Source organism: Corynebacterium guaraldiae, assembly GCF_053480195.1.
The window spans coordinates 1-57,026 of sequence record NZ_JBRBAU010000013.1 but is presented as its reverse complement, the minus strand read 5'-3'; the positions used below and the strand labels follow the sequence as shown (position 1 = coordinate 57,026).

General features: G+C 61.9%; 48 protein-coding genes and 1 tRNA gene. 25 read left to right on the top strand and 24 right to left on the bottom strand.

Features of this window, described 5'->3' with window-relative positions; all coding sequences use genetic code 11:
• Positions 1 to 88 precede the first annotated feature (88 nt).
• The 3 genes from ACUY3D_RS10430 to ACUY3D_RS10420 form a co-directional block, all read right to left on the bottom strand.
• Positions 89 to 1,684, bottom strand: a complete 1,596-nt coding sequence (locus tag ACUY3D_RS10430; RefSeq protein WP_448241081.1) for a peptide ABC transporter substrate-binding protein — start codon at positions 1,682 to 1,684, stop codon at positions 89 to 91.
• A 222-nt stretch (positions 1,685 to 1,906) separates the two neighbouring features.
• On the bottom strand, positions 1,907 to 2,809 hold the full coding sequence (locus ACUY3D_RS10425; protein ID WP_448241079.1) for an alpha/beta fold hydrolase: 903 nt from the start codon (positions 2,807 to 2,809) through the stop codon (positions 1,907 to 1,909).
• Between the two features lie 89 nt (positions 2,810 to 2,898).
• Positions 2,899 to 3,393, bottom strand: coding sequence for a phage holin family protein (locus ACUY3D_RS10420; protein ID WP_070531763.1), 495 nt, complete (start codon positions 3,391 to 3,393; stop codon positions 2,899 to 2,901).
• 104 nt (positions 3,394 to 3,497) lie between these two features.
• Here ACUY3D_RS10420 and ACUY3D_RS10415 point away from each other — a divergent pair, with 104 nt between their 5' ends.
• Entirely contained in the window at positions 3,498 to 4,187 is a 690-nt protein-coding gene (locus ACUY3D_RS10415; protein WP_101736682.1) for a type III PLP-dependent enzyme domain-containing protein, read from the top strand.
• Here ACUY3D_RS10415 and ACUY3D_RS10410 read toward each other — a convergent pair.
• Positions 4,184 to 4,999, bottom strand: coding sequence for an HAD family hydrolase (locus ACUY3D_RS10410; RefSeq protein WP_448241077.1), 816 nt, complete (start codon positions 4,997 to 4,999; stop codon positions 4,184 to 4,186). The genes ACUY3D_RS10415 and ACUY3D_RS10410 overlap by 4 nt on opposite strands.
• 453 nt (positions 5,000 to 5,452) lie before the next feature.
• Here ACUY3D_RS10410 and ssd point away from each other — a divergent pair, with 453 nt between their 5' ends.
• The 6 genes from ssd to ACUY3D_RS10380 all read left to right on the top strand — a co-directional run bounded on the left by ssd (position 5,453) and on the right by ACUY3D_RS10380 (position 9,705).
• Positions 5,453 to 6,469, top strand: a complete 1,017-nt coding sequence (gene ssd, locus ACUY3D_RS10405) for a septum site-determining protein Ssd (RefSeq protein WP_339017147.1) — start codon at positions 5,453 to 5,455, stop codon at positions 6,467 to 6,469.
• On the top strand, positions 6,466 to 7,602 hold the full coding sequence (locus tag ACUY3D_RS10400) for a TadA family conjugal transfer-associated ATPase (protein ID WP_448241075.1): 1,137 nt from the start codon (positions 6,466 to 6,468) through the stop codon (positions 7,600 to 7,602). Before ssd ends, ACUY3D_RS10400 begins: the two co-directional genes overlap by 4 nt.
• Before the next feature lie 47 nt (positions 7,603 to 7,649).
• A complete protein-coding gene (locus tag ACUY3D_RS10395) occupies positions 7,650 to 8,783 on the top strand; it encodes a type II secretion system F family protein (RefSeq protein ID WP_448241074.1) in 1,134 nt (377 codons plus the stop codon).
• A gap of 69 nt (positions 8,784 to 8,852) precedes the next feature.
• The gene (locus ACUY3D_RS10390; RefSeq protein ID WP_070524105.1) at positions 8,853 to 9,041 is read left to right on the top strand and encodes a DUF4244 domain-containing protein; all 189 of its coding nucleotides are present in this window, start codon (positions 8,853 to 8,855) and stop codon (positions 9,039 to 9,041) included.
• Entirely contained in the window at positions 9,041 to 9,364 is a 324-nt protein-coding gene (locus ACUY3D_RS10385; protein ID WP_070524107.1) for a hypothetical protein, read from the top strand. Before ACUY3D_RS10390 ends, ACUY3D_RS10385 begins: the two co-directional genes overlap by 1 nt.
• On the top strand, positions 9,361 to 9,705 hold the full coding sequence (locus tag ACUY3D_RS10380; protein WP_448241073.1) for an Rv3654c family TadE-like protein: 345 nt from the start codon (positions 9,361 to 9,363) through the stop codon (positions 9,703 to 9,705). The genes ACUY3D_RS10385 and ACUY3D_RS10380 overlap by 4 nt, the downstream gene beginning before the upstream one ends.
• Here the strand turns inward: ACUY3D_RS10380 and sftH are convergent.
• Entirely contained in the window at positions 9,702 to 12,074 is a 2,373-nt protein-coding gene (gene sftH, locus ACUY3D_RS10375) for a DNA 3'-5' helicase SftH (protein WP_448241071.1), read from the bottom strand. The genes ACUY3D_RS10380 and sftH overlap by 4 nt on opposite strands.
• 91 nt (positions 12,075 to 12,165) lie before the next feature.
• On the opposite strand from sftH, the gene ACUY3D_RS10370 reads away from it, so the two are divergent.
• Positions 12,166 to 12,369 carry a cold-shock protein gene (locus tag ACUY3D_RS10370; RefSeq protein ID WP_070516379.1) on the top strand — a complete coding sequence of 68 codons (204 nt, stop codon included), beginning with the start codon at positions 12,166 to 12,168 and terminating at the stop codon, positions 12,367 to 12,369.
• Here the strand turns inward: ACUY3D_RS10370 and ACUY3D_RS10365 are convergent.
• Positions 12,366 to 12,959 carry a DedA family protein gene (locus ACUY3D_RS10365; protein ID WP_154761934.1) on the bottom strand — a complete coding sequence of 198 codons (594 nt, stop codon included), beginning with the start codon at positions 12,957 to 12,959 and terminating at the stop codon, positions 12,366 to 12,368. The two genes, ACUY3D_RS10370 and ACUY3D_RS10365, sit on opposite strands and share 4 nt — an antisense overlap.
• 201 nt (positions 12,960 to 13,160) lie before the next feature.
• On the opposite strand from ACUY3D_RS10365, the gene topA reads away from it, so the two are divergent.
• Entirely contained in the window at positions 13,161 to 16,091 is a 2,931-nt protein-coding gene (gene topA / locus ACUY3D_RS10360; protein WP_250224019.1) for a type I DNA topoisomerase, read from the top strand.
• Positions 16,092 to 16,642: 551 nt separating this feature from the next.
• On the opposite strand, the gene ACUY3D_RS10355 is transcribed toward topA, so the two are convergent.
• Together ACUY3D_RS10355 and ACUY3D_RS10350 are read right to left on the bottom strand one after the other, a co-directional pair.
• Entirely contained in the window at positions 16,643 to 18,016 is a 1,374-nt protein-coding gene (locus tag ACUY3D_RS10355; RefSeq protein WP_448241069.1) for a DUF418 domain-containing protein, read from the bottom strand.
• Positions 18,017 to 18,048: 32 nt separating this feature from the next.
• Positions 18,049 to 19,581 carry an adenylate/guanylate cyclase domain-containing protein gene (locus ACUY3D_RS10350; RefSeq protein WP_070511233.1) on the bottom strand — a complete coding sequence of 511 codons (1,533 nt, stop codon included), beginning with the start codon at positions 19,579 to 19,581 and terminating at the stop codon, positions 18,049 to 18,051.
• Between ACUY3D_RS10350 and ACUY3D_RS10345 the strand changes: the two genes are divergently transcribed.
• The gene (locus ACUY3D_RS10345) at positions 19,580 to 20,827 is read left to right on the top strand and encodes a DNA polymerase III subunit delta' (protein WP_083303788.1); all 1,248 of its coding nucleotides are present in this window, start codon (positions 19,580 to 19,582) and stop codon (positions 20,825 to 20,827) included. The two genes, ACUY3D_RS10350 and ACUY3D_RS10345, sit on opposite strands and share 2 nt — an antisense overlap.
• Before the next feature lie 103 nt (positions 20,828 to 20,930).
• Positions 20,931 to 21,006 (top strand) — tRNA-Thr (locus ACUY3D_RS10340).
• A 147-nt stretch (positions 21,007 to 21,153) separates the two neighbouring features.
• On the opposite strand, the gene ACUY3D_RS10335 is transcribed toward ACUY3D_RS10340, so the two are convergent.
• Positions 21,154 to 21,609: a DUF4442 domain-containing protein gene (locus ACUY3D_RS10335; protein WP_448241068.1), complete on the bottom strand. Its 456-nt coding sequence runs from the start codon at positions 21,607 to 21,609 to the stop codon at positions 21,154 to 21,156.
• Positions 21,610 to 21,803: 194 nt separating this feature from the next.
• Here ACUY3D_RS10335 and ACUY3D_RS10330 point away from each other — a divergent pair, with 194 nt between their 5' ends.
• From ACUY3D_RS10330 to ACUY3D_RS10310, 5 genes are all read left to right on the top strand, one after another.
• A complete protein-coding gene (locus ACUY3D_RS10330) occupies positions 21,804 to 22,682 on the top strand; it encodes a poly(ethylene terephthalate) hydrolase family protein (RefSeq protein ID WP_448241066.1) in 879 nt (292 codons plus the stop codon).
• A 177-nt stretch (positions 22,683 to 22,859) separates the two neighbouring features.
• On the top strand, positions 22,860 to 24,017 hold the full coding sequence (locus tag ACUY3D_RS10325; RefSeq protein WP_448241065.1) for an N-acetylglucosamine-6-phosphate deacetylase: 1,158 nt from the start codon (positions 22,860 to 22,862) through the stop codon (positions 24,015 to 24,017).
• 19 nt (positions 24,018 to 24,036) lie between these two features.
• A complete protein-coding gene (nagB, locus tag ACUY3D_RS10320; protein ID WP_269948826.1) occupies positions 24,037 to 24,816 on the top strand; it encodes a glucosamine-6-phosphate deaminase in 780 nt (259 codons plus the stop codon).
• A gap of 42 nt (positions 24,817 to 24,858) precedes the next feature.
• Positions 24,859 to 26,997 (top strand): N-acetylglucosamine-specific PTS transporter subunit IIBC, encoded by a 2,139-nt coding sequence (nagE, locus tag ACUY3D_RS10315; protein WP_070531466.1) that lies wholly within the window; start codon positions 24,859 to 24,861, stop codon positions 26,995 to 26,997.
• 62 nt (positions 26,998 to 27,059) lie between these two features.
• Positions 27,060 to 27,524 carry a hypothetical protein gene (locus tag ACUY3D_RS10310; RefSeq protein WP_144269132.1) on the top strand — a complete coding sequence of 155 codons (465 nt, stop codon included), beginning with the start codon at positions 27,060 to 27,062 and terminating at the stop codon, positions 27,522 to 27,524.
• Positions 27,525 to 28,077: 553 nt separating this feature from the next.
• Here the strand turns inward: ACUY3D_RS10310 and ACUY3D_RS10305 are convergent.
• A complete protein-coding gene (locus ACUY3D_RS10305; protein ID WP_046647859.1) occupies positions 28,078 to 29,736 on the bottom strand; it encodes an acyl-CoA synthetase in 1,659 nt (552 codons plus the stop codon).
• A gap of 169 nt (positions 29,737 to 29,905) precedes the next feature.
• On the opposite strand from ACUY3D_RS10305, the gene ACUY3D_RS10300 reads away from it, so the two are divergent.
• The 3 genes from ACUY3D_RS10300 to ACUY3D_RS10290 all read left to right on the top strand — a co-directional run bounded on the left by ACUY3D_RS10300 (position 29,906) and on the right by ACUY3D_RS10290 (position 32,572).
• Complete coding sequence (locus tag ACUY3D_RS10300) at positions 29,906 to 30,721, top strand: GDSL-type esterase/lipase family protein (RefSeq protein ID WP_070563564.1); 816 nt, start codon at positions 29,906 to 29,908, stop codon at positions 30,719 to 30,721.
• 63 nt (positions 30,722 to 30,784) lie between these two features.
• Complete coding sequence (locus tag ACUY3D_RS10295) at positions 30,785 to 31,936, top strand: S-(hydroxymethyl)mycothiol dehydrogenase (protein ID WP_070563566.1); 1,152 nt, start codon at positions 30,785 to 30,787, stop codon at positions 31,934 to 31,936.
• Positions 31,937 to 32,572, top strand: coding sequence for an MBL fold metallo-hydrolase (locus ACUY3D_RS10290; RefSeq protein ID WP_448241063.1), 636 nt, complete (start codon positions 31,937 to 31,939; stop codon positions 32,570 to 32,572).
• Positions 32,573 to 32,600: 28 nt separating this feature from the next.
• Here the strand turns inward: ACUY3D_RS10290 and ACUY3D_RS10285 are convergent, their stop codons facing one another.
• The 9 genes from ACUY3D_RS10285 to ACUY3D_RS10245 all read right to left on the bottom strand — a co-directional run bounded on the left by ACUY3D_RS10285 (position 32,601) and on the right by ACUY3D_RS10245 (position 43,424).
• The gene (locus ACUY3D_RS10285) at positions 32,601 to 33,395 is read right to left on the bottom strand and encodes a cytochrome c biogenesis CcdA family protein (RefSeq protein ID WP_269948824.1); all 795 of its coding nucleotides are present in this window, start codon (positions 33,393 to 33,395) and stop codon (positions 32,601 to 32,603) included.
• 81 nt (positions 33,396 to 33,476) lie between these two features.
• Positions 33,477 to 34,346 carry a DsbA family protein gene (locus ACUY3D_RS10280; RefSeq protein ID WP_269948823.1) on the bottom strand — a complete coding sequence of 290 codons (870 nt, stop codon included), beginning with the start codon at positions 34,344 to 34,346 and terminating at the stop codon, positions 33,477 to 33,479.
• Between the two features lie 176 nt (positions 34,347 to 34,522).
• The gene (gene rfbA / locus ACUY3D_RS10275) at positions 34,523 to 35,389 is read right to left on the bottom strand and encodes a glucose-1-phosphate thymidylyltransferase RfbA (RefSeq protein WP_070534049.1); all 867 of its coding nucleotides are present in this window, start codon (positions 35,387 to 35,389) and stop codon (positions 34,523 to 34,525) included.
• Between the two features lie 124 nt (positions 35,390 to 35,513).
• Entirely contained in the window at positions 35,514 to 36,947 is a 1,434-nt protein-coding gene (locus tag ACUY3D_RS10270) for an ATP-binding protein (protein ID WP_269948822.1), read from the bottom strand.
• Positions 36,948 to 37,025: 78 nt separating this feature from the next.
• Complete coding sequence (locus tag ACUY3D_RS10265) at positions 37,026 to 38,390, bottom strand: sugar nucleotide-binding protein (protein WP_269948821.1); 1,365 nt, start codon at positions 38,388 to 38,390, stop codon at positions 37,026 to 37,028.
• 6 nt (positions 38,391 to 38,396) lie between these two features.
• Positions 38,397 to 39,392 (bottom strand): dTDP-glucose 4,6-dehydratase, encoded by a 996-nt coding sequence (gene rfbB / locus ACUY3D_RS10260; protein ID WP_269948834.1) that lies wholly within the window; start codon positions 39,390 to 39,392, stop codon positions 38,397 to 38,399.
• A gap of 41 nt (positions 39,393 to 39,433) precedes the next feature.
• Positions 39,434 to 40,792: a M1 family metallopeptidase gene (locus ACUY3D_RS10255; RefSeq protein WP_269948820.1), complete on the bottom strand. Its 1,359-nt coding sequence runs from the start codon at positions 40,790 to 40,792 to the stop codon at positions 39,434 to 39,436.
• Positions 40,793 to 40,872: 80 nt separating this feature from the next.
• Positions 40,873 to 41,952 carry an alpha/beta hydrolase gene (locus ACUY3D_RS10250; RefSeq protein WP_239248841.1) on the bottom strand — a complete coding sequence of 360 codons (1,080 nt, stop codon included), beginning with the start codon at positions 41,950 to 41,952 and terminating at the stop codon, positions 40,873 to 40,875.
• 38 nt (positions 41,953 to 41,990) lie between these two features.
• On the bottom strand, positions 41,991 to 43,424 hold the full coding sequence (locus ACUY3D_RS10245; protein WP_269948819.1) for an alpha/beta hydrolase-fold protein: 1,434 nt from the start codon (positions 43,422 to 43,424) through the stop codon (positions 41,991 to 41,993).
• A 643-nt stretch (positions 43,425 to 44,067) separates the two neighbouring features.
• Here ACUY3D_RS10245 and lpdA point away from each other — a divergent pair.
• Positions 44,068 to 45,480 carry a dihydrolipoyl dehydrogenase gene (lpdA, locus tag ACUY3D_RS10240; protein WP_070521228.1) on the top strand — a complete coding sequence of 471 codons (1,413 nt, stop codon included), beginning with the start codon at positions 44,068 to 44,070 and terminating at the stop codon, positions 45,478 to 45,480.
• Between the two features lie 98 nt (positions 45,481 to 45,578).
• On the opposite strand, the gene ramB is transcribed toward lpdA, so the two are convergent.
• On the bottom strand, positions 45,579 to 46,985 hold the full coding sequence (gene ramB / locus ACUY3D_RS10235) for an acetate metabolism transcriptional regulator RamB (protein ID WP_448241058.1): 1,407 nt from the start codon (positions 46,983 to 46,985) through the stop codon (positions 45,579 to 45,581).
• A 402-nt stretch (positions 46,986 to 47,387) separates the two neighbouring features.
• Here ramB and ACUY3D_RS10230 point away from each other — a divergent pair, with 402 nt between their 5' ends.
• Genes ACUY3D_RS10230 through ACUY3D_RS10215 form a run of 4 tightly spaced genes read left to right on the top strand, consistent with a single transcriptional unit; the run spans position 47,388 to position 51,348 of the window.
• Positions 47,388 to 48,143 (top strand): succinate dehydrogenase cytochrome b subunit, encoded by a 756-nt coding sequence (locus ACUY3D_RS10230; protein ID WP_070521222.1) that lies wholly within the window; start codon positions 47,388 to 47,390, stop codon positions 48,141 to 48,143.
• Positions 48,144 to 48,158: 15 nt separating this feature from the next.
• Entirely contained in the window at positions 48,159 to 50,180 is a 2,022-nt protein-coding gene (locus ACUY3D_RS10225; protein WP_070521219.1) for a fumarate reductase/succinate dehydrogenase flavoprotein subunit, read from the top strand.
• Positions 50,180 to 50,929 (top strand): succinate dehydrogenase/fumarate reductase iron-sulfur subunit, encoded by a 750-nt coding sequence (locus tag ACUY3D_RS10220; protein WP_070521216.1) that lies wholly within the window; start codon positions 50,180 to 50,182, stop codon positions 50,927 to 50,929. Before ACUY3D_RS10225 ends, ACUY3D_RS10220 begins: the two co-directional genes overlap by 1 nt.
• A gap of 47 nt (positions 50,930 to 50,976) precedes the next feature.
• Positions 50,977 to 51,348, top strand: coding sequence for a hypothetical protein (locus ACUY3D_RS10215; RefSeq protein ID WP_070596615.1), 372 nt, complete (start codon positions 50,977 to 50,979; stop codon positions 51,346 to 51,348).
• A gap of 224 nt (positions 51,349 to 51,572) precedes the next feature.
• Here the strand turns inward: ACUY3D_RS10215 and efeB are convergent, their stop codons facing one another.
• The 3 genes from efeB to ACUY3D_RS10200 are packed head-to-tail and all read right to left on the bottom strand — an operon-like array spanning position 51,573 to position 55,094.
• A complete protein-coding gene (efeB, locus tag ACUY3D_RS10210) occupies positions 51,573 to 52,823 on the bottom strand; it encodes an iron uptake transporter deferrochelatase/peroxidase subunit (protein WP_101735759.1) in 1,251 nt (416 codons plus the stop codon).
• A 1-nt stretch (position 52,824) separates the two neighbouring features.
• Positions 52,825 to 54,111: an iron uptake system protein EfeO gene (efeO, locus tag ACUY3D_RS10205; RefSeq protein WP_101735760.1), complete on the bottom strand. Its 1,287-nt coding sequence runs from the start codon at positions 54,109 to 54,111 to the stop codon at positions 52,825 to 52,827.
• A complete protein-coding gene (locus tag ACUY3D_RS10200) occupies positions 54,108 to 55,094 on the bottom strand; it encodes an FTR1 family iron permease (RefSeq protein WP_101735761.1) in 987 nt (328 codons plus the stop codon). The genes efeO and ACUY3D_RS10200 overlap by 4 nt, the downstream gene beginning before the upstream one ends.
• Before the next feature lie 682 nt (positions 55,095 to 55,776).
• Here ACUY3D_RS10200 and ACUY3D_RS10195 point away from each other — a divergent pair.
• A complete protein-coding gene (locus ACUY3D_RS10195; RefSeq protein WP_230307835.1) occupies positions 55,777 to 55,995 on the top strand; it encodes a hypothetical protein in 219 nt (72 codons plus the stop codon).
• Here ACUY3D_RS10195 and ACUY3D_RS10190 read toward each other — a convergent pair.
• Positions 55,992 to 56,846, bottom strand: coding sequence for an Abi family protein (locus ACUY3D_RS10190; protein ID WP_448241057.1), 855 nt, complete (start codon positions 56,844 to 56,846; stop codon positions 55,992 to 55,994). The genes ACUY3D_RS10195 and ACUY3D_RS10190 overlap by 4 nt on opposite strands.
• Between the last annotated feature and the right edge of the window lie 180 nt (positions 56,847 to 57,026).

Below are 57,026 nucleotides of genomic sequence, written 5' to 3'. Positions count from 1 at the left end.
CGTTTCGAATCACACTTATGAGTGAAAACGTGGGGCGACCCCCGCTCCACGGTGGCTGCGGGGGTCGTGGGAAGTAGCGGAAGTGGCGTTACTTCTTGGTGATGTTGTAGTACACCGGCTGGGACTTCCAGGAGAACACGACGTTGTCGACGTTCTCGGAGTAGCCGCCGGTGGCGTTGGAGTACCACAGCGGGATGGCCGGCAGATCCTTGAACAGGACTTCCTGGGCCTCGGTGTACTTCTTGTTGGCCTCTTCCTCGGAGGAGGAGGTCAGGGCTTCGTCGAGAAGCTTGTCAAACTCCGGGTTGCTGTAGTCGCCGTCGTTAGAAGAACCGTCGGTCTTGTACAGCGGGGTGAGGAAGTTGGCCTGGCTCGGGTAGTCTGCCTGCCAGCCGGTGCGGAAGGCGGACTTGATGGTGCGGTTGGTAATTTCATCACGCAGGGACTTGAAGTCCGGGTACGGCGCGCCGACCGCCTCGATGCCGAGGGTGTTCTTGATGGAGTTGGTGGTCGCGTCCACCCAGCTCTTGTGGCCGCCGTCGGAGTTGTAGGCAATCTCCAGGGTCGGGTTATCCCACTTGTTGATCTTGTCAGCCTCGGCCCACAGCTTCTTGGCCTTCTCCGGGTCATACTTCAGGACCTCGTTGCCCTTGATGTCCTCGGAGTAGCCCGGCATAACCGGGGAGGTGAAGTCCTTGGCCGGGGTGCGGGTGCCCTTGAAGATGGTGTCCGTGATCTCCTCGCGGTTGATGGCGTGGGAGATGGCTTGGCGACGCAGCACGCCTTCCTCGCCGGAGTAGTGCTCGAGGTTCTCACCCAAGGTGAAGGACTGGAACACGGCGGTTGGCTGGTTCACGGCACGGTCACCGAGGTCGGCCTCGTAGACGTCGAAAGCGGAGTCCGGGACGGCGTCGAGGACGTCCAGGTTGCCTGCCAGCAAGTCGGCGTAGGCTGCGTCCTGACCGGCGTAGAAGACGAACTTGATGCCGTCGTTCTGCGGGGTCTGGCCGCCCTTGTACTCCTCATTCGGGACGACGGTGGCGTCCTGGTTGTGGTTCCACTCGGTCAGCTTGTACGGGCCGTTACCAATCGGGTTCTGGCCGAAGGCATCCATGTCCTCCAGTGCGGACTCGTGCAGCGGGTAGAACGCGGAGTAGCCCAGCTGCGCCGGGAAGTCCTGCTCAGGGCTGTTCAGGGCGATGGTGAAGGTATGGTCGTCGACGACCTTGAGGCCCTCCATCTCCTTCACGCCTTCCTCGAAGCCCTTGATGTTGGCAAAGAAGGAAGCGTTGAGCTGGTCGTTGGCCACGGCGTAGTTCCAGGCGTCTACGAAGTTCTTGGCGGTGACCGGGGAGCCGTCGGAGAACTTCGACTCCTTGAGCTTGACGGTGAACTCGGTGTTGTCCTCATTTGGCTCGATGGATTCAGCCAGCTCGTTCTGGGCTTCGCCGTCGCCGTCGTAGTAGACCAGGCCAGCGTAGATGGAATCGACGATGCGTCCACCGCCGGTCTCGTTGGTGTTGGCCGGGATCAGCGGGTTCTGCGGCTCGGAGCCGTTGACGGTGACGATGCCATCGCCGGAGCCGGAAGCAGAGTCTGAACCGGAGTTGTCGCCACCACAGGCCGCGAGGGTGAGCGGCAGGGTAGCGACAGAGAGAGCAGCGAGCGTCTTCTTGAGCGTCATGTGGGTCTTAGACCTCCGTGGTGCGAAAGATGTAGAAAACCTGTGGTGTTGGTTTGATATGAAGCTACCGCGTGGCGCGTCTCATATACAAGGAATTGAAAAATATGTCCTGTGATAAAAGCTATAGATAGGTAGGTATTCTCTGTTAACCTGCGGTTTTGTCAACGAATTAAAAAAGCCCCCATCCCCCTGAGAGGGGTGGGGCACGGAGGCTAGTGAATGTTACCTATCTCGCAGCCAGTGAATGATGGTCTGAGTAAAACTATGTGGGTTCTCGAGATAGGGCAGGTTCTTGGAACCGGGGATAGTGGTGGCGGTGAAACCCCCACGACAGCGGCGCGCCGCCCGCCGCGCAACTGGCCGCCAGAGCATCTGATCAGCATGGATGAACAAGGTCGGGCACTGTACGGTGAGTTCGAGCCAGCTCAGCGGAACCACGGCAGTGCGTAGCCGGTGGTTCCAGATGATTCCGCGGCGGACGTTTCCAATGCGTGAAGAAGTGACGCGCAGACGCAGGGTCTCCTCCCGCTCGGCGCCGCTGAAGGAACCGAGGGCGTCGAGATCCATTTCCCGGAGGTAGGCGGACTCCCGCAGCAGGAGGCTCGGGGCGCCGATCCTTCCCAGTCGGCACAAGGCCGCACGGAGGAGGACCCACCCGAAGTCCCAGGGGCGCGCGGCAATGGCGCGGCGCAAATCTGCCGGGTGCGCCGCCGATACGGAGACCAGCCCGCGCACACGCTCGGGCCGTTCGGTGGCCAGCGCCCACGCCACCGCACCGCCGGTATCCGCGCCGACAAGGTAGGCGTCGTCGTGACCCAGTGCGCGAATGGCGCCGCTGACATCACCAACCGCCACGCGGATATCTTGGCCGGGCTCGAGCGGCGGTTTATCGGACATACCAAAACCGCGCATGTCGAGGGCGGCGACGTGGAAGCCTGCGGTGGCAAGCGGGGCAATGACATTCCGGAAGTCGAACCACCCGCCGAAAGAACCATGGAGCAACAGCACCAGCGGGTCATCCGGGTTGCCGGCGGTGGCCGCGTGGAGGCGGATGCCGCGCGTGTGCAAGAACTCGTGCTCAAAGGGGCCGTCAAGCTCCACTACGGAGGGCGGTAGGGGATTCATAGGCGGGCCTTTCATGGGAAGGGTGCACAGACGAAATCCGCCCCGAACGCATGTGCTCGGGGCGGGAGAGTTAAAAGGACCTTAAAGGTTTAGGTGTAGAGGCCACGCTCGATGGACTTTTCAGCCTTACCCGGAACCAGCTTCTTGAGTTCCTTCGTGGACTCGATGGTCTTCTCCGGGGCCTTGACCTGCTTGACCTGCTTGAAACCGATAAAGGCCACGACGGCGGCGATGACCACCATGAGCAGGAAGACAATCAGGAAGGCTGCCCAGCGGTCGAGCCACTTGGACAGCAGCTCCGCCAGGAAGAAGAAAAAGAAGAAGGAGCTATACAGCGCCACGGTACCGGCAACGCCGAACATGCCCGCGCCGATGCCACCCTTCTTTGCGGAAGCGGCGAGCTCGGTCTTAGCCAACTCGACCTCGGAGCGAACCAGTTGGGACATCTGCTCGGTGGCGTTGGATACGAGCTGGCCGATGGATGCTTCGCCGCGGCGGGAGGTATCTGCATCGCTCAAGGGAATGCCGTCTACCTTCGGGGCGAACTTGTTGGACCCGTCAGTGAATAGTCCGTCGTTGCTCACGGTTAAAAACTCCTACTGTTTTGTCGCAATCTATATCGGCCATAGTAATGAACTTTCCAGAGTTCATGTGGTGCGGCCCGCAAAGTGGGTACGGCGTTATTGTAATGGGTATGCCGCATTCTGACCCGCTGACCCCGCTGATGGCCCTATCTGGGGTGGAGGATAAAGCCGGTTCTGCCGCCGCAGCGATTGCGCGCGTGCACCGCCGCCCCGCGGGCTTGCGCAAGTTTGACGTTATTTCTTCCGAGTCGCTGTTGCGCGGTGCGCGGGCGGCCGCGGCGATCGACGGCGCGCCGCTTGAGGCTGACGGTATCCCGCCCGCAGTCAGCGCTTATTCCCTCCTTGCTCCCGAAAAACAGGCGGCTACGGTGCGCACCTTCGCGCGGGCCCCGCTGCAGGTCTTGGCCAGCATTGATGTTGCGGCGGGCGGCGTGGGTCATCCCGATCAGAACCCAGCGGTGGCGCAGGTGCTGGCACAGCTCATCACGCGCGGAGCCGGCGTGGATTTCGATCGTTTATTGCCGGTGGTGCTGCACGCGGAGATTGCTGCGCGCTCGCTGTTCGGTGCGCGCAGCACCGCCGTGGCGCTCGTCGCCGCTCGCACTGCCGCTATCCATACGGGCTTCGATCCGCGGGGATTCGCCGTGCCTGAGACCTACCTCAACCGTCATCGCGCGGACTACCGCGCGGCACTGGACACCTACGACAAGGATCCGGCCGCACTTATCACGCTGCTTTTCGACGCCTGGGAGGCCGGCGCCCGCGAAGCCGACGGCATCGCGCAAGCGGCCTAATCGCGCAGCTGCTGCCGTGCAAATAAAATCCCGCCGACGACTAAGGCTGCGATGCCGGCCACGACCGCCGAGCCGATACCGAATTCGCGTGCGCTGGGTGCGGTGAAGAGCGGAACGGGGTGTTTAAACGTGCGAATTTTCCAGTCGTGGGTGATGGCGTACTTCTTCAACAGGCGGTCTGGGTTCACGGCCACGGGGTGGCCAACCTGCTCCAGCATCGGGATGTCTGTGGCGGAATCGGAGTAGGCAAAGGATGCGTCGGGGTCGACGTTGAGCTCCTGAGCAATGCGCGCCAGTGCCTCAGCTTTTGCGGCACCTTTGCAATAAAACAGGATCTCCCCGGTGAACCGGCCGTCCTTCTCGGCGAGCTCGGTGGCCACGACGTGCTCGATGCCCAGTTCCTGTGCGATGGGCTCGACCAGCACGCTTGCCGACGCCGAGATGATCACCACCTCGTGGCCGGCGGCGCGGTGGGCGTCGATAAGCGCGCGTGCCTCCGCATAAATGGCAGGGGTGACCACTGTGTGCATGGTCTCCACCGCGATGTCGTGGACCTCCTGGACGGACCAGCCGGCGGCCATGGCGGCGAGCTGATCGCGGGTGGTGTCCATATGCTCGCTACTGTGGCCGGCGAGCATATAACTGGCCTTGGCTAAAGACAGCTGGAGCGCTTCGGCATGGGTGATGAGACCGTTGTGCATGAATTCGCGGCCGAAGGCATATGCCGAGGATGTGGCAATAATCGTCTTGTCCAAGTCGAAGAATGCGGCTGCGCGAGTGGTGCCGTGAGAGGGGAAAGGGGTACCGGTCATCGAGGGCCTGCCGTTTGTGTGCGAGTTACCCTGCTCATCGTAGCCCCTTAGCAGGCAGAATCGGGAGTACGCAAAGAGATTGTCCGAAATCTCAAGGAATCTTGTCGTTCGCTGTTGTCATCTCTTCTTTCGCATGTCATAATGTCAGGTGCAAGGCCCCGATATATAGTGCGGCCTGCCCCGGCGCACCCCCCGATGCCGGGTTACCGATGGCCCGCGCACACCCCCCCCGAGGCGCGGGCCATCACCTTTTTCTATTCCGCCTGCATCCGTACTCCGGCGGATTTTGAGGATCGTGGAAGCATGGTTTCCTGTGAGTTTTGGTACGTGAGCCCCGGTAATTTTGTTTAAGCGTCAGCAAAACAGGGGTGGAAGACGCCATAATGGCGAAGTTATCCACAGGTGACTAGGAAGCTCTAGCGCGCGGTTGGTGCGCTCGCGCATGCTTCAGGCATGAGCACGTTTCACCTAGTTATCGCCGTTGGGGATTCCACGCTGCGAGCAGAGGCGGCCTCCGCGGCAGCCGCCAGTACTGCGGAAGTGAGCACTGTGGAGGACCCGCGGGACTTCTCCCGGCACTTGCCCAAGGCGGATGCCGTCTTGGCTGATTCGCTGACGGCTCGTCTCGTGGCGGGGCATCCGAGGGTGTATTTCTTGGCGCTGGATCCGGGGCCCATCGACTATGAGGCCGCGCTGTGCTGCCGCGCGACTGCCGCCTTCATCGTGCCCGCCCAATCGAAAGAGCTCCTGGGTGCACTAGCAGCAGACGCCACTCCGGAGACCACCGTGTCCACCGGCTTAACCCTGGCGGTGACTGGTTCCGCCGGAGGTTTGGGTGCTTCGACCGTGGCGGTGGCGCTGGCCCGCGAGGCAGGCGCGGATCTCCTCGTTGATGCGAGCCCCTATTCCGGTGGTCTCGATTTGCTCACCGGAATTGAGAACAAGCCCGGCGCGCGGTGGCCGGATCTTGCCGCGGGGACCGGTTCGGTTGATGCAGCAGACCTCGTCCGTGCTCTGCCTACCACCCCGGATGGCATCGCGGTTCTTTCCGCTGCGAGGTCCGCCAGCGCAGAGGTTGTGCAGATGAGTGCTGCCCGGCGCGCGGCCATCATGCAAGCTGCGTGTTTATACCCAGGAACAGTGGTGGTGGATTGCCCGCCGTGGGATATCCCCGATGCGGCGGATCACGTGGTGGTGCTGACTGCCGCAGAGGTGCGGGCGGCCGCCGCCTGCGCGCAACTAGTGGCAGAGCTTCGTGCCCGGCCACAGGAGTGCTCCGTCGTCGTGCGCAACCGCCAGTGGGCGGGCCTGGATGCCAGCGATATTGCCACGGTGACTCACGCGGATCCCATCGCTGAGTTGCCCACCATCCGTGGTCTAACCCGCACGGTGGAAACTAGTGGGCTGCCGCGCCAGTTGCCCCGAGCTCTAGCTCGCGTCGCGCGCCAGATGTGGGAGGTCGTGGCATGAACCTGATTGATACGATGCGCACCATCGTGGCCTCCGAGCCACAGCTGGCCCATGACGCCTCGGCTTTGGCGCGGCGCATTCGCCAGGAAGCCGGAGTCATCAGCGATGTCGACGTGCTCGACCTCCTGCAACGCTTGCGCCACGATTCCGTGGGCTTGGGACTGCTGGAGCCGGTCCTGTCACTGCCGGGGTTGACCGATGTTGTTGTCAACGGCCCTGATGCCTGTTTCGTTGATTGCGGGCAGGGCCTGCAGCCACGCGATATTGGCTTCGCCGACGACGCCGAGGTGCGCCAGCTGGCCACCCGGCTGGCTGCGGTGGCGGGCGTGCGGTTGGATGATGCGCAACCTTTTGCCGATGGGTGCCTGACCCGCCCCGATGGCACGAGAATTCGCCTCCACGCGTTGCTTGCTCCTCCTTCGGCAAGTGGAACCTGTATCAGCCTCCGCGTGCTGCGCCAAGCGCAAACCAGCCTGGAGGAACTGATAGCTAATGGCAGCATTGATTCCAGCCTGGAGCACGTCCTGCGCGCCGTGGTTGAGCGGCGGGCATCCTTCCTAGTCACTGGTGGAACCGGCTCCGGCAAGACGACGTTGCTCGCCGCCTTGCTGGGGTGCGTGCCCGCCACCGAGCGCTTGCTCATCATCGAGGACACTCCGGAGCTTTCCCCGAATCACCCGCATGTGGTGACCCTGGTATCGCGCCGGGCCAACGCGGAAGGGCGCGGCGAGATCTCCATGTCGCTCCTTCTCCGCCAAGCGCTACGCATGCGCCCGGACCGCATCGTCGTCGGCGAAATCCGCGGCGCGGAGGTCGTGGAACTGCTTGCCGCGCTCAACACCGGGCACGATGGTGGTGCGGGCACCGTGCACGCAAACTCTGTTGATGAAGTGCCCGCCCGCATGGAGGCCCTCGCCGCTCTCGGCGGACTCGACCGCGTAGCGCTGCATTCGCAGCTGGCGGCCGCCGTGCACGTGGTCCTCGGGATGGAGCGCACGCCGGAGGGGCGTCGGCTAGCGCACCTCGGCGTGCTGGAGGGAAACCCGGTTACACCGCAGTTGGTGTGGACGGCCGAAGACGGCCCCCTTCCCGGGTTTGCGCAGCTGTGTTCGCGGCTGGGGGTGGAACCATGATGTGGCTATTCCTTGCGGCGGCGTGTTTGATTTCGCAGCCTGCTTCGGTGACGCGACTGGAGTCTCCGAAGCCTCGCTCGCTGGCACCCGGGGCGCTCTTCCTCGGGGTCGGGTGCTGTGTCTTCTTCGGCAGGCCCACTGTTGTGGTGGCGGTGGGCTGCATTGTGGCCTGTGCGCTGTGGTTTGCCAATGACCTGGCGGCGTCCCGGCGTGAGCGCCGTGGCTCGGAGGCGCTCGCCTCCTACTTCGGTTCTGTTGCCGCCGAGCTGCGGGCGGGATCGACAACGGCGGGAGCGCTTCGCCGGGGCGCCGACGCCCTTCCAGACTCCACCCCGGAGAATCTCCGCGCCGCGTTGAGTACGGCGGCGGGTCTCGCGGCGCAAGGAGGTTCGCCTGCGGTTGCTCTCACGGCGCCAGAGGTGGCCCGCTATGCAGCGCTGCTGACGCTCTCGGGGCGCCATGGCGTGGCGTTGGCGAACCTCATCGAGCAGGCTCAAAGCCAGCTGGATACCGCGCGCCGCCATGCCGGTGAGACCGCGGCCTCCTTGCAAGGGCCACAGGCCACCGCGGTCATCCTGGCGTGCCTGCCGCTGGCGGGCATCCTTATGGGTGGGGCGATGGGCGCGGATTCCCTGGGGTTCTTGCTCGGTGGTGGCCTTGGGGGCGTGCTTCTCGACGTCGGCGTGGCCCTCGTCTGCGCCGGATTCGCCTGGTCGCGCCTCATTCTGCGAAAGACGCCGCGCGATGGTCCCGAAGTGGACTATAGTCCGCTCGATGCTGCCAGCGACCTGGAGCTCTTCGCCGCGTGCCTAGAGGCCGGTCTCTCCACGCGCAGTGCTGTGCTAGCCGTCGCTGAAGCCTCACCGCAGTGGTCGGAGGCGGCCGCTCTCATCGGGGTGGGGGTTCCCATGAGTACCGCGTGGTCTGCGCTGGCCAGTCAGCCGCATTTGGAAGAACTGGTGCGGCTTACGCAGCTGTCTGGCGAATCGGGCGCGGCCATGGCTACGGGGTGCCACCGGTTGGTGGCGCAGCTGCGTGCCGAAGCCTCGGCACAAGCTACCGCGCGGGCGGAGCGCGCTGGTGTGTTCATCGCAGCACCGCTGGCAGTGTGCTTCCTTCCCGCCTTCCTGGTCCTTGGGTTGATACCTGTCCTTATCAGCTTGGGCCAGCAACTCTTTTAAGTCAGAACAATCAACCATTTTCAGAACGCACAACCGACACAAACACAGTAAAAGAAAGCTAGGTAAATCATGCAGAAAAAAGTAAACTACCAGTTACTATTAGCGAATGATGATGGTATGTCCACGATAGAATATGCCATGGGTTCGCTCGCGGCCGCAGCGCTTGCCGCGGTGCTCTATGCCGTGGTCAATGGTGGCGAAGTTACCAGCGCTATCACGTCCATCATCACCGACGCCCTGTCCAACACCCCAGGCTAATGCGCGCGCTTGATGACGCCGGCTCCGTCACCATCGAGGCGGCATTGTCGCTGTCCGCACTCGTCATCGTTGCCGCGGGAATCGTGGGTGGCATCGCCACGTTGTCGGCCCACCTCGCTGCCGTTGACGCCGCGGGCGCTGCAGCCCGCTCCGCCGCCATCGGCGTGGACTTTCAGCGCGATGGAGTGACGGTGAACGTGAGCGAAGGCTCCGGGCTTATGACCGCTGAGGCCGCCGTGCCGGCACCGCTGGGGACCATGCGCGCGCAGGCGGTGTTTCCCGCGGAGATGGCAGCCGGTGGGAACAACGGGGCGCAGCCATGAGGCGTCATCGGCGCAGCTGGTCGCGGATCCTGGCGGGGGAGGAGGGCTATGCCACCGTCGTTACCGCCGGGATCATCGCCGCGGTGGCTTCTCTGTTGCTGGCGGTTGCGGCGGTTGCTTCACTCGTTGTAGCGCGGCACGAAGCACAGGTGGCGGCGGACCTCGCCGCCGTGGCCGGTGCGTGGGAGGTGGCCAAGGGCAGGGACGCTTGCACGAAGGCCACAGAGATTGCCGCGCTCAACGGCGCGGAACTCGGCTCCTGCGTCATCGATGGGCGCGACGTTGAGGTTACTGCCCGGCTGCGCGGGCGCAGCGCCATCGCCCGCGCTGGTCCGGTCTAAGAGGTCATGGTAACCAGCGCGCCGAGGAGAGCTATGGCGCCTGCCTTGTCCAAAGGGTTGTTGCCGTTGCCACACTTGGGGGATTGCACGCACGACGGGCAGCCGGACTCGCAGGGGCAGGAGCGCACGGCCTCAAAGGTGGCTTTGATCCACTCAGGGAAGCGCCGGAAACCTTCCTCGGCGAAGCCGGCACCGCCGGGGTGGCCGTCGTAGACGAAGACCGTGGGCAAGCCCGTATCGGCGTGCTGGGCGGTGGACACACCGCCGATATCCCAGCGGTCGCAGGTGGCAATGAGCGGCAGCAACCCAATGGCGGCGTGCTCTGCTGCATGGAGGGTGCCCGGGGTGCGCCCGGCGGTGACTCCCATCGCTGCGAGTGCCAGCGGATCGATGGTATAGGCCACCGCCCGGGTCACCAGGCGCTGCTCCGGCAGGTCAAGGGGGATATCCTCGCCCACGGAGCCATCGGGAAGCCGCACCTGGTAGCCGGTGACCTTATCGGTCACCTCAACCTCCAGGCTGGCCACCCACAGGCCGGGGGCGTAGTTCACCAGGTCATCGGCCTCGCTCAGGATGCGGATATCCGTCGTGGACTTCGGCTGCGTGGTGTAGTCCGGGGCCTTTGGCACGGCGAGGGCCACGCCCGGTTCGGCGGACGCCGAACCATCGCCTCCGCCGAGGTGAAGTTCCTCGATGACGAAGCTCTCGCCACGGTGCAGATACACCGCGCCGGGATGCACCTGGCTTACCGCGCGGGCTGAATCTATGGTGCCCAGCAGGCGGCCATCGGAGGAATCCACAATCATGACCTCCTCGCCCGAACCGCCGCGCAGCGAGACTGCCGTGTGCGCGGTCTCCGGGGTGAGCTCGCTTGAGCCAGCCGGCAGGGGAGCGGCGAACCAGCCCTGCGGGCGCCGGCGCAGCAAGCCCCGCTGGGCTAGGTCGTGGACCACGGATTCGGCGCGGAAGGCGGCCACGTCGGCGTCGCTTAGCGGCTTCTCCACCGCCGCGCAGTACACGTGCCCGCCCAGGATGTAGGGGTTGGCGGGGTTGAACACGCTGGCCTCCACCGGCCGGCCCAAGAGCGCTTCCGGGTGGTGAACCAGGTAGGTGTCCATCGGTTCATCGCGGGCCACCAGCACCACCAGTGAGCCCTGGCCGCGGCGGCCCGCGCGTCCGGCCTGCTGCCAAAAACTAGCGACGGTACCTGGGAACCCGGCGGTGACCACGGCATCGAGGCCGCCGACGTCGATGCCTAGCTCCAAAGCTGAGGTGGTGGCCACGCCGAGCAAGGAGCCATCGTCCAGCGCCTGTTCCAGCGCGCGACGGTCTTCGGCCAAATACCCCGCGCGGTAGGCGGCAATCCGGCGCGCGAAATCCGGCCGGCCCAGCCTCCCGGAGAGCTCTTCTGCTGCCCGCAGCGCGGTGGTCTCTGCCGCGCGCCGCGAGCGCACAAAGGTCAACGTTCGAGCGCCCTGCGCCACGAGCGCGGCCATCATCCAGGCCGCCTCCGTTGTGGCGGCGCGGCGCACGGGGGCGCCGTTCTGCCCTTCGATGCCTTCCATGAAGCCCGGTTCCCACAGCGCGACCGTCCGCGCGCCCGTCGGCGCGCCATCCTCGGTTACAGGGAGAAACTCGCGCCCCGTCAGCCGTGCGGCATGCCGGGCGGGATCCCGCATGGTCGCCGAAGCCGCAATCACCACCGGCCGCGAACCGTAGTGTGCGCACAGCCGCAGCAAACGCCGCACCACGAGCGCCACGTTCGCCCCGAAAACCCCGCGGTAGGCGTGCGCCTCATCAATCACGATGAACTTCAAGTGCCGCAGCACCCGCGCCCACCGCTGGTGTGCGCCCAGCAGAGAAGAATGAATCATGTCTGGGTTGGAGAAGATAAACCGCGCCTGATCGCGGATACCGGCACGGGCTTCGGTGGGGGTATCACCGTCATAGGGGGCGGGGTGGACGTCGTGAAGCGCAGCGATGCCCTGCGTGAGCTCGAGCACCGTGCGCAGCTGGTCCGAACCCAGCGCCTTCGTCGGCGTGATGTAGAGCGCGCACGCGGTCGGGTCCTGCGCCAGACGGGACAGAATGGGCAAACGGTAACCCAGGGACTTTCCGGAACTCGTGCCGGTGGAGACCACCACATCACGCCCCTCCCACGCGGCTTGTGCCACGGCGACTTGGTGGGCATAGAGCTTGGCGACGCCTTGTTCCTCCAACGCCGCCCGCAACTCCGGCAGGACCCACTCGGGCCACTCGGCATAGCGCGCGGGCTGGGCGGACAGGGTGGTGGAGTGCGTTAGCTCGGACTCGGGGAAACGCTCAACAAGGTGCTCGACGAGCTCCTCACCCAGAGGGTTCTCACTCACGCTTGCCTCCACTAATCTGCTGTAGGTGCCCAAACGTGGCACACTAGTGCACTAGTTTGCACTACTTTATTTCCGCAAAGGACAACTCATCATGGCATACGGTACCGTCAAGTTCTTCAACGCCGAAAAAGGCTACGGCTTCATTGAGCAGGAGGACGGCTCCGGCGACATCTTCGTGCACTACACCGAAATCCAAGGAACCGGCTTCCGTACCCTCGAAGATAACCAGCGCGTCTCCTTTGAGATTGGGGAAGACACTAAAGGTCAGCAGGCCACCAACGTCGAGGTGGTTTAGGGGGATTCGGCGTAGCCGCGCCGGGTATCCCACCATTCCAGCAGCTTATTCTGCCCCTTTTGCAGGCCGAAGCCGATGATGACGGCGGCGATGATGGAAATGAGCATGGCTATCGCGGGTGAGCCGGAGAAGGCCACGCCGCCGAGGTAGCCAATGGCTAGCGCCTGCGCCACCCACAACAGAACACCGAAGGTGTCGAAGAAGAAAAACAACGGCCAGGGGTAGCGCATGGAGCCCAGCAGAATCGTCATAAACAGGCGGGCCGAGGGGATGAAGCGCGCGATGATGATGGCCGCGCCGCCGCTGCGCCGAATATTACGCTTGACCCACGTTAAGGCGTCATAAGCCTTCGTTCCCTTTTGGGCTCTATTAATAAGGGCGATGAGCCGCGTTCCCAGGAGGAAGCACAAGTTATCCCCCAAAATTGCGGCAACCATGGCGACGAAAAACATGGTGGGAAGATGGGGAAAACCTTGGGAGCCAGACCAGGCGCCCACCATGTTGAGGGGAACCTCCGAAGGCAAAACGGGGAAGAAGCAGTCGAGGAAAATCAGTGAACCCACCAGCGGATAAATCCACTGTGTGGCCATGATGACCTCGAACCATGCAGTAATAGACGCAATCACGCTGTCTCCCAGTTGTGTGCTGTGAGGCGAATCCTCGGACGGCCAGTATAGACCCCCGGTTGTGTGGACGTGAACTGGCCTGAATAACTAGAGTAAGCCTCTATCTGTGTACTCTAGGGGCAATTGCCCAGCAGAGGACTAGCCATCGGAAGGGATGAAGTCGAAGTGGCAGAAGCTACCGGCCCGGGGAAGACCCTGGTCATCGTCGAGTCAGCAACCAAGGCGAAGAAGATTCAGCCTTACCTCGGCGATAAGTACATTGTTGAGGCCTCCGTCGGCCACATCCGGGACCTTCCCCGCGGCGCCGCCGACGTCCCCGCCAAATATAAGAAGGAATCCTGGGCGCGCCTCGGTGTTAACCCGGAGGATAACTTCACCCCGCTGTACGTCATCAGCCAGGACAAGAAGAAGAAGGTCGCTGACCTCAAGGCCAAGCTGAAGCAGTGCGACCAGCTCTACCTCGCAACAGACCCCGACCGCGAGGGCGAGGCCATTGCCTGGCACCTGCTGGAAGTACTCAAGCCCAAGGTGCCGGTGCGCCGAATGGTCTTCAACGAGATCACCAAGTCCGCCATCCTGGAGGCCGCGGAAAACACCCGTGAACTCGATGAAAACCTCATCGACGCCCAGGAAACCCGCCGCATCCTGGACCGCCTCTACGGCTACGAGGTCTCCCCGGTGCTGTGGAAGAAGGTCATGCCGCGCCTATCGGCTGGCCGCGTGCAGTCGGTAGCTACCCGCGTCATCGTCGAGCGCGAGCGCGAGCGCATGGCATTCATCCCCGCCGAGTACTGGGATCTCACGGCAACGCTGAAATCCACGCCGGATTTCGATGCGCGCCTGAGTGCCCTCGATGGCAAGCGCGTGGCCGCGGGCCGCGACTTCAACGATAGGGGTCAGCTGAAGAGCGACGAGGTGGTCGTCGTCAAGCAGGCCCAGGCGGAGCAGCTGGCCAGCGCGCTGGAGGGCTCCACCATGACCGTGGCTAGTGTCGAGCACAAGCCTTATTCGCGCAAGCCTTCCGCGCCGTTTATGACGTCGACGCTGCAGCAGGAGGCCGGCCGGCGCCTGCACTACACCTCGGAGCGCACGATGCGCATTGCGCAGCGCCTCTACGAGAACGGTCACATCACCTATATGCGTACCGACTCGACCTCCCTGTCCAAGCAGGGCCTGGATGCTGCGCGTGAGGCTGCCTCCTCCATCTTCGGCGCGGAGTTCGTGGCCGACGGACCGCGTACCTATGACCGCAAGGTGAAGAACTCCCAGGAGGCCCACGAGGCCATCCGCCCCGCCGGCGAGCGTTTTGCCACCCCGGGCCAGCTAGCCGGGCAGCTCGACGCCGAGGAATACAAGCTCTACGAGCTGATTTGGAAGCGCACCGTGGCCTGCCAGATGGCAGATGCCAAGGGAACCTCGATGAAGGTGACCGCAGCTGTCAACGCCGGCGGCCACGACGCTGACTTCTCCGCAACCGGCCGCACGATTACCTTCCCGGGCTTCCTCAAGGCCTACGAGGACGTCGCGGCGAAGGACTCGAAGGGAGAGTCCCGCCTGCCGCACCTCAATGAGGGCGACACGCTGAAGACCGCTGCGGTTACTGCCGACGGCCACTCCACCAACCCGCCGGCGCGCTATACCGAGGCCAGCTTGGTCAAGAAGATGGAAGATTTGGGCATTGGGCGCCCGTCGACGTACGCCTCCATCATCAAGACCATCCAGGACCGCGGCTACGTGCTCTCCCGCGGCAACGCGCTGGTGCCCTCGTGGGTTGCCTTCGCGGTCGTTGGCCTGTTGGAGAATAACTTCACTGAGCTGGTGGATTATGACTTCACCTCCTCCATGGAGGACGAACTCGATGCGATTGCCGCCGGTTCGGAGAACGGCACGGATTGGCTGAATAACTTCTACTTCGGAAACACGGAGGCCGGCGAGCGCAAGGCCGCGTCCATCGCGCGCCACGGCGGCCTGAAGTCCTTGGTGGACATCAACCTGGAGGCCATCGATGCCCGCCAGGTCAACTCCCTGCGCCTGTACACCGACGCGGAGGGCCGCGATGTCTTCGTGCGCGTGGGCCGCTACGGTCCGTATATCGAACGCGCCGTGGGCACCAACGAGGACGGTACGGTGGAGTACCAACGCGCCAACCTCTCGGAGACGGTCACCCCGGATGAGCTCAACGAGGCCTTGGCGGAGAAGCTTTTTGCCACCCCGCAGGGCGGGCGCGAGCTGGGCCAGAACCCGGAGAACGGACGCACCATCGTGGCCAAGGAGGGTCGTTTCGGCCCCTACGTGACCGAGCAGGTGCGTGACGACGAGCGCGAGAAGGCCGAGGCCGAAGCCGAGGAGATCGTCAAGGAAGAGCGCGCCGCCGAGGACGCCCAGCGCGCGGCTGAGGGCAAGCGCGCCAAGAACTGGGAGACCAAGACCGCGGCGAAGCAGAAGGAAAAGCGCATTGCTGAGTACGTCGAGGAGAAGCTGAAGCCGGGCACTGCCTCACTCTTTGCTTCGATGGAGCCGTCCAGCGTCACGCTGGAGGAAGCGCTGAAGCTGCTGAGCCTGCCGCGTGAGGTGGGCGTGGACCCCTCGGACGGCGAGGTCATCACCGCGCAGAACGGCCGCTACGGCCCGTACCTGAAGAAGGGCAAGGATTCCCGTTCCTTGGCCAAGGAGGAGCAGATCTTCTCCATCACCTTGGATGAGGCGCGCCGCATCTACGCGGAGCCGAAGCGCCGCGGCCGCGCGGCCGCGCAGCCGCCGATTAAGCAGCTGGGTGACAACGACGTCTCCGGCAAGCCGATGACGGTTAAGGACGGCCGCTTTGGCCCGTACGTCACCGACGGCACCACGAATGCCTCGCTGCGCCGTGGTGACGATCCGGAGCAGCTTACCGACGCCCGCGCGAACGAGCTCCTCTCCGAGCGCCGCGCCAAGGACGCCGCGAACGGTGGGGCGAAGAAGTCGACGAAGAAGAGTACTAAGAAGTCGACCAAGAAATCGACGAAGAAGGCTACGAAGAAGTCGAGCAAGAAGGCCACGAAGAAGCCTTCGCCGGGCACGAAGAACGTGGTCAAGGCCGGATCGCGCAGGAAGTAGATAGGCCATGCTCACGCTGGAGAGTTTCGCGCGCGACATGCTGGACCGTACCCAGGAAGGCACCGAGGCTCTCCTGCGCGCGGTGGGCCCGGCCTTTGCTGGCCGCGATCACCTCACCCTCGGCGCGCTCGCCGCGGGGGAGACTGCCGTCTGGTCACGCCTGTTTAACTGGCGCACGCTCGGCACGGTCACTACCGCCGCTGTACCCGTGCTGTTGGCCCTGCGCCCGGATTGCGCACTGGAGACCCGCGTGGGGCTCGTCGCCGCTTCGCTTGGCCAAGCCGCCAAGCGCAGCGCACCAACGACGTTCGGCGTGACGTGCGTGAGCGTGCAATACGCATCCTTCGCGTGGGCGCTGCGCGGTGCGCGCAACGATGCGCTGGGTTGGGGCCTGCGCGCCGGCGCGTGGGCTGCGGGCCTTGCGCTTTCGCGCACCCGAGGTGAGCGCCTCGCCACGGCTGTGGCCGGAATCCCGGCGGCAGCGCTCTCCGCGCTAGCCGGCGATGAGAAGCTCCGCGCAGACCAAGCCACGCAGGGGCTGAGCCACGGTGCTAACCTGCTTCTGGCCTCTGAGGCGCTGACGGTCCTGAACCCGGCTGAGCAGCGCCAGGATGCGGGCCTGCGTGGCCGGGGCCTGGATGCGGCGCAGTCGGCGGCACAGACGGTAGGCCTGGTGCTGCTGGTGGATGGGCTGGCGCGGAAGGGCCGCGGTTAGGCGCAGCACCTAATTCCGGGCGCATCGTCTTGCCATAGGACAAGCGGCGGTGCACCCACTCGAAGGGGCCGGGCTTGCCTGCGGCCTCGAGCGCGCAGGCTATGAGAAGCGTTGCCAGCCACACGCCGGCGGCCAACGCTGCCTGGCCCGCGGCGCTGAACTCGGGGCCAATGTTGAGGGTGAAGGGGTAGACCAGCGCCAAGAAGAACACGGACTGCATCACGTAGCCGGTCATGGAGCGCTTACCGAGCGCGATGAGTGGCCACAGGAACCACGGGCGCGCACCACGGCGCTGCAGGGGTTCTAGGGCGAGTGTTGCCCCCGCCACGATGCCCGGCCCGGTGAGCATGCCGATGCAGCTATTCGCCGCGTTGAGGGGTTCTGCCAGCGCTGGGTCCAGCACCCCAATCGTGGACAAGCCCCAGGGCAGCCCGAGGAAGAGGATGATGGCTAGGGCCAAAAGGGTCCACGCCCACAGCTCGCGCCGATGGCCCCCGGCCAAGGTTCCGCGGCGCGCCCACACGAAACCTACGAGCATCACCGGAAGGACCAAGGCTCCCGTCAGTGGAACGGAAAAAGCTTGGGCGCAGACCATGATGGCTTGTTCACCCAGCAGCTCCCAGTAGGATTCGGCGGCGGTGAAGCCGCTGAGATCAAACTCCGACGTATCGACAAGCGCGGCCCCAACGCCCATTCCGATGCCCGCCACAACCAGTAGCGCACAGAACCCGTAGGCCACGCGCATCAGGAGCTTGTCGGTTAAAGTAAGCAGCAACGCAATGAGCATGCCCATCGCGCCGTAGAGCAGCATGATGTCGCCGGAAAAGAGGAAGAGGCAGTGGAGGGCACCGAATAAAGCCAGAAATCCATAGCGCTTAGCCAACACGGCCTGCGCGCGCCGCAGTGGGAAACCGCGTCGCCACAAGCTCATCGCGATAAGCCCCACGCCAAAGCCGAGAAGCGTGGAGAACATCGGCAGGCCACGCACATGCACGAACATGGCGGAAAAGACCACGTAGATCTTGTCCGCGAGGGAGTCGACGCCGCCGAAATAGGCATCGGGGCCATCGCCGCTGTTCATAATCCACGCGGTGCAAACGTTTGCCAGCGCAATGCCCAGCAGGGCCATGCCGCGGGCGACGTCGGGGACGAGGAGGCGGGGACTCGAATTCTGGCGTGCCGGATGGGGTTGGTGTGGCTGATGAGGCATGGCCCCAAGCTACCAGAACCACAAAAACTTATTTATCCGAGAGCGCGTTCCGCCAACGTCGGGCGAATCGGGCGCGCCAGCTGCGTCATGCGGCGGCGCCCGCGCAGCTCAATAGACTTCATCAGCGTCCAGCGCGCTTGCTCCGCCTCGTTGGCGCCGCGCAGCGTGGCGGAGTTGGTGAGCACCTGGCCCGGGGTGTCCTTGGCCAGCTCGGTGAGACGGGCAGCCTCGTTGACGGCATCACCAATGACGGTGTACTCGAATCGATCCGCGCCGCCGATATGGCCAGCCACCACGTGGCCCGCCGCTACGCCGATGCCCGCCTGCAGCCGCAACCCGCGCAGTTCCTGGCGAAGCTCGCGGGCGGCCTGCAAAGCCATGGAGTTCGCGTCGTAGACCGTCAGCGGGGCACCGAAGACGGCCAGGGCGGCGTCACCCTGGAATTTGTTGATGATGCCCTTGTTCCGGTGCACCACCTCAACGACGTGCTCAAAGAACTTGTTGAGCTCCTCCACCACTTCTTCCGGGGTGTGGTTGACGGCGAAGGTGGTGGAGCCGATGACGTCGATAAACAGCACGGCCACTTTGCGGTCCTCGCCGCCCAGCTCCGGGCGTTCCTCCAGGGCGCGCTGTGCCACCTCGGCGCCGACATAGCGGCCGAAAATATCGCGCACGCGCTGGCGCTCACGCAGGCCGCGCATCATCTCGTTGAATCCGGCCTGAAGAACGCCGAGCTCGGAGCCGTCGTAGATGTCCACCTGGACGTCACTCTCGCCGCGGCGTACGCGGTTGATGGCGTCCTGCAGCTCAATGATGGGATCGACCACGCTCATCATCGCGAACATGGTGCCCATGAGCCCGGTGCCCAGCGCGGTAACGGTCAGCGCGACGATGGCCGGCATGATGTCTGAGGTCTCAGGGCTAAACAGGCCTGCCTGTTGCCCCATGAGGACAAGCACGATGCCGATGAGCGGGATGCCGGAGGTCATCATCCAGGTGGAAAGCAGGCGGTACTTAATCGGCGGCTCCAAGGTGGAATCCTCGAAACGCCGGGCCACGGCCTCCGCAGCCACGGGGCGCACGAGGCGCTCCGCCTGCAGGTACGTCAACAGCACGATGAGGCCGCCAGCCAATGCAGCAGAAACACCGACTACCACGGCCAGCCGCGCCGAGTGCTGGCCTGCCAGCACCACCGCCAAGATGATGCCCAGCAGCCACACACCCGCGGCCACACCGGCCTGGTAGAGCGGGATGCGCAGGACTAGGTTGCGCACCATATTGGGATCATGGTCGTCGGGGCTGCGCTGCCAGTCCAACACTGGCCTGAACAGCCGAAGTGTTACCGCTATGCCGATGATGACCGCAAAGGTCACGAACAGCGTGCCGTAGGTCCACAGGTGGGGCGTGTGAGCGATGAAATCGGAGATCTCCGGCATGGGGAGAAAGAAGACCACGAAGGTCATGATCGCAATGGCGCCGATGATGTTGGCTCCAAGGACGAGCGCGGCGTACATCGGCCATTGAGTGCCCCATAACCAGCGGGCGCCACGCATCAGTCTGTTCATGATTAACAACTCTAGTTATCCCAGTAGGCTAGGGCGAGTGAACACCTCCAGCGTTGCCGAAAGGCTTGCCGACGCCCCCTCCGTCTCCCACACCATCCTCAGTGCTGCCCGCGCGGCTCGCGGTGAGGGCGACTCGCGAGCGATGAGCCACTCCTGGCTATTTACCGGGCCCCCGGGTGCCGGCCGTTCGCTGGCCGCGCAGTGCTTCGCCGCAGCACTCATGTGCACGTCCGCCGACGAGAACGGCAACCCCGGCTGTGGGCGCTGCCCCTCCTGCCAGAGCGTCCTGGACAATCAAGAGCACACCGACTTGGTTTACGTGGATCCTCAGGAGCAGTTCATCACCGTGGGCGAGGCCCGCGACGTCATCGGGCGCGCCGCCAGCCTGCCGAGCGTCGCACCCTGGCGCGTGGTCATCTTCAACAAAGCTGACCGCCTGCGCAATGAGGCCGCCAACGCGCTGCTCAAAACCGTGGAGGAGCCCCCGGAGCGCACCGTCATCATCATGGTGGCACCCTCAGAGGACCCGGAGGACTTCTCGGTCACGCTGCGCTCCCGCTGCCGCCACCTTTATATCCCGGCGCCGAGTGTGGAGGGCGTCGTCAAGCAGCTCGTCGCCGAAGGTGCCAGCGAGGATGACGCGCGTCTGGCCGCCGTGACCACCCTGCGCCACGTGGGGCGTGCGCGACACCTGGTCAACGAACCCGCCGCGCAGAAGCGCCGCGCCATGGCCATCAACCTGGCCGAGGATGTCTTCCACGGCTCCCAGGCCTTTCAATCCGTTACTGCGCTGCTGAAATTCATTGAGAAGGAAGCCAAGGACTCCCACGCGGCGGCGGAGGAGGCGGAGCGCTCCAAGATTGAACAATCCTTCGGCGTCGGCGCTAAGGGCAAGGGCGCGACGAAGGCGCAGCGCGACGCCCGCAGTGCGCTGAAGGATATGGAAGAGCTCCACAAGAAGCGCGCTAAACGACGCATCTCCGACGGCCTCGACATCGCCCTCGTGGATCTCGCCGGTATTTACCGCGATGCGCTCATGCTCAAAGTCGGCGCTGAGGTGGAGATGACCCACCCGGATTTCGCGGGCCTAGCGGGCGAACTTGCCCAGCGTGTCAGCGAAGATGGCTTGCTGGCTGCTCAGTCCGCCATCCGCACCTGCCGCGAGCAGCTGCCGCAGAACGTCACCCCGCAGGTGGCTTTCGACGGCATGGTGGGCCGCCTGCGCCTGGCCTGCGGTGCGCGTTAACCTGCAGCAAGTGCTGTGCGTGCCCCACATCAAGAAGCCCGATTTCTTTCTCAGCCCCGGCCTAGGCTAAACTCTCACGCGGTGCATATACACACTGCACCGTGCCGCCTTAGCTCAGTCGGTAGAGCATCTCACTCGTAATGAGAAGGTCGCGAGTTCGATTCTCGCAGGCGGCTCCATATAAAATCCCCCGTGACCAGTACAAACGGTTGCGGGGGATTGTTTCATTCATCGTAATATTGGCCTCTGTGGCTACATTTTGGCTACATATGATCCAAATTTGATCCACTGTGTCTAAAACCGGGTGGGACTTGCTCACTCAGCGCTTACTTCTGCTTGCGCCGGTAGTACACCTGGCGGCGCACATGAGCGACGACATCGCCTTCCTCATCGATGATGTCCACGTCGAACCAATGCAAATACTTCTCACCGTTGGCCGTCTTTTCTTCGATGAGCGCGTAAGTCTCCTCGGGGATACACATATCGGCGGTGACCGTGCCGCGGCTGGGTTTCAGGTACTTAATCTCACCAGCGGCATCCCAGATGCGGTACTCCTTGCCCAGTCGATGCATGGACGCAAGCATGAAGAACGGGTCCGTCATGGCGGAGAGCGTGCCACCGAAGGCAACACCCATGGCGTTCTTGGTCAGCATGTTTGGCCTGTGGCTGACAACGACGCGAGTGCCGTCATCAGCAAATTCTTGGATCTTGATGCCAGCGCCTAAGAAGGGCGGCCAGAAGCCCATGAAGCGCTTGAGCTGGCGTGCAGAAAAGTGGGCCATGAGGATAGCTCCGTGTGAGTTGTGGGTCAGGTGAGCTAAAAGGTGTCAACTCTACCGCTGTGGGACGGGGAGCGCCCGCACTGTGATTCGCCGTATCGTCTTTTTATAGGTGGTGCCAGGTCATGCACTGTGTACAGGAAAAAGTAGTGCTAGCGCTAGTGTCTTTTGATCTTGTGGGAAACACAATGTAGGGCATGAAGAAGCTTGTGGTGGGCATGATTGCCGTGGTGGCCGTGATTGTGGTGGCGTTTGTCGGGTTTGTGGGATTCATGCAGTGGGTGGACGCAGACAGCGTGACCGGTGATGATGGCGTGGCCGCCGGATACAGCGCTGAGACAGGTGGCCCGCTGGAAGCGTCGTTTGCGGGCGAGGGGCCGCACGAGGTCGACGTGCGGCGTGATGGCGACGTGACCGTTGCGGCGCCGACAGGCACGGGACCATTTCCGGCGGTTGTCATGGCTAATGGCACGAACACGCCGCTGAGCAGCTACCTGCCCGTGGCGGAGCACTTGGCCAGTTGGGGCTTCGTGGTCGTCGGCGACGAGACTCCCCACAGTGGAACGGGGGAGAATGTCGTGCACTTGATTGAGCGATTGCCGGACCTGGATTCTCGCGTGGACAGATCACGGGTCAGTATTTTCGGACACTCACAGGGCGGTGCGGGCGCTATCAACGCAGCGTCCCACACGGAGGTAGCAGCTGTGTATGCGGCGAGCCCGGCCTCCCACAAAGTGGCACAGTCCAATGGCTGGGACTACAACACCGCCGACGTAGAGGAACCGCTATTCCTGATGACGAGCGATGGCCGTTCGGACCGCTGGCTTGTCAGCCCGTGGTCAGACTTGCAGGAGAGCTTTGAATCAGCTGGTGGTCCGGCAATCATTGCCCGCCGTCTAGGCGCGGACCACAAGGACGTTTTAGAGTTCGGGGACGGCTATGCCACCGCGTGGTTCCGCTACATTCTTGCTGATGATCCTGATGCGCGAGACGTGTTCGTTGGCACCTCACCAGCGGGCGCCGGTGAGCTAGCGAGCAACGCGCTTTGGGACCGAATGGCCACCCGCGGCTGGTAGCTCGCCGGGCCTTTCGACATTCCGCGCGGTGCACCTAACGCGCTAAAAGTCATCTGCGCTCACACACCCCCTTCGGAGGAAGTGTGGTTCACAAAAATTGGTAGCCCTGATAAATTTCAAGTGAATTGTCAACCGGGCTGCGCCACGTCAGCCCGTACAAGCGGGACCGAATGAACCATGCAGACAAAGGAGAAAGGCCACGTCGAGGGCCTCTACATTGATGAAAACTTCGAGCTGCGCGCTGGGGCCGTCACGTTCGGGGAGAGTATTGAGGGCATAAAGCTTGGCGACGTCCCCCAAGCCGAGGCTGCCTGGCGCGCTGGGGACCCGGATGCGTTGCTGTGGGTGCCCGGCTTCGTGGACCTGCACAACCACGGCGGCAACGGCGGGGGATTCCCCAACGGCGACTACGAGCAGTGCCTAGCCGCCGCCCGCTTCCACCGCGCGCACGGCACAACGACGCTGCTGGCCAGCTTGGTCTCCGGCACGCAAGAAGAACTCTGCACCCGGGCGGAGCTTTTAGCCCAGCTGGCTGAGGAGGGTGAAATCGCCGGAATCCACATGGAGGGCCCCTTCATCGCGGCGGCCAAGTGCGGCGCACAGGACCCCTCGCGCATCGTGCCCGGTGACCCAGACTTCTTCCGTGCAGTCATCGCCGCGGCCCGCGGCCACCTGCGTTCGATTACCTTCGCGCCGGAAACGGAGAACGTCGACAAGCTGCTCGAAGTCTGCGCGGAGCATGGCATCATCGCCAGCCTGGGCCACACCGAGGCCGATTATGACACCACGCTGAGCGTTATCGCCAAGGCTAAGGAGCTCGGCCTGACCGTGACTGGAACGCACCTCTTTAATGGCATGCCTTCTATTCACCACCGCGCGCCGGGCCCGGTAGCGGCCTTGCTCACCGCAGCGAAGGCGGGGGATGTGTCCGTCGAGCTCATTGCAGATGGTGTGCATCTTGTCGACGGCGCCGTGGACATGGCTCACAGTCACCGCGCCTTCGCCATCACTGATGCCATGGCGGCGGCCGGCATGGCCGATGGTGACTATGAGCTGGGTTCGCTGCCTGTCACCGTGAGCGGGGGAGTCGCGCGCGTGCCCAGCGGTGCTATTGCAGGCGGCACCTCTACCTTGTCCCAGCAATTCGCCAGCTTCGCCGAGCGCCACGGTCTGGGCGAGGCGGTGCGCTTTACCTCCACCACGGCAGCCGACGTGTTGGGGGAGACGAATCTAGGCCGAATCGCGGTTGGCGCGCGCGCCAACCTGGTTGGCCTTAACTCTCACTACCAACCGGTGCGCGTCATCGTCGACGGCGCGGACATCCCACTCTCTTAAACACACAGGAAGGCATCTCATGGAAATCCTCATCCGCTCCACGCCGGCCGAAGTGGCCGTGGAGGCCGCTGACATCTTCGCGCACTACGCTAACGCCGGCGCCACCTTGGGCCTGGCCACGGGATCGACCCCGGTAGCGATGTACAAGGAGCTCATTACGCGCCATGAGCGCGGCGAGGTGAGCTTTGCCCGCAGCCGCGCATTCCTGCTCGATGAATACATCGGGCTGGAGCGTACCCACGAGCAGTCCTACTATTCCACCATCCGCCGCGAATTCACCAGCCACGTGGATTTCGATGATGACCTGGTAAAAAGCCCCGCTGGTGACTCCGATGACCCTGCCACCGCCGCGGCCAACTATGACAAGGCCATCCGTGATGCCGGCGGCGTGGACATCCAGCTGCTGGGCATCGGGGCCAACGGGCACGTCGGCTTCAACGAGCCGTCGAGTTCCCTGCAATCGCGCACCCGCATCAAGACGCTGCACCCGCAAACCGTGCAGGACAATGCCCGCTTCTTCGACAACGAAGACGAGGTCCCACGCCACGTGCTGACCCAAGGATTGGGCACCATCAGTGAGGCACGCCACCTGCTCTTGTTGGCCACTGGCAGCAACAAGGCCAGCGCGGTCCACGCCATGGTGGAAGGCCCGCTCTCCGCGCACTGCCCCGCGTCGATCCTGCAGTGGCACCAGCGCGCCACGGTGATCCTCGATGAAGCCGCCGCCTCCCAGCTGGAGGACCGCGAGTACTACGTTTTCGCGGACAAGCACCGTCCGCACCGCCCACTTTTTTTCTAAAAACTCCATCTAATTCCTTACTAGTGTGAAAGGACTCCTCGCATGAAAATCGATGTCATGGGGCCGCTGCAGCGGCTCGGAAAAGCCCTCATGGGCGCTGTGGCGGTGCTGCCCGTCGCGGCGATCCTCAGTGGCGTTGGCTACTGGATCTCCAGCGCGGCTGGCCCGGATAACCTCGCCGCCCAGCTGCTGATCAGCTCCGGCGACGCGGTCCTGGCCAACCTGGGCTGGATCTTCGCCATCGCCATTGCCTTCGGCCTGGCCAAGGATTCCAACGGTGCCGCAGCACTCTCTGGCTTCCTGGCCTTCGCCACGTTTATGAAACTGCTCGGCCCCGAGGCCGTGGCCGGCTACCGTGGCATCGAAGACCCCACCGCGCTGACCGGCGATGAAGCCCTGGAATGGGCCTCGGAAGGCTGGAACGCCGTGGGGGGCGGCAACGTCCTCTTCGGCATCCTCGCCGGCGTCATGGCGGCCTGGGTATATAACCGCTTCCACGGCACCAAGCTGCCGGACTTCCTGGCCTTCTTCTCAGGCCGGCGCCTCGTACCGATTCTTACCGCCGTCATCGCCATAGTGATTTCCGGCATCCTCTACTTCGTGTGGCCGTTCATCTACAACGCGCTCTTTAACTTCGGTACCTCCATCCAGGGCCTGGGCGCGGCGGGCGCCGGCATCTACGGTGTGGCCAACCGTCTGCTCATCCCGACCGGCCTGCACCACGCGCTGAACTCCGTCTTCTGGTTCGATGTCATCGGTATCAATGACATCGGTAACTTCCAGGCCGGCCAGAAGACCATCGAGGCAGCCGCGGCCGCCACCTCCGCCGCTGATTGCCCGGGCATTTGGGCCAACGGTCAGTGCACGGTCGAGGGCGTCGTCGGCCGCTACCAGGCCGGCTTCTTCCCGGTCATGATGTTCGGCCTGCCGGGCGCGGCACTTGCCATGTACCTGCGTGCGGATAAGAGCAAGCGCAAGGTCGTCGGCTCCCTCATGGCTGCCGGTGCGCTGGCCTCCTTCTTCACCGGCGTGACTGAGCCGCTAGAGTTCTCCTTCATGTTCGTCGCCCCGCTGCTCTACGTGGTGCACGCGCTGCTGATGGGCCTGTCCGTCTTCATCGCTTCCACTATGGAGTGGACCGCCGGCTTCGGTTTCTCCGCCGGTTTCGTGGACATGTTGCTCTCCTCGCAGAACCCGCTGGCTAATAAGTGGTACATGCTGCTGGTCATGGGCGTGGGCTTCTTCTTCCTTTACTTCGTCATCTTCTACTTCCTCATCGGCTGGCTCAACCTCAAGACCCCGGGCCGCGGTGAGGATGATGCGGTAGCAGACCCCATGGAGGATTCCGCTACCGGCGATGACAAGACTGCTCGTGATGCCGCGCGCATCATCGAGGGCCTCGGCGGCAAGGACAACATTGACTCACTAGACTACTGCACCACGCGCCTGCGTGTGGGCGTAAAGGAGCGCGCGCTTGTCGATGACTCCGTGATCAAACGCGCCGCCGTCTCCGGCGTCATCCACCCCTCGGAGAAGAGCGTTCAGGTCATCGTGGGTCCGGCCGTGCAATTCATGTATGACGAGGTCAGCCACCAGCTGCGCCACGGTTCTCCGGTCCTCGCCACGGCGGGTGCTGCGAGCGCTGCAGGTGCTGGAGCCAGCGCCGCTTCCGCTCAGAGCGTCAGCGGTAATACCGCTGACGGTGATGCCGTTGACGTGGATGTGCGTGCCCCGTTCGCCGGTGACGTCGTCGCGCTCTCCCAGGTCCCGGATGCGTCCTTTGCGCAGGGTATGGTGGGCGAAGGCTTCGCGGTGATGCCTGATGCCGTCGATGCCTTCGACGTCTGCGCCCCGGTCGACGGCACCATCACCATGGTCTTCAAGACCCGCCACGCCTTCGGCATGAAGACCGCGGATGGGCTGGACCTGCTCATTCACATCGGCATCGACACCGTGGAGCTCAAGGGCGAAGGTTTCACGGCCCTGGCCAAGAAGGGCGATACAGTCACCGCCGGCACACCGATCATCGCGGTGGAGGCGCAGAAGCTGCGCGAGCGCGGCGTCAACCTCATCACCCCGGTGGTGTGCCCGACGGCCAAGCAGGTCGCCGGAGTCGACATCGCTCGCGAGGGCCATACCCAGCCAGGCGAGGTTGCTGCAACCGTCAAGCGCAGCAGCTAATCTGCCCCCGGCCCACCTCAGGGGCCGGCGGGACTAAAGCCCAGACACCAAAACTGCCCTAGTTGCCAAAACCTTCGCTCCACGCCGCAGGCGAGTTGACAAGCTTTATCTTTTTGGAAAGCATTACAATGCGTATATTTTTTGCTTTAGATACTTTTTTCGTGGCCGATCAGTGTGTTCTGGAATCGGCATATAAAACGTATTCGCAAGTAGTGGGTAAAGCAGCGCGCCTGCCTGGAGTCGACGTACTTTTTATTTGCTCCGAACCAGTTGAAGTGGATTCCGAAGAGATGAAAAAAGATCTCATTACTCAGTTCAGGGTTGAAAGGCCCAACGAGGATTTTGAGAGTTTACGGTTATACCTTTGCGAGGCAATCGTTTCTGCTGAACAAGAGCTTTTTACAAAGGCTGAGGCCCCTTTAGCGTCATTTTTTCTAATGGATGAGGAATATGCAAAGGCTGATGTTTTTCCCAGTAGTGTTGGAGTAAGGGAGCTTATTTCTTCGCCGGTTTCTACAGGTAAATAGAGTGAGGCGCTCCGCTTACGCGGAGCGCCGGGTAATAAATAAGGAAAGGGTTGGCTAGGGAAATTGCGAGAAATCGTTGATATAGAATCTTTCTCGATAAGTTTCCTTGTCGTCGCCGATGATGTGATTAAAAGCTGACCCCTCTAATTCCTCCTCCCCTCCTGGAAAGTAACCAGAAGGATGTTGGCCGACCCCTCTGCAATGGCGCTTGTAATGCCCGCTGGGAACGTATTTATTAGCATCTTTCTTGGCGTCATTCAAAGTTGGCGCATTGCCATATACGTGACCGACTATATCTCCCCCTAATCCATTTTTGATGACCTGGCATTGGGCTGTGACAGTGGCTGCCGAAGCAGACGGTACTGCAACTGAAACGGCCCCTAGGACAACAAGCGCAGCTGCTGCAGCTCGGCCCCTTTTTTGTAAATGAACTATTCAAGTGATGCATCCACCACTTGAAACCGCCACATGAAACAAGCTTAGTTTTGGCAACTCGGGCAGTTTGGGCTCGGAGGCCCTATTTCAGCCGGGAAATCTGGAGCGAAGGCGCGGGCTAGTCGGTGCCGTGCAGCAGGCGCGGCACCACCTTGCCCGTGGCATTGCGCGGCAGCTTGTCCAGGAAGTGGACATCGCGCGGCACGGAGTGGTCGGCGAGGTTCTCGCGGACCCAGGCGCGGATGGCGTCGGCAGTCACGGCGTTGCCGAGGGCGTCCCGCGTAGTCACCGCCCACACGGCGATGCGCTGGAAGGTGGTTTCATCCTCCACGCCGCCGGCATGCACCTCCGCGATGCCCGGCATGGCCTCGAGCACCTCCGTCACCGACTGCGGGTGCACGTTCTCGCCGCCGACAATGATCATGTCATCCGCGCGGCCCACCACATGCAGGTAGCCCTCGGGGTCGATATAACCCAAGTCCCCGATGGAGATGAGGCCATCGACCTTGTTGAGCGGGATCTTGGGGTTGGTATAGCCAATGAGCGCGGTGGAGTTGGTCAGGTAAATCTCACCGACCTCACCGCGGGGAACCTCGTTGCCTTCCTCATCGAGGATGCGCAGCTTTGTGCCGGAGGCAATCTTGCCGCCGATGGTGGGATCCTTGGCCACCTCTTCCATGCTGGCCGTCGATGCCAGCGCCAGCTCCGTGGAGCCATAGACATTGCAGAGAATCGGGCCGAAGCGCTCGTGGGTTTCCTTGACGATCTCCGGGGTGAGCGCATGCCCGGCGGAGGCAATGAACTTCAGGCTCGAGGTATCGAAGGCCGAATCCGGGTCAACCTCAACCATCTGGCGGAAGAAGACGGGGGAGGAAAGCAGACCATCGAGCTGGTAGCGCTGGATATCATCCAGTGCGGCCGCCGGGTCAAAGACGCGGCGGGTGACGATGGTATTGCGCAGGCCCAACGCGATGTTGAGGCAGGCCCAGCCCCACGTGTGGAAGATGGAGGCGGTCATCTGCACCTTCTGGTCCCCGCGCCACGGCACCGCATCCACGATGGACGCAACCACCACCGGCAGCGTCGGTTCCGGGCGCATGATTCCCTTGGGGATGCCCGTGGTGCCGGAGGACATCAGCACGATATGCCCGTGCTTGGGCCAAGTGGGAAGCTTGTGCTTCTCGACGTCCCGCGGATTCTCCACGATCTTGCGCAGCGTTGCCGCTTGCGCCAGCTCGGTAGGGATCTCTTTACCGGACTCGTGGCCAATCACCACGTGCAGGCCAGCAATGGTGCTAGAGCTGTCGAGGCGGTCGATGAATTCATCATCGATAACGAGCACGTTGATGCGGTTTTCCTCAATGCACCCGGCAAGCTGCTCGGGGGAGGAACCGACGTTGAGCAAAAAGATGTGTGCCCCCGCATAGCCCTTGGCAGCCAGCGGGGTGATGATGCCGCGGCCATTGCGGGCCATCACGCCGAGGCGAATCTCCTCCAGCCCCAAAGACAGCAGCCAGCGCGCGAAGGTTTGGGATTCTTCGCGCAGCTGGCGGTAGGTGAGGGCCCCGTCGTCGTCGATAAGCGCCAGGCGTTCCGGGCAGGTCATGTATGCCTGCTCTACTTCGCGGGCGGTGGTGAAGCGGTAACGCGCGAGGACCGGCGCAGTCAGGGCCACCGCCCGTGGCCCGCCGGCGGGGCTAATGAGGCCGGCGCGGAAGAGCGAAGGGATAAAGCGCGCGAGGGCGGCGGCGTGGAAGGTTACATCAGAAAGCTTCATAAGGTTCTCATCGAGGGGAGGGGAGAAGAGGTTACGGAGACGGCGGACTCGCCACAATTAAAACTACAAACTGTTAAAGGTGTTGCTATTGTTACATAAGCTTAGACCGTCAACGTAGTCTATTATGGTTTCGGTCTAGAACATACTCTTTCGGAAGGACATTAGTCACGTGAAGTCTACTCAGCGCATCGCTGCTCTCTGCGCCTCCCTCCTCGTGGCGGTAGGCCTGTCCCAAGCTCCGCAGGCAGTTGCCGGCGAGCGAAACCTCGTCGCCTTTGGTGATTCCGTGCTGGCGGATCCGCAACTTGATACCTACCTTGCCTCGCGGGTGGGCTCTTCTCAGCGCAACCCGAGCCTGAACTGCCCGTCTGGCAATAACTACGCCAAGCGCACCGCCGCCAAGCTGGGTATGCCGGTGGCGGATTTCTCCTGCTCCGGTGCTGTGTCCATGTCTCAGGGCCCGCAGGTGAACGCGCAGATCGACGATGCTATTCGCCGCGGCGCGCTCAGCGGGGATACGCAGCGCGTGCTCTTCTCCAGCGGTTTCAATGACACGTACAACAACGCCGGGCTTTCCGACGGTGACCTGCGCGCCCGCTGGGTCGGTGCCAACGCGCCGCTGATCCACAAGATCCGCGCGGCGGCCCCCAACGCTCGCATCCAGATTGTGGGTTACCCGACCATCGGCTCGGGCGACCGCTACTGCCTCCTCCACTTTGGCCCGAAGCCGGCCGACGCCACGGCCCTGCCGATGGTGCAGCGTTATGAAAACGTCGCGCAGTGGATGCAGGTGGATTTAGCGCGTGCCACCGGAGTTGAGTTTGTGGACATGAAGCCGATGACCTGGGATCGCGGTATGTGTGCCGATGCCGACAAGCGCCTGTGGGCGGGTCTGGTGGACTTCTCCGCGGGGCCGGGCAACCTGCCGCTGCACATTAATGCTCGCGGTCACGAGTTTGTGGCCAACCACCTCGCTAGCTTCTAGAGGGATTTGAATCTTGTTGGGCCCGGGCGACGCCGCCCGGGCCTTTCGCGTACCCTCGCGGACATGGCTGTTAATGAAAACGTAAATGAAAATAACTCCCAGCAAGGTCCGGAGGTTGTCCGCGGCGTGATTGCGCGCGCGAAGGGCGAGCCCGTCGAGACCGTCAACATCGTCGTGCCCGCCCCGGGCGAGCACGATGTCGTGGTCAAGATCCAGGCCTGCGGTGTCTGCCACACCGACCTGGCTTACCGCGATGGCGATATCGAGGATGCCTTCCCCTTCCTGCTCGGGCACGAGGCGGCGGGCATCGTTGAGCGCGTGGGCGATGCCGTTACCCACGTTGAGGTCGGGGATTTCGTGGTCCTGAACTGGCGCGCGGTGTGCGGCGAGTGCCGCGCCTGCAAGAAGGGTGAGCCGAAGTACTGCTTCAACACCCACAACGCCTCCGCGAAGATGACGCTCGCGGACGGGGATAAGGATGCCGGCACTGAGCTCACTCCGGCGCTCGGCATCGGCTCCTTCGCCGAGAAGACCCTGGTCCACGAAGGCCAGTGCACCAAGGTCAACCCGGAGGCGGATCCGGCCGCCGCGGGCCTGCTGGGCTGTGGCGTGATGGCCGGTTTGGGCGCTGCGGTGAATACCGCGGACGTCAAGCGCGGCGAGTCCGTCGCGGTCTTCGGCTGCGGTGGCGTGGGCATGGCGGCCATCGCCGGTGCGGCGTTGGCTGGTGCTTCCAAGGTCATCGCCGTGGACCTGGACCCGGACAAGCTGGAGCTGGCTAAGAAATTCGGCGCTACCCACACCGTTGCGGCGAAGGACAAGTCTGAAGAAGAGGTCATTGAGGCCGTCCGCGAGCTCACCGAGGGCTTCGGCACCGACGTGGCCATTGACGCTGTGGGCATTCCCGTTACCACCCGCCAGGCCTTTTACTCCCGCGACCTGGCCGGCCGCATGGTCATGGTGGGCGTGCCGAACCTCACCAGCCGCTTCGACGTCCCGGCCATCGACTTCTTCGGCCGCGGCGGTTCACTCAAGTCCTCCTGGTATGGCGACTGCCTGCCGGAGCGTGACTTCCCCATGTACGTCGACCTCTCCTTGCAGGGCCGCTTCCCGCTCAAGGATTTCGTGACCGAGCGCATTGGTCTCGACGACGTGGAAGAGGCCTTCGCTACCATGAAGGCCGGCAAGGTACTTCGATCCGTAGTGGAGCTGTAAATGATCATTGAACAGTTTGTAACTTCAGGAAAGTTCCGCCTCGACGGCGGCGAGTGGGACGTGGACAATAACGTCTACATCCTGGCCGCAGGTAGCGCGACTAGCGACGCCGAGTGCTACATCATCGATCCTTCCCACGACGCGGAGCGCGTCATCGAAGAGGTGGGCCAGCGCACGGTCAAGGGAGTTATTCTCACCCACGCGCACAACGACCACTGCGAGTTCGCTCCCCAGGTGGCTGAGCACTTCGATGTGTCCATCTACTTGCACCCGGATGACCGCCCCCTGTGGGAGGAAACGCACGAGGACGCGACCTTCGTTCCGCTGGAGGATAACCAGCTCTTTACCGTGGGCGATAGCGACTTCGTGGTCTTCCACACGCCGGGCCACTCGCCGGGATGCGTGGTGCTCTACATTGCGGACGAGGCCACGCTTCTGTCGGGCGATACTCTCTTCAACGGCGGGCCCGGCGCCACCGGCCGCAAGTACTCCGACTTCGATGTCATCATCGAGTCCCTGCGCAATCGCGTGCTGAACCTCCCGCCGGAGACCCGCGTCCTGCCGGGCCACGGCGATGAGACCACTATTGGTGCTGAGGCGGCGCGCATCGATGAGTACGTCGCGCGCGGTTACTAACTCTTAAACCTTGGCGTAGAGCTTAGCTCTAGGCCGGCGTGCGGGCGGCCTTTACTCCTGCCACCACCGTGGCGGCGAGTGAAAGCCCGAACCAGACCCACGCATCCGCCACGCCCGCGCTGAAGACGCGGGCTTTTTCCTGCACCGCGAACTGTGCATCCGTGCTTAAGACTGCGGGTAGTGTTGCACTGCCGTAGCTCAAGATAAACAGCACGCCGATGAGCACAAAGAATGCGCCCGACACGAGGGAGAGGGTATTCGTGTGTACGGGGCCCAGAGTGACTTCGCGTCCGCGAAGCCACGACCACGAACCCACATCGAGGCGCTCCCACAGCGCGGCCAGCGCAAAGAGCGGCGCGGCCATGCCCGCGGCATAGGCCACCATGATGAGCCCGCCGTAGACCGCGCTTCCCGATGCAGCGGCCGTGGTGAGGACAGCGCCCAAAAGCGGGCCCGCGCAAAAGCCGGCGAAGCCATAAACCGCGCCGAGCAGAAACACCTTGCCCCGTGCTTTGCCGGACAGGGCATCCATGCCGGGAATGCGGAAACCACCGCCCAGGGCGGTAAAGATTCCCAGAGCGATGATGATCCAGCCCGCCACCGTAATGACCTGGCTACGATATTGCGCCAGCACGGCGGCCAAGCCCATGCCGATGGGTACGAGTGTGGTGCACAGGCCCAAAAAGAAGACCAAAGTCTTGAACAGCAGCTGGCGCTGCGAATCGAAGGCATAGGCAAAGAAGGCCGGTACCAACAGCGCTGAACAGGGGCTGATCAAGGTCAGCACGCCGGCTATGACGGCGCCAAAGATTCCGATGCTCACAGGCTTACCCCCACTGCATAACCGCCCAATAAGGCGGTCAAGATAACCAGCGCGATGAAGACCCACACGATCAGCGGTGGTTTAGGCATTGGCCGCCTTTCCCAGCTGCTCTTGGATGATCTTCTCAAAAGCCTCGGGCGGCTGCGCGCCACCAACGAACTGATCTCCCACCACGAAGGCCGGGGTGCCCGTAATGCCGATCTGGGAGGCATAGCGGGTGGCCGTTTCAACGACCTCAGTGTAGGTATCATCCGTGGCCTGCTGGCGGAACTTATCCAGGTCCGCAACGCCCGCCTTCTTGGCAAACTTCATGAAGTCCTCGATGCCGAATTCCGGGTGGCCACTGATGTCCTTGCTGGCGGCATAGAGCTCGTGCTTGAACTCCTGGAACTTACCCTGCGCCGCGGCCGCGCGCCCAGCCTTGGCGGCCTCGATGGCGGCGGGGCCGTTTACGGGGTAGTCATTCCACTCGATGCGTACCAGGCCCTTTTCCACGTACTTCTTAAGGATATCCGGCTCGGTGACATTGGCGTGGCGGGAGCAGAACGGGCACTCGAAATCGGAGAACTCCGAAATCACCACGGGCGCATCCACCGCACCCACGGCGAAAGGATCGTTCTCCTTTTTGCGGTGTACCACCGTGATATCCCTAGACATGGTGTCACCGCCGGGCCCGAACATCATCGGGTCACCCTTCCCATCGGAGAACTTCGTGCCGGGCGTGGCCTTGGCGGCATCTTTCGCCAGGTCTTCGGCTGTCGCCGTGCTCGTTGCGGTCTCCTGCGCTGCGGGAGTGCTTTCATCGCCGGAAGAGGTGCGCTCTGCAAGCAGGAAGCCAATGATGACGGCCAAGATAACAACGATCACCAACAATCCCCATGCCACGGGGCTGATGGTGGATAGCGCTGATTTCTTCGAATCACTGGTGGGGCGAGAGGATGAACTAGGCATGCGATTACCTTAACGCGTTTAGACCCGTTTGGGTGAGGCGGCTCCTGATACAGGGCGGGGATGCTTAAGGACGTCCTGAAACTAGGCGGGGAGGCTTAAGCACGTACGGATCGATCAAATAAGGCCTCAGATTCCGTTGGTTTTCGGACCTTATTTGATCGATATGTACCTCGGTCTCAGCCCTCTTGGGCAGCGGCGAGAAGATAACGGCCATAGCCGGACTTCAGGAGGGGCTCTGCCAGCTCCGTGAGTGCCGCGGCATCGATGAAGCCTTCCGCAAAGGCTGCGACCTCCGGCGAACCAATGACGGTGCCGGTACGCTTCTGCATCACCTCGACGTAGGCCGAAGCCTCACTCATGGAGTCCACCGTGCCGGTATCCAGCCAGACATCACCGCGCTGCATGCGCTTGACGCGTAGCCGCCCGCGGCGCAGGTACTCCTCGTTGACAGCGGTGATCTCTAGTTCCCCGCGCGCGCTGGGCGTGATGGACTTGGCAATCTCCACCACGGAATTGTCATAGAAGTACAAGCCGACCACAGCGTGGTTGGACTTGGGCGCGGCGGGCTTTTCCTCGATGGATAGAGCCTGGCCTGCGGAGTCAAAGTCCACAACGCCATAGCGCTGCGGATCGGAGACCTCGTAGGCAAAGATGATGCCGCCGTCTGGGCGGTGGCATTCGTTCAGCGCGGTGGAGAAGCCGTGGCCGTCAAAGATGTTGTCACCCAGGACAAGGGCCACGTCATCCTCGGCGATGAAGTCTTCGGCGATGAGGAAGGCCTGGGCCAAGCCTTCGGGGCGCGGCTGCACCGCATAGTGCAGCATGAGGCCGAGCTGGGAGCCATCGCCAAGCAGGCGTTGGAAGGCGGCCTGGTCTTCTGGGGTGGTGATGATGAGGATCTCGCGTATGCCGGCCTGGATCAGGGTGGTCAGGGGATAGTAGACCATCGGCTTGTCATAGATGGGCATGAGCTGCTTCGAGATGCCCTTGGTGATGGGGTAGAGGCGGGTCCCAGAACCGCCTGCGAGAATGATGCCCTTCATAGGCTTTAAGCTTATCGGAGGGGTCTCGCGCTGGGGTGCGGCGGCGCGGGCTGGCGAGCATAACACTTAACTTCCCACATAACATAACATGTGGGAAGTTAAGTGTTATGTTGAGTGTTATGCTCTATTTGCGCAGCCTGTAGCGCTGCTTAGGGCTGCGTCCGGGTTCAGTCTTTTCGGCGATGTTATCGCGGATGAGCTCATTCAGTGCTTTCTGGACCGCTGTCCGGCTGAGCTTTGTAGCCTCAACTAATTCGGTTGTCGATACGGACGGGCTGCCGTGGAGCAGGTGTTCCACATGGTCACGTGCGGTGCCATAGCGTTCCTGGGTGGCTACCCTGCGGCGGTGGAAGATGATGGTAAAGCTGTCGAGCCGGTTGATAATTTCCGGTTTGGGCATGAGTGCATCAGCTAAGGCCTGATGAATGGTGGCGATGCCCGTGCCGCGGTTCTCTGCGGCGACGCCGCCTTCTGGCAAGGGAATGTCCTCTAGGAACGTGGCTAGGCGTTGATTGCGGGTAGAGCTGACGCCGGCTTCTCCAAGATTTCGGAGAGTAACCCCGCCATATAGGCCTCCCGGATTGGTGATTTCCAAGCGATCAACGAACATGTTGATTTGCACCTGACTGCCGCGAGCGGTCGGGGAGTAGTCACGGTGCATGAGCGCATTGACTAGTGCTTCACGAACAGCGACCAGCGGATAATCCGGAAGTGCGGTCCGGGATTTATCGCCGATAAAGCCGGCGGTGCGCATGTTCTTCTTTACGATGTCGATGCCTTCGCTCACGAGCTCTGGAATCGTGCCGTGAAGGGTAGCGCTGTCGAGAAGGCGAACGCCCGTGGTGACATCACCTTTCGACGTTCCGGGGAACAGGGCGAAGGTGACCGTTAATCGAGGGAAGAATTCCTGTGGGTAGTCTCCCATGACAAGGAGTGAGGCCAGCGTAGGGTGGCCGTCCTTGAGGACTCGCAGGCGCTTGAGGGCTGTGTCCTGTCCATTCGCAAAGGTCTTGGGGCGGCGCTCCTTCTGCACTTGGAAGAAGGCGTCAAGAGTGGCACCCTCAATGTCTTCCAGTGTGGCATCCGGGATGGCGTCCTCATCCCAGGTTGGTTGTGTGTGCTCTTCGACGAGTCGATTTACCTCGTACTGGGACAGGCGCGTATCACCATCGCCGGTGCGAATATAGCTGCCTTTGTACAGTCCCCTTTCGGCCACATAGCAGGGCTTATCGCGTGCGGGGAGTTCATCGATCTCAGCGATGAGTATGTTGCAGCTTTCAAACTCGATGATGTCGATCCGTGGGCGGACTGGGGGGATGATCTGTTGGCAGCGAGTTTCCAATTGGTCTTGGGCGGTAGAGGCAGAGAATTTCTTAATCGGGGTGAAGCCGTCCTGCTCTGAAAGGCCGATGATGAGCGTCCCGCCGTCCCCATTTGCAAACGCGCTGAGTGTGGAGAGCACTTCCTTGCTGACGGATGATTTGACCTCTACGGATTGCTTATCGCTGCCGATAACTCGCAGCTGTGCAATTAACTCATTAAGCTCAGAAGGGGTCATGAGCAGGCCTTTCTCTCTACATGCCGCTCAGCATAACACATAACATAACACGTGGGAAGTTAAGTGTTATGTTGAGTGTTATGCTGGGTAAAGCCCCAGGTAGAGTGCCAAAGCGGCCCGCCAATTCATAGGTTTAAAGCCGGTGGCTTCAATCTTGGACAGATCGAAGGTGGACTCCTTCGGGCGGGGAGCCTCGGGCCCGGCGATCTCGCGGTACTGCTCGGTGCTCACCGGCGTGACATCCGCAGGGTCCTGGCCCACGCCGGTGAAGACGGCCATGGCAATTTCATCGCGTCCCACCGCATCACCGGAGTTGGAGATGTTGTACACGCCGTACTCGGCTTCGGTCTTGAGCAGGTGGATGATGCCCTTGGCCAGGTCCTCGGCAAAGGTGGGGCGCCCGCGCTGATCATGGATGACGGAGGGCTTGACCCCCTTATTCGCCAGCGAGCGCATCGTGGACATGAAGTTGGTGCCATCGCCAAAGACCCACGAGGTGCGGATGACATAGTGGTGCGGGGCGGTCTGCGCGGCGGTATCGCCCGCGGCTTTCGACGCCCCGTAGGCCGACAGCGGGGAAGGCATCTCCTGCTCGGAGTGGACCTCGTTAGAACCGTCGAAGATGTAGTCGCTGGACACGTGCACCAAGGTCAGGTTATTCTCCGCCGCAATACGCGCGAGCTTCGCCGGGGCGGAAGCGTTGACCGCCCAGGCCGCGGCGCGATCGTCCTCCGCACCGTTGACATCGTTGTATGCCGCGCAGTTGATGATGGCGGAGTACTGCTTCCACGGGCGGGCAGGAGGGTTGGTGATATCGAAATCCTCGTGCCCACAGAACTCCACCGCGCCCAAGCTAGCAGAAGGCAGGAATTTCTGTAGGGCGCGGCCCAGCTGCCCGTTGGCGCCGGTGACCAGGATGCGGCGAGGGGGCATGGGGGAGACGTCGGCAAGCGCGGGGTGCCCCTTGTCCTTGTCGGAGATCTCCGTCGGCTCCAGCGGCCAGTCCACCATGTCCAGGTTGACGCAGGTGTATTCCGCATCCGGGGACCAGTGGTCATTGACCAGGTAGGAGTAGGCGCAGGCCTCCAGCGCCTGGAAACCGTTCGCCACGCCGCGCGGCACGAAGACCGCCACGTCCTCGCGTAGCTCGTGAGTCACCAGCTGCCCGAAGGTGGCAGAGCCCTCACGCAGATCGCACCACGCGCCGAAGGCCCGGCCGGAGGCCACGGAGACCAGCTTGTCCCAGGGCTCCGCGTGCAGCCCACGCGTGACACCCTTCTCCGCATTGAAGGAAACGTTGTTTTGCACCGGTTGGAAGTCTGGCAAGCCGGCCGCCACCATCTTCTCGCGCTGCCAGTTCTCCTTGAACCAGCCGCGGTTATCCCCGTGGACGTCGAGCTCCACAATGAGCAGGCCTTCGATGGCCGTTGACTGCACCTTCATGGCTATTTATTGTCCTTGCTTCGCATAGTTGGCTTCGACTTCTTCCTTGCCCGCGCGCCACCACTCCTCGTGGGTGCGGTACCACTCAATGGTGGCGGCCAGGCCCTCCCGCAGATCCGTGTAGCGCGGGGCCCAGCCCAGCTCGCGGCGCAGCTTGCTGGCATCCATGGCGTAGCGCTGGTCATGGCCCGGGCGGTCCGCCACGTGCTCGAAACGCGCCCGACCATTATCCGTCGCCCCCATGAGCTCACAGATCATCTCGATGACCTGGCGGTTATTCGTATCCTCCTGGTCGGCGCCGATGTTATAGGTCTCCCCAAGGCGCCCGCGGTCCAGGATGGCGAGCACCGCCTCATTGTGGTCATCCACGTGAATCCAATCCCGCACTTGCTCGCCCGTGCCATAAAGCTTCGCAGGCTGGCCCAGGAGCAGATTGGTGATCTGTCGTGGGATGAATTTCTCAATATGCTGGTAAGGGCCGTAATTATTGGAGCAATTCGAAATAGTTGCCCGCAGCCCAAAGCTGCGTACCCACGCGCGCACCAGGTGATCCGAGCCGGCCTTCGTGGCCGAATAGGGCGACGACGGGTTGTACGGAGTCGCTTCCGTGAAGTACGTATCTGCGCCGATCTCTAGGTCCCCGAAGACCTCATCGGTAGAGACGTGGTGAAAGCGCACATCGTGGCGGCGGCAGGCCTCCAGCAGCACGAAGGTGCCCATCACGTTGGTGTGGAGGAAGGGCGAAGGGTCCCGCAATGAGTTGTCATTGTGGGACTCGGCAGCGAAGTGGACGACGACATCAGCGTGGGCCACGAGCTTGTCGACGACCCCCTCATCCGCCACATCGCCCACCACCAGCGTGGCATCCACGCCGGCGAGGTTGGCCCGGTTGCCCGCGTAGGTGAGCTTATCGAGGACAGTAATCTCCACCTCTGGCCGCTTCTGGGCCACGAGTCTGACGAAGTTTGCCCCAATAAAGCCGGCGCCGCCGGTCACAAGCATTCTGCGCATGGTGCTCAAGTGTAGGGCATGGCGGCGAAGTTTTAAGCCGGGAACTTAGGTAGCGCTTCGTGGTTGAGCCACTCGTCCAGAAGAGCATCCACAGCAGCGGGATCAACAGCCACTGCACGCAGACGGCTGATGAGGTCCTCCGGGGTCACCGTGGAATGCTGCGCGGCGGAGAGGTACTCACGGACCGTGAGGAAGAAGATCTCATCACCCAACAGTCGACGCAGCGCATGGACGGTCAGCGCACCGCGCTTATAGACGCGGTCATCAAACATGTCGCGCGTGCCCGGGTCACTCAAAACAATGTCTTGCCGCTTGCGGGCCAACACCTGGTAATGCGAACGCGCAGAGTCATGCGCCGGGTGGCCATGGGCATGCTCGCGCCACAGCCACTCGCAGTAGCAGGCGAAACCTTCGTTGAGCCAGATATCCTTCCACTCCGAAAGGCCCACGGAGTTGCCGAACCACTGGTGGGAGAGCTCGTGGGCGATGAGCCGCTCGAAGGCGTGATCGCCTTTGACGTGGTTGGAACCGAAAATGGACAAGCCTTGGGCTTCGAGTGGGATTTCCAGCTCATCGTCGGTGATGACTACTTGGTAGTCGGCGAAGGGGTAGTGGCCAAAGAGCGCGGAGTAGAAATCCACCATTTCCTGCTGCTGGGCAAATTCTTCGAGTACTACCTGCTTGAGGCGGGCCGGTGCCCACGCACGGACGTTGGGGCCGAGGGGAATGTCGATGTATTCGCCGACCTGGACCGTGGCCAGATAGGTGGCCATGGGGTGCTTGACGCGGTAGTGCCAGCGCGTCATGGATCCGCCCGCGCGGCGGCGGGAGACCAGCTTGCCGTTGGAGATGACAACGAAAGGATCGTCCGCGGTGATGCGAATATCGTAGGTGGCCTTCGCGGACGGGGTGTCATCACAGGGGAACCAGCTGGGCGCGCCGTTGGGCTGGCTGGCCACCAGCGAGCCTGACTCTGTTTCTTCCCACCCGATGTCACCCCAGGGCGTGCGCAGCGGGCGGGGTGCCCCGCCATACCGAATGCAAAGCTCAAACTCTTGGCCTTCGGCGATTGTCTCGGCAAAGTTTAGGCGCAGCTTTCCGCCGGACAGGCGGAACTTGGCCACGCGCGGCGCATGCTTCGCCGTGATGCGGCGAGCCACCATGGCGCCGCCGAGGTCGAGGGTGAGCTTGTCCAAGGCCTCCAGCGCACGAATATGGAGCACGGCTTCGCCCTGGAGCAGGTTGGGCTCCACGCGGTAGGTCAGATCCAAGTCATAGTGGGTGACCTCGAAGCCGAGGTTGAAATCCACCCCCGTGTAGCTATCTCGAGTGAGTGCGGCGCGGTCGCGAGCGGCTGAGATATGCGAAAGGGCGGTGGAAAGCAGCTTCATAATGCCGCTATCCTACCGCCCTTGTCCGGCTTGTCCGAAGCCAGGGGAGCGCGCACGGTGTGACGTGCGCGGCTTGCCATTTAGGAGTTGAAGGCTTCCTCAAAGGTGGGCCAGGACTTCACCAAGTCCTCGCGCCAGCCCGGCCAGGAGTGCGTACCCACATTGCGGAAGTTGTAGCTTGCCGGGATGTTCTGCTGATCCAGCTTTGCCTTGAGCATGTGGGTGCAGTGGTTCACGGCCGCCTCGATGACGCCGCCTTCTACCTGCAGCTGCGCCGAGCCCAGATAAGCAGCCGCCGGGTTGTATCCCTTGTTGATGTAATAAGACGGGGTATCCTGCTCACCCGCGAAGCCCGATGCAGAGGAGATGTACAGCTTGGTGCCGCGCAGCTTCTCGGAGTTCATCAGGGCGTCGTTGTAGCGGTTGTACGCAGAGCCCATTGGGCCCCACATCTGCTCCGGCTGGCCGCCACCGCGGTTGACGGTGAGGCGCAGGAACTCGTACTCGGTGGGGTAGGCAGTTGCGGCACAGCCGGCGAAGGAACCGACCGCGTCATAGAAGCCCTGATTGTGCTGGGCAAGCAGCAGCGAGGAGGTTGCGGACATGGACATGCCGGCGATGGCGCGCTTATTGCTTGCGTTCAGGCGAGCTTCTAGCGGGCCAGGAAGCTCCTTGGTCAGGAAGGTCTCCCACTTCTGCGGGCCCTTGAGGTACTTGCCGTTAGGCTCTTCCAACCAGTCGGTGTAGTAGGAGAAAGCACCCGCCTGCGGAACCACAACGTTGACGTCCTTGTCCGCGTAGAAATCCACGACATCGGACATGTACAGCCAGTCGGAATCCTGCTCGGCGGAACCAGCGCCGTTGAGCAGGTAGACCGTCGGGCGGTCCGGGTTCTTGGCCGGGATGACAGCCAGCGGAATGGCGCGGCCGTTCATCGCCGGCGAGGTAGCCTCCAGCTTCAGAACGCGGGCGTCATCCTTGTAGTGGTCATACCACTTCTGGCTCTCCACCTCTGGGGTGACCTGCAGGTCCGAGATGGTGGATAGGGCAGTGTCACCCGCAACCTGCTGCGGGGTGATGGTGGCAGCACCTGCAACGGGGCTGACTAGCGCGGCTGCGCTGAGCGCGCCGGCGGCGAGGAGAGAGCTGAGACGCTTCATTACGTTCCTTTTTCAACAATTGGTACGGCGAAAAGAGCTTACTGCTCGGTCACCGCAGGATCTTCTGGCAGGGAATCGGCGAGGCCTTCGGTGTCTGCTTCCGCCTCCGCCTTTTTCGCATCCTGACTATCGGCATCGGCGGCCTTTTCGTTAGCGTCCGATTCCGCATCTGCTGAATACGCAGTCGCTACAGGCGCGGCTGGATCAACGGGAAGGTCGAAGGCGCGTGCGTAGGTAGGCCAGGAGGAGTTGATGTCATCCAGCCAGCCCGGCCAGGAGTGGGTGCCGGTGTTGCGCAGGTTGAAGACCGCGTCGACGCCCTCACGCTCCATCTTTGCCTTCAGGTCATGGGTGCAGGCGTTCATGGCTGCCTCGATGACGCCGCCTTCAATCACGAGGGTGGAGGAGGACTTGAAGGCCTGGGACGAGCCCAAGGCATCAATCTTGGACGAGCCCAAGTCAGTTGCCCCAGCCAAACCGGAGTTGGCGGAAACGTAGACCTTGGAGTTGCCCATGTTGTTCTTCGTGGCGTTGATGAGGCCATCGTTGTAGCGGTTGTAGTCACCGCCCATTGGTCCCCACATCTGCTCGGTGCTTCCGCCACCGCGGTTCACCGTGAGCTGCGAGTAGAAGTTCGGCAGCGGCGTCGAGGTAGCAGCGCAACCGGAGTAGGAGCCGATGGCATCGTAGAAGTTCGGGTTGTGCTGAGCCAGCACCAGCGAGGAGGTTGCGGACATGGACATGCCGGCGATGCCGCGCTTGCCGTTGCCGTTAATGTACTCCTCCAGCGGTCCTGGCAGCTCCTTGGTCAGGAAGGTCTCCCACTTCTGAGGGCCTTTGAGGTAGCTGCGGTCCGGTGTGGTCAGCCAGTCGGTGTAGTAGGAGAAAGCGCCCGCCTGCGGGATGACAACGTTGACGTTGCGGTTGGCGTAATAGTGAACGAGGTCCTCAACGTCCTCAGTCTTCGGATCGAGATCCTTGGCCACGGTGGAGACAATCCAGTCCATGCCCTGCTCGGCGCCGCCGGCACCGTTGAGCAAGTAGAGGGTGGGGCGGGAAGCATCAAAGGTGCCGTCCGGGGTGATCACCGCAAGGGGAACGTCGCGGCCCATTGCAGGCGCGGTGGCCTTGATGCCCCTCACCTTGTGGCGATAATCCCAGTACTTGAAGACATAGCCCATCCACTTTTTGTCATCCGGGATGTTCTTGATATCGACGTTCTTAAAGGTGACCTGCTTGTCAAAGGAAGCCTCAAACTGCTCGCGGGAAGGCGACGGGTTGCCGGCCTCATCCTTGGGCAGGTACTCCTCGAGTTCGGTGTAAAGGTCGAGCTCGGAAATATCGGACGGTGTAGCCTCACCGCTGATTTGATCCGGTTTAACGTCGGATGCGCTGGCGATAGGGGAAACGACGGCGCCGAGGGCTAAGGCGGAAGCCGCCGCAAGCGTCGTGAGAGAGCGCGCAATCTTCATGGAATCTCGCTTTCTAAGTGATGAGCGGAAGTGTAGGGGGCAAGTTTAAAAGATGCTCCGGACAAACCACCCTTGACGTGGGCAAAAGCGCTGATAGATGGGTAATCTAGCACCCCCGAAGATAAGGGCAGTCAGACTAAACATACCAAGTTATAAAAGTGAATGGTGGTATTGAAGTGAAAACCGTGTCATAATCTTTCCGCGCCTATTCGTGGGCTATGTAACGCAACGGCCGTCTCCTTCGTTAGTGGGGCTAGGTACCGTGACCGCTTTTGGCGGCGACCGTCCTGCACGCCGTGGCCTCGCTGGAGGGCGCCGCATTAAGCCGTACGCGCCGCTAGAACAACAGAAAGAAGAAGAATGAACTTTTTTGACACCATCCTCGTCTCCATCAACCAGGTGCTGGGCCAGATCGCTCACTCCGGCTCCTCCACGTCCTCCAAGATCGCCCTGGATTGGGGTCTGTTCTAAATAATCTGCAGAGGGCCATGCTCTCGCTTTCTTTCCCTAATCCCCGTCTTGGGGGTTAGGGATTTATTTTTGCCTGACTCTGTTCCGGGCATCCTGACTGCTATGGGCTGTCCGGCGGGTGCAGGGCGGGGGTGGTGGGACAGCGAGCCTAAAGTTACGTATCCTGTAGGGCGTGACTAATGAACATTTTGACGTTGTAGTACTCGGCGCGGGCCCCGGCGGCTACGTGTCCGCCATCCGCGCTGCCCAGCTGGGCAAGAAGGTTGCCGTTATTGAGAAGCAGTACTGGGGTGGTGTCTGCCTCAACGTGGGCTGCATCCCCTCCAAGGCTCTTCTTAAGAACGCTGAGGTTGCACACACCTTCAACCATGAGGCTAAGGCCTTCGGTATTTCCGGCGATGTTTCTTTCGACTTCGGCGTTGCGCACAAGCGCTCCCGCAAGGTGTCGGAGGGCATCGTCAAGGGTGTGCACTACCTGATGAAGAAGAACGGCATTACGGAGATCAATGGCTTGGGCTCCTTCAAGGACGCCAAGACCATCGAGATTACTGAGGGCGATGACAAGGGTAAGACCATTACCTTTGATAACTGCATTATCGCCACCGGCTCCGTCGTTCGTTCCCTTCCGGGCGTGGAAATCGGCGGCAACATCGTGTCCTTCGAGGAGCAGATCCTCAACGATGAGGCTCCGGATTCCATGGTGATCGTTGGCGCAGGCGCCATCGGCATGGAGTTTGCTTACGTTCTGGCCAACTACGGCGTGGACGTGACCATCGTGGAGTTCATGGACCGCGTCCTGCCGAACGAGGATAAGGATGTCTCCAAGGCCATCGCCAAGGAATACAAGAAGTTCGGCGTGAAGCTCCTGACCGGCTACAAGACCACCGCCATCAAGGACAACGGCGACAATGTCACCGTTGAGGTTGAGTCCAAGGACGGTTCCAAGACCGATACGCTGACCGTGGACCGCTGCATGGTCTCCATTGGCTTCGCTCCGCGCACCGAGGGCTTCGGCCTGGAGAACACCGGTGTCGAGCTCACCGAGCGCGGCGCCATCGCCATCGATGACTACATGCGCACCAACGTTGAGGGCATCTACGCCATTGGTGACGTCACCGCGAAGCTGCAGCTCGCCCACGTGGCTGAGGCGCAGGGCGTCGTGGCCGCTGAGGTCATCGCCGGCGCTGAGACCCAGCTGCTGGGTGACTACATGAACATGCCGCGCGCCACCTTCTGCAACCCGCAGGTTGCCTCCTTCGGCTACACCGAGGAGCAGGCTCGTGAGAAGTTCGCTGACCGCGACATTAAGGTCGCTACCTTCCCGTTCTCCGCTAACGGCAAGGCGGCCGGCCTCAACGAGACCGCGGGCTTCGTCAAGCTTATTGCTGACGGCGAATTCGGTGAGCTCATCGGCGGCCACATGGTGGGCTCCAACGTTTCCGAGCTGCTGCCGGAGCTGACCCTGGCGCAGCGCTTCGACCTCACCGCTGAGGAAATCGGACGCAACATTCATACTCACCCGACGCTGTCTGAGGCTATGAAGGAAGCTGCCGAGGGTATCGGCGGCCACATGATTAACCTCTAAGGCCAAGGCGAGAAGCCAAAACAAGAACGCTCCCCCTCAATCCCGGCAAAGGGATTGAGGGGGAGCGTTGGTTTTAGCGCCGTAACGCTACTGGCTCATTAGTACGGTGCGACGGCTGAACGGTGGGCGTCGACCACCAGCTCTTCATTAATGGCCGGGAAGGCGCGTTGAGCACAATTCTGGCGAGGACAAGTACGGCAGCCGGCGCCGATGGGGGTTGCGGCAGAAAGGGCATCGAGGTTGAGGCCTTGGGCATAGACCGTGCGGCTGGCGTGGCGCGCCTCGCAGCCTAGGCCGATGGAGAAGAGCTTATTGGTATCGCCGAAGCGGCCCTGGGGGTAGCTCACCGTCCGTGAAATCCAGAGGTAGTTGCGGCCATCCGGCATCTGCGCCAGCTGACGCGAGATGGTGTTGGGGCGGGTGAAGGACTCATACACGTTCCATAGTGGGCACGTTCCGCCGGAATTGGAAAAGTGTACGCCCGTGGCCGATTGGCGCTTGGACATATTGCCGGCGCGATCAACCCTCACGAAAGTAAAGGGGATTCCGCGCTTGTTGGGGCGCTGCAGCGTGGAGAGGCGCGAGGCAATTGTCTCGTAGCCCACGCCAAAGACGTTGCAGAGGTACTCCACGTCATACCCGGATTGCTCGGCCTCACTGTGGATGAGGCTGTAGGGGAGCAGTGTGGCGGCGGCGTAGTAGTTAGCAACTCCACGCTTGGCCAGGTTGATGGAGGCGTCCGAGGTGAAGGGTTCTTCGTCCACGAGGGCGTCGATTAGCGCGCCCGCCTCGAGGAAACCCAACTCTGCCGCCATACGGAAGGCGCGCTGGCCCACGCTCAGGCGGCTGGCAAGGCGAAGGGTGCCACTCTCCTTGTCGAAGCGATGCAGGGTGCCATCCATCCGATCGGTCGTGAGAATCTCCACGCCGTGTTTGGAAGTGAGCCGCTCATTAAGCGCCTGTTCAATGTCGCGAATGTGGAAGAGGATGACGTTGAGCTCCGAGGCAGTTTCTTCTGCGTGGATATCCAACTCGTCGAGATAGTTCTGCCGGGCATAAAAGAAGTCCCGCACTTCGTCGTGAGGCATGGACAGTGCCTGGTTCCCGTCCGAGCGGCGGGTATCGGTGGCGAGCGAGAGCTTGTCACGAATATTGCGGTAGCGGCGGTGGATATCCACGAGCGTGCGGGCGACGGTGGGGTGGTTGTAGACCAATTCGGACAATTCCTGAAGCTCCACGGGGGAGGGGCAGATTTCCTGGTCTTGGACGACATCCTGGATTTCCGCAAGCAGGCGTGAATCATCATCACGGGAGAAGAACGTGGCATCCACACCAAAGGCTTCAGTGATTTTCAGCAAGACCGGGACGGTAAGAGGGCGTACGTCGTGTTCAATCTGATTGACGTAGCTAGCTGAAAGCCCCAGCGTAGCGGCGAGAGTAGCTTGGCTGAGATCACGTTCGCGGCGCAGCTGGCGCAGGCGCGAACCCACGTATGTCTTGCTCATGTGAGCTAGGTTACCTAGTGCCTTTCGGTCATAACAATTGTTTTGCAAGGAATGTGTGAAGTATTTTAACTCCGCTGCGAAGTGGGGGGTGCTGGCGGGGTGCCGAGCGGGCGATAGGGGTGTATACCAAGCGAAAGTTTGACACCTAAAGGGGTAGGGTCGTCACTCAGGCCACACCCTGTGACAAAAGTCTCATCCGTGAAATGTTTTCGCAAGCTCAATATTGCGTAAAAGGAAGTGATCAAGGTAGAGCGGTCAAAGAGGTGTGGCGCCTAAGGTGATCCTTGCCTTAACTCGTTTAAATACGGGGACCATAGGAGGGGGAGGGGGTATGCAAAGCAAAGATATAACTAGTGGTCAGCGCAAAGGTCTGCGTAAGGTAAGGGCGACAATGGAGGTGTCATGTCTGTAAAAAATCCTGACCGTGAAGCCCTCGCTCACGGCCGTATTACTAATGAAACGATTCGTCCTAAGCCAGGAATTCCGTCCTGGGCTTTGAAACTGACGATGGCAATTACCGGTCTGTTCTTCGCGCTCTTCGTTGTGGGACACATGGCCGGCAACCTGAAGCTTTACTTGCCGGCTCACGACGGCCAGGAAGCACTCGATGCCTACGGCGCTTACCTGCGTAATCTTGGTGAGCCACTGATCCCGAGCGGTCACGCACTGTGGATCATTCGCATCGTCCTGCTGGCCTGCGTGATCGCTCACATTTACGGCGCTTTTGCTTTGACCGCTCGCTCGAAGGCATCCCGCGGCAAGTTCAAGCGCACGAACCTGATGGGCGGCATGGATTCCTTTGCCACCAAGAGCATGCTGGTTACCGGCGTCGTGCTTCTCCTGTTCATCATCTTCCACCTTCTGGACCTGACGATTGGTGTCCAGCCGGTTGCAGCAGAAGCTTTTGCTCACGGTGCCGTTAAGGCCAACATGATCGCAACCTTCTCGCGCTGGCCGGTGACCATCGTCTACATCGTCGCCATGCTGTGCCTCTTCCTGCACCTGACCCACGGTATCCGCCTTGCGGCTTCTGACCTGGGCATCACCGGTGCAAAGTGGCGCGAGGTTTTTGTTGTCCTGGCGTACATCGTCCCGGCCGTCGTGTGCCTGGCAAACATTGTTATGCCGTTGTCCGTCGCCCTGGGCTGGGTCAGCTAAAGGAGTTTTGAACCCATGACTAACGCGAACACTGAACTCAAGCGCGAGCACCCTGACTTCTCGCACCCGCAGTCCATCGTCCCGGGCGTTAAGCCGGGCCGCATCCTGGAGTCCCACGAGCCGCACGGTGTCCCGATGAAGGACATGTGGAGCTACCAGAAGGACCACATGGAGCTCGTCTCCCCGCTGAACCGCCGCAAGTTCGAGATCATCGTTGTCGGTACCGGCCTGTCCGCTGGTTCCGCCGCCGCTGCCCTCGGCGAGCTGGGCTACAAGGTCAAGGTCTTCACCTACCACGATTCACCGCGCCGTGCGCACTCCATTGCTGCGCAGGGTGGTGTGAACTCCTCCCGCCACAAGAAGGTGGATAACGACTCCGCTTACCGCCACACCAAGGACACCGTTAAGGGTGGTGACTACCGCTGCCGCGAGTCCGACTGCTGGCGCTTGGCCTATGAGTCCATCCGCGTCATCGACCACATGAACGCCATCGGCGCTCCGTTCGCTCGCGAGTACGGCGGCACCTTGGCTACCCGTTCCTTCGGTGGTGTGCAGGTCTCCCGTACCTACTACACCCGTGGCCAAACAGGCCAGCAGCTGCAGCTGTCCACCACGTCTGCGCTCTACCGCCAGATTGGCCTGGGCAACGTGGAGCTCTTCGCTCACCACGACCTGCAGGACATCATCACCTACACCGACGGTGGTAAGAAGCGCGCCGGCGGCATCGTGACCCGCAACCTCATCACCGGCGAGCTCAAGGCCTTCACCGGCCACGCAGTCATCCTCGGTACCGGCGGTTACGGCAACGTCTACCACATGTCCACGCTGGCCAAGAACTCGAACGCCGGCGCCATGATGCGTGCGTACGAGAACGGTGCTTACCTGGCTTCCCCGGCATTCATCCAGTTCCACCCGACTGGCCTGCCGGTCAACTCCGAGTGGCAGTCCAAGACCATCCTCATGTCCGAGTCGCTGCGTAACGATGGCCGCATCTGGTCTCCGATCAAGGAGAAGGATGACCGTCCTGCCAATGAGATTCCGGAAGAGGAGCGCGACTACTTCCTGGAGCGCCGCTACCCGGCCTTCGGTAACCTCGTCCCGCGTGACGTGGCTTCCCGCGCCATCTCCCAGCAGATCAACAAGGGTCTGGGCGTTGGTCCGCTGCACAACTCCGTGTACCTGGACTTCCGTGACGCCATCGAGCGCCTGGGCAAGGACAAGATCCGTGAGCGCTACTCCAACCTCATCGAAATGTACGAAGAGGCTATTGGTGAGTCCGCTTATGAGACCCCGATGCGTATTGCTCCGACCTGCCACTTCACCATGGGTGGCCTGTGGACGGACTTCAACGAGATGACCACCATCGACGGCCTCTTCGCCGCCGGTGAGTGCTCCTGGACCTACCACGGTGCGAACCGCCTGGGTGCTAACTCCCTGCTGTCCGCTTCCGTTGATGGATGGTTCACCCTGCCGTTCACCATCCCGAACTACCTGGCCCACCACCTGGGTGAGGCCAAGCTGGCTGAGGACTCGGCAGAGGCCAACGAGACTGTTGCTCGCGCACAGGCGCGCATCGACCGCCTCATGTCCATCCAGGGTCAGGATCCGCACGGCCCGGCGTACTACCACCGCCAGCTGGGTGACATCCTCTACTGGGGTTGTGGCGTGTCCCGTAACGTCGAGGACCTCAAGGTTGCCATCGAGAAGGTTCGCGCACTGCGCAAGGAATTCTGGGCTAACGTCCGCATTACTGGCGACGCCAACGACATGAACCAGGTTCTCGAGTACGGTCTGCGCGTTGCTGACTACATCGACCTGGGCGAGCTCATGTGCATCGACGCTCTCGACCGCGACGAGTCCTGTGGTGCTCACTTCCGTGATGACCACCTCTCCGAGGACGGCGAGGCCGAGCGTGATGACGAGAACTGGTGCTTCGTCTCCGCATGGGAGCCGGGCGCTGCTGAGGGCGAGTTCATCCGCCACGCCGAGCCGCTGTACTTTGATTCGATCCCGCTGATGACAAGGAACTACAAGTAATGAAACTGACACTTGAGATCTGGCGTCAAGCCGGACCGACGCAAGAAGGCAAGTTCGAAACCGTGCAGGTTGACGACGCCGCCGAGCAGATGTCCATCTTGGAGTTGCTCGACCACGTCAACGACGGCCTCATCGAGGCCGGCAAGGAGCCGTACGCATTCGCTTCCGACTGCCGTGAGGGCATCTGTGGTACCTGTGGCCTTCTGGTCAACGGCCGCCCGCACGGCCCGGGCCAGAACACCCCGGCCTGCCAGCAGCGCCTGTTCCAGTTCAAGGACGGCGACACCATCAAGCTGGAGCCTTTCCGCTCCGCTGCCTACCCGGTCATCAAGGACATGATCGTGGACCGCTCCAAGCTGGACCACGTCATGGAGCAGGGCGGCTACGTGTCCATGGATGCGGGTACCGCTCCGGATGCTGACACCCTGCACATCAACCACGAGACCTCCGAGTACGCCCTGGATCACGCTGCCTGCATCGGCTGCGGTGCCTGCGTGGCATCCTGCCCGAACGGTGCTGCTCACCTGTTCACCGGCGCCAAGCTGGTTCACCTCTCCCTCATGCCTCTGGGCAAGGAAGAGCGTGGCCGCCGCGCACGCAACATGGTGGACGATCTGGAGCAGAACTTCGGCCACTGCTCGCTCTACGGCGAGTGCGCTGATGTGTGCCCGGCTGGTGTGCCGCTGACCGCGGTTTCCGCGGTTACCCGCGAACGTGCACGTGCTGCTTTCCGCGGCAAGGACGACTAAGCTATAGTCATTCACAGGATTAACAGGAACGAGAGAAAGTTTCAGCCATGAGCGACCTCAACCCGGCAGTAGCTGATCACCACAGCGAGACCTACCCGGAGTTCTCCGGCAAGATCCAGGACTCCTACATCGAGGGCTACGAGCCCGTATCCTACGGTGCACCGCACTCTTCGTTGCTGCGCACCTCCACCTGGGTGGGCATGGGCCTGATTCTCTCGCTCCTGCCGGCAGCCGGCATCCTCATTTGGGGCCTCGGTACGTGGCTCTACCCGGAGGGCACCGCTGGTGCTGACTACCAAATCAACATCATCGTCGGCGCTATCGCGCTCGTCGTTGTTGCCATCCTGGCAGTCAGCTCCGTCCACTTCGGCCGCCGCTACTACCGCCAGTACCGCAAGGAAACCGGCCGCATCAACTAGGCACCTCCTAGGACGTTGAACGCCTAAGTTTCTGTACTGACACTACAACCCCCACCTCCAAGCAAACACATGGGAGACCATGTGAGGAGGTGGGGGTTGTTGGCGTGTGGGTGCTGGGCGGGAGGAGAGGGGGAGCGGGCGCTTGGCGACGCCCCCTAGCGGCGGTATCGAGACCAGATTAGGTGCTCTGCCGAGTGCGGCCTTAGTGCCATGCCCCCATGGCTCTAAGAGAACATTCCCTCACCGATGAAGCCGATTTCACTTACACCGGGCGGAATGAGGTAGGTGCCGGTTTTGGTGGTCTTGAGGTACTCAAGAAGCATCTCGTCGCGCGACATGGACTGGTGCACGGTGGCGAACCGGTCCACGGTGCGGGTGAACGCCATGAAGAACAGGCCAGCGTCAAGGCGACCTTGTTCGTTGGAACCATCGACGAAGTTGAATGCACGGCGCAGCATACGGATGCCACCGTTTTGATCAGGGTGCACGTTGAATACGTGGGAACCGTGGTCGATGACGGGACGGCCTCGCTCGTTGGTGGCGGCGAAATCTGGTTCGTCGAATTCGTTGGTGCCCGTCAGTGGAGCACCCTCGAATTTATCACGGCCGGTGACACGCTCCTGCTCCTTGAGCTGCAGGGTATCCCACACCTCGATGTTCATGGCGATGCGTCGGGCCGTAAGGTAGCTTCCCCCAGCTGCCCAGGGTTGGGAAGAACTCGCTGGAATCCACACGTGCTCATCCAACGCATCAGCATCTTCGGCACGGATGTTTGCGGTGCCGTCTTTCTGCCCGAAGAGGTTGCGTGGGGTGCTTTCTTCACGAGTGGTCACGGCGGCTTTGCCGAAACCGATCTGGGACCAGCGCAGCGCAGCATCGGGTACAGCTAAGCGAGTCAGGTTGCGTATAGCGTGAGTAGCTACCTGTGGGTCGTTAGCGCATGCTTGGATGCAGATGTCGCCGTCGGACTGCTCACGGTTGAGGAAGTCGTTGGTCATCGGCGGCATTGCGGTGAACTCGGTTGGCAGTTTGTCAGCCAGGCCGAACTGGTCGCGGAACAAGCTGCGACCGAAGCCGATGGTGATGGTCAGGGCGGAGGGGCCTAGGTCGAAGGCTTCACCGGAATCGTCGGGCGGGAAGTCCGCACCACCGCCGAACGCACCCTTAGCACTGACTTCGCCGCCGAGCGTCAACCGTCGAGCAGCATCGGTCCAACGCTGCAGGAGATCAACGAGGTCATCGCGGGAGGCCTTCTCGTCCATGTCGAAAGCTGCGAAGTGGAGGCTGTTTTGCATCGGGGTGATAATCCCGGCTTGGTGTTCGCCGGCGAAGTCAATGATCAGCTCGTCATTCGTAGCACCGTCGATGTCGCCAGATGTCCCACGGGATTCTTCCTGCGAGCAGGCGGCAGCGGCGGCCCCGACGGCGCTGACACCGCCAAGCGCCAAGAAGGTGCGTCGGTTGAACCCGCTCATTTTAGGATTCCGCCCCCGAATCCGCTTCAGCATCAGCCTCAGTATCAATGTTGAGGCCCAGTACGGTGCCGGTCAGGTTGGACAGCGGCTCGCGCAGCGCGTCGATGGCGCGGGTGAGTTTTGCTTGCTGGCCGGCGTCGACTTCGTCGTAGTCGACGTAGCCGGTTTCCAGGCTGCCGTATTCGTCGAGGAGGGACTGGATGGCGTCGAAACGCTGCTCGATCTCGCTGACCAACTTCGAGCCTTCGTCGCCGCGCTCTGCGGCGATGCCTTTGACCATGTCAAAGGCGATGCGCGAGCCTTGGATGTTGGCTTGGAAGTCATAGAGGTCCTTGTGCGACCACCAGTTTTCCTCACCGGTGACCTTGGTGGTGGCTACCTCTTCGAGCAGGCCCATCGCACCGTTAGAGACGGTGTCGACGGTGATGTCGTTCTCTGCGGCGAAGTTATTGGCCTGCACGGTGTCGTTGAGGGCTTCGACGTCGGCGACGAGTGCGTCGGCGATCTCACGGCGCTTCTGCGGCGAGGACGGCTCCCATCCCTCGCGGGCGGGTGCGCCGTCGGCGTTCTTGGCGTCGGCAGCCGGCGGCCACAGGTCCTTTTCCATGCGGTGGAATCCGAGCCACTCGGTGAAGGTCGGGTCATCTTCCTTGAGCTGGTCTGCTTCGGCGATGTAGTCCACTTCGCGGTAGTCGATGCGCGGGTCGAGGACGCCGAGGGCCTCAGCGATCGGTTCAATGCGCTCGTAGTGCACGCGGGTGGCGGCGTAGAGGTCCTTGGCCTTGCCGTCGTTCCCTGCGGCGTATGCTGTGGCGAATTCCTCGACCTTTGGCAGCAGTTCTGCGACCTCGTTCTTGACAAAGGCGACGTAGTTGTCGCGGGCTTCGTTGAAGCGCTTCTCGTCGGATTCGTCGTACTTGATCGCTTCGCCGGTCACTGTGAACTCGGCTTGGCCAATGTTCGGTCCGCGCAGGCCTGGTTTGCAGGCGGTGAAGTAGGAGCCAGGCTCGAGCTGGACGGTGAGGTCCGCGGTGCTGCCGGGGGTGATGTTCTCGCGTTCGGCGATGACGCGCAGGCCGTCTTCGGCCAGGAGGTAGAATTCGGTGACGCGCTCACCGGAGTTGGTGATGGAAAAGGTGTTGGTGCCGGATTCCGCTGAGTTTGTGGCGACCGTGCAGGAGTCTTCTTTGGCTTGGACGTCGATGGCATCGCCGGTGCTGTTTTCCACGCACGCAGTCAGCGGGAGGGTGAGTGCGAGTGCGGCAACGATAGCGGGAGAGCGCTTCATGATGAGACCTTTCGTGGGTTTTCGTTGTGTGTGGAGGAAGTTTTGTTGCTTGGCTTACCGGCGACACCACGCCGCCCACCGCGCACATGCCCCACAAAGATTGGAACAATGACAGCGAGGTATACGCCCCAACCAATGACTTGCAGCCAGGACATTTGTGGCATAAACCCGGTGAACGCTTGGAGCAGTGTGGCGGTGATTCCGGCAGGGTCGATGAACTCGTCGAGGTTGAACGCCCAGCCGAACGGGAATGACGCCATCCAGAACGGGTACGTGGCAAAACCGGTCAGGACCTCGCCGGTGCGCGGGTGCGTGGGGGCAATCGGTGCGCCGGAGAACGGCCCGGGGAGGAACTGCGCCTCCTGGAGATCGTGGATGGCGTAGGCGAGGATGCCTGCCGCAACGACGATGAGCAAAGCACTCGACCAGGTGAAGAAGGTGCCGAGATCCAGGCGGAGAGCGCCCCGGTAGATCAGCCAGCCCATTATGATGGCAACGCCAATGCCGACGAACGCGCCAATGACCGCACTAGGGGTGGTCATCCAACCCCACAGCAGGAGGGTCAGTTCGATGCCTTCGCGGGCAACGGCGACGAACGCGAGCCAGAACATGGCTTGCGTGCCTTTGGTCAGCGCAACGCCCGTTTTGTCCTCGAGCATGGTGCGCAGTTTCCCGCCCTTGTTGCTTAAGGAGAGGACCATGCCAGTGATCATGGCCACCGCGATCAGTGACATGATGCCGCCGATCGCTTCCTGGGCGCGGAAGGACAATCCGTAGCGGCCGAAGGTGAATAGTGCGCCGAGTGCCGTGCAGATTGCTGCTGCCATGACCACGCCGACCCACACAGTGCGGGCTGCGGTGTTCAGGTGACCCTCGTCGGTGGCAGTGCTGCTCCGGCGCTGGATGGCGGCGAATAACATGCCGACGATAAGGGATGCTTCCAGGCCCTCACGGAGGCCGACCAGGAAAGCTGCAATGAACATTTTTAGAACTTTCTCGTGTGTAACCTGGCTCGTCGAAGGGTAGCGATAGATAAAGGTAAGGCTACCCTTGAATAGCCGAGCCTAACCTTAGTCTTGGTGTGATGAGAAAGTAAATTCCTTTCCTCACCCGTACGGTGAATCGAAGGTGAGGAAACTCAGTTCAGGGATCATGGCTGCGGGGTGCAGTCCGCACAATAATCGGCATGAGGCCATGTAGAAGCGGGGGCACGTGGCATTGAAAACTGGAATCTATCGAGCGCACCTCTGAGTAGGCGTTCTACAGACACCCTGAATTCGTGCGGGGACAAATCAGTGTGCGGGCGTCTGTGGAGTATGTAGCGCGAAGTTAGACCGGATTGCTTTGTGCTGTTGGCGCAGCGTGTGCTGTTTCTGCAATTGTCCAAAAACGGTAGATATCGATGACTAGATTTGAGACATGGATTCTGGTTTCTACGCTTATGCAATGGAATAGCCATCCGGCTATTCCACCGCCGCAAACGTCCAAAAAGCCACTAGCCATCCCGTCCAAAAACATCCTGGACTCCGTGTCCAAAAGGTCGCTAGACATCACATGGGAGTACTGGAAGTGGGTCCTACAGCGGTGTCACAACCGGACGCAAGTGGGGGCGGCTGGAGATCTACGGCGGGAAACTCGTCGAGAACATCGTCCAAGCAGTCGCTCGTGACCTCCTCGTCCACGCCATGGCACTCGTCGCTCAGGCTGGGCACAAGATTGTCCCACGTCCACGACGAAATCGTCATCGACGAGCCCGAGGACTCCGGCTTCACCATCGCCGATGCTTGCCAGCTCACGACGACCCCGACTCCCACCCGACTGGACAGCAGGACTGCCACTCGACGCAGACGGGTACGAATGGGGGACTACTACCGCAAAGATTAGACGCGCCAGAGAGGCAACTCGCGCCAGTTGTCAGGTGCTCCTGTGCGAGAAAACGGCACGATGAGATTGTGCGGGTAGGTGTGGAACAGCTTCGGTAGCCGGTCGGCTGGAGACAAGTCCAGTTGGCGCTGCAAGTATTGGATAAGGGAGAGCTGTCCGAACACGCGATTCATTCCTTCAGCTACCGGAGCCAGCCTGACGTCATTGTTCAGTTTCGGTTTGATGTCGTAAACACGATTGAACATCCTTGCATGATGAGCTGCGTAATTACGCAGAATATTCAAGGATTTCAGCCATGATTCAAGCTGAGGGCCAGTTAGGCTGCAGGGCTCGGCAATCCGTTTGCGCACGATATTGGGCGACATGCCGTACAGGTACGACAGCATCCCCCAATCCATGATTTCGACAGCCGCCCAGATGGGTAGAGTCCCGCCATATTTGGATTTGTGGTGGGCGACGAAGTCCTCCTTCGACGCTTTCAATGCCGACTGGTACTTTCTCAGCCACACCTCGTGCACGCTACGCCCGTCTTTGTTTCGCTGCCGTGCCCGGGCGCTCAAACGCTGGGGATCCAAATAGATCAGCGGGTCAAGGCGACCCAGTTCGTGACCGAGCTTGGTTCGAATAGCCAACTCCACGCGATCAAGCTCGATGAACACGCTGTGGCGCAATTGTTCGTCAAACCCATAGAGAGCTACCACCAGATCAAACGATGCTCCCTCAACGAATTCATCTCGGGCAGTGCCGTCGCCTTGGGAGAAACGGCGCATCGGGTACCAGTATCCGGACAAGCGGTAGTAGTTCAATTGAGCCAGCAGCGTCTCAGCATGCTGGGGATCATTCACTCGCATTCCACGCTGACGAAGCAATTCGACCTGTTCACCGTAGGTCTTGAACTGCTTCAGGCCTAAACGACAGGATGTGTTGGTGAGGTTGGGTGGTTAGCTGGTCTGGCGTGCTGGTATTAGGATGATTTCACTTATCCGGAGGGATACCCCAGCCTCGGGCCGGAAATACCGCCGGGGAAGTGC

Bases quoted from the DNA above. Each gene is read 5' to 3' on its own strand.
- ACUY3D_RS10430 (WP_448241081.1), bottom strand. From the start codon at position 1,684: ATGACGCTCAAGAAGACGCTCGCTGCTCTCTCTGTCGCTACCCTGCCG.
- ACUY3D_RS10425 (WP_448241079.1), bottom strand. From the start codon at position 2,809: ATGAATCCCCTACCGCCCTCCGTAGTGGAGCTTGACGGCCCCTTTGAG.
- ACUY3D_RS10415 (WP_101736682.1), top strand. From the start codon at position 3,498: ATGGGTATGCCGCATTCTGACCCGCTGACCCCGCTGATGGCCCTATCT.
- ACUY3D_RS10410 (WP_448241077.1), bottom strand. From the start codon at position 4,999: ATGACCGGTACCCCTTTCCCCTCTCACGGCACCACTCGCGCAGCCGCA.
- ssd (WP_339017147.1), top strand. From the start codon at position 5,453: ATGAGCACGTTTCACCTAGTTATCGCCGTTGGGGATTCCACGCTGCGA.
- ACUY3D_RS10400 (WP_448241075.1), top strand. From the start codon at position 6,466: ATGAACCTGATTGATACGATGCGCACCATCGTGGCCTCCGAGCCACAG.
- ACUY3D_RS10390 (WP_070524105.1), top strand. From the start codon at position 8,853: ATGCAGAAAAAAGTAAACTACCAGTTACTATTAGCGAATGATGATGGT.
- ACUY3D_RS10385 (WP_070524107.1), top strand. From the start codon at position 9,041: ATGCGCGCGCTTGATGACGCCGGCTCCGTCACCATCGAGGCGGCATTG.
- ACUY3D_RS10380 (WP_448241073.1), top strand. From the start codon at position 9,361: ATGAGGCGTCATCGGCGCAGCTGGTCGCGGATCCTGGCGGGGGAGGAG.
- ACUY3D_RS10370 (WP_070516379.1), top strand. From the start codon at position 12,166: ATGGCATACGGTACCGTCAAGTTCTTCAACGCCGAAAAAGGCTACGGC.
- ACUY3D_RS10365 (WP_154761934.1), bottom strand. From the start codon at position 12,959: ATGGCCACACAGTGGATTTATCCGCTGGTGGGTTCACTGATTTTCCTC.
- ACUY3D_RS10355 (WP_448241069.1), bottom strand. From the start codon at position 18,016: ATGCCTCATCAGCCACACCAACCCCATCCGGCACGCCAGAATTCGAGT.
- ACUY3D_RS10345 (WP_083303788.1), top strand. From the start codon at position 19,580: ATGATTAACAACTCTAGTTATCCCAGTAGGCTAGGGCGAGTGAACACC.
- ACUY3D_RS10350 (WP_070511233.1), bottom strand. From the start codon at position 19,581: ATGAACAGACTGATGCGTGGCGCCCGCTGGTTATGGGGCACTCAATGG.
- ACUY3D_RS10335 (WP_448241068.1), bottom strand. From the start codon at position 21,609: ATGGCCCACTTTTCTGCACGCCAGCTCAAGCGCTTCATGGGCTTCTGG.
- ACUY3D_RS10330 (WP_448241066.1), top strand. From the start codon at position 21,804: ATGAAGAAGCTTGTGGTGGGCATGATTGCCGTGGTGGCCGTGATTGTG.
- ACUY3D_RS10325 (WP_448241065.1), top strand. From the start codon at position 22,860: ATGCAGACAAAGGAGAAAGGCCACGTCGAGGGCCTCTACATTGATGAA.
- nagB (WP_269948826.1), top strand. From the start codon at position 24,037: ATGGAAATCCTCATCCGCTCCACGCCGGCCGAAGTGGCCGTGGAGGCC.
- nagE (WP_070531466.1), top strand. From the start codon at position 24,859: ATGAAAATCGATGTCATGGGGCCGCTGCAGCGGCTCGGAAAAGCCCTC.
- ACUY3D_RS10305 (WP_046647859.1), bottom strand. From the start codon at position 29,736: ATGAAGCTTTCTGATGTAACCTTCCACGCCGCCGCCCTCGCGCGCTTT.
- ACUY3D_RS10295 (WP_070563566.1), top strand. From the start codon at position 30,785: ATGGCTGTTAATGAAAACGTAAATGAAAATAACTCCCAGCAAGGTCCG.
- ACUY3D_RS10290 (WP_448241063.1), top strand. From the start codon at position 31,937: ATGATCATTGAACAGTTTGTAACTTCAGGAAAGTTCCGCCTCGACGGC.
- ACUY3D_RS10280 (WP_269948823.1), bottom strand. From the start codon at position 34,346: ATGCCTAGTTCATCCTCTCGCCCCACCAGTGATTCGAAGAAATCAGCG.
- rfbA (WP_070534049.1), bottom strand. From the start codon at position 35,389: ATGAAGGGCATCATTCTCGCAGGCGGTTCTGGGACCCGCCTCTACCCC.
- ACUY3D_RS10270 (WP_269948822.1), bottom strand. From the start codon at position 36,947: ATGACCCCTTCTGAGCTTAATGAGTTAATTGCACAGCTGCGAGTTATC.
- ACUY3D_RS10265 (WP_269948821.1), bottom strand. From the start codon at position 38,390: ATGAAGGTGCAGTCAACGGCCATCGAAGGCCTGCTCATTGTGGAGCTC.
- rfbB (WP_269948834.1), bottom strand. From the start codon at position 39,392: ATGCTTGTGACCGGCGGCGCCGGCTTTATTGGGGCAAACTTCGTCAGA.
- ACUY3D_RS10255 (WP_269948820.1), bottom strand. From the start codon at position 40,792: ATGAAGCTGCTTTCCACCGCCCTTTCGCATATCTCAGCCGCTCGCGAC.
- ACUY3D_RS10250 (WP_239248841.1), bottom strand. From the start codon at position 41,952: ATGAAGCGTCTCAGCTCTCTCCTCGCCGCCGGCGCGCTCAGCGCAGCC.
- ACUY3D_RS10245 (WP_269948819.1), bottom strand. From the start codon at position 43,424: ATGAAGATTGCGCGCTCTCTCACGACGCTTGCGGCGGCTTCCGCCTTA.
- ramB (WP_448241058.1), bottom strand. From the start codon at position 46,985: ATGAGCAAGACATACGTGGGTTCGCGCCTGCGCCAGCTGCGCCGCGAA.
- ACUY3D_RS10230 (WP_070521222.1), top strand. From the start codon at position 47,388: ATGTCTGTAAAAAATCCTGACCGTGAAGCCCTCGCTCACGGCCGTATT.
- ACUY3D_RS10225 (WP_070521219.1), top strand. From the start codon at position 48,159: ATGACTAACGCGAACACTGAACTCAAGCGCGAGCACCCTGACTTCTCG.
- ACUY3D_RS10220 (WP_070521216.1), top strand. From the start codon at position 50,180: ATGAAACTGACACTTGAGATCTGGCGTCAAGCCGGACCGACGCAAGAA.
- ACUY3D_RS10215 (WP_070596615.1), top strand. From the start codon at position 50,977: ATGAGCGACCTCAACCCGGCAGTAGCTGATCACCACAGCGAGACCTAC.
- efeB (WP_101735759.1), bottom strand. From the start codon at position 52,823: ATGAGCGGGTTCAACCGACGCACCTTCTTGGCGCTTGGCGGTGTCAGC.
- efeO (WP_101735760.1), bottom strand. From the start codon at position 54,111: ATGAAGCGCTCTCCCGCTATCGTTGCCGCACTCGCACTCACCCTCCCG.
- ACUY3D_RS10200 (WP_101735761.1), bottom strand. From the start codon at position 55,094: ATGTTCATTGCAGCTTTCCTGGTCGGCCTCCGTGAGGGCCTGGAAGCA.
- ACUY3D_RS10190 (WP_448241057.1), bottom strand. From the start codon at position 56,846: ATGCGAGTGAATGATCCCCAGCATGCTGAGACGCTGCTGGCTCAATTG.